Origin of the sequence: Pantoea sp. BS_8 (genome assembly GCF_041954965.1) — a bacterium.
In the GTDB taxonomy this organism is placed as follows: domain Bacteria; phylum Pseudomonadota; class Gammaproteobacteria; order Enterobacterales; family Enterobacteriaceae; genus Pantoea; species Pantoea stewartii.
Genome location: NZ_JAVAXU010000010.1, coordinates 113,663 through 171,333 on the forward strand (window position 1 = coordinate 113,663; position 57,671 = coordinate 171,333).

Sequence of the window (57,671 nt, forward strand, 5' to 3'; positions counted from 1 at the left end):
CCGCCGAAGTACGGGCGCTGGCACAGCGTTCCGCCCAGGCAGCAAAAGAAATTGATACGTTGATTGCGACCTCAATACGTCATGTTGCTGAAGGCCATGCATTGTCGGAACAAACCCGCGATGCGATGAGCGAAATTGTGATGCATATTGAGCAGGTTCAGGCGTTAATGGGTGAAATTAACGTCGCCGCACAACAGCAAACGGCCGGCATTGGCCAGGTTAACCTGGCGATGAATCAGATTAGCCAGGCCACGCATCAGAACAGTGAACTGGTTACGCAGGCAGAACAGACAGCCCAGAGCCTGAGTGATAAAGGCCACCACCTGACGCAGCTTGTCAGCGTTTTCTCGATTAAGTCGTGATGATTGTGGGGCGGTGGCTTACACTTATCCTGTTAAGGTGACTCTCAAGGATTAGCTATGCGTTATGTTGTGTTACTGACGTTGAGTCTGTTGTTGAGTAGCTGCACGGCGTTTCAGGAGACGCCGAAAGCCCCGCCCGCGCCAACGGCTCAGGCGCAGTCGATTACCCGCGCGCAAAGCTATGGTTTACCGAAGCTCGGTACGATTAGCGCCAGCGTGAGAGGCTCACCGGATGACGCGGAGCGGGCGATTGCTGCGCGCGCGAATCAGGCAGGCGCCGTTTATTATCAGATTCTGATGGTCGACGAAACGATAACGCCTGGCATCTGGTATACCACCGCGATCCTCTACGGTGCCTCACCGGCCGCTGGCACGCGCCAGTAGGCGATCGGCCAGTGCCGCATCGATAGTGGGGTCGCCCCGCGTATCCAGCCACTGGCCGCACCAGGCATCCGCCAGTCGCGGTTCAGCGTGGCGTAACAGTTGAACCGCTGTGGCCAACTGCAGGATGTCCTGTGTTAACGTCCGCGCCTGGGCTTCATCGTGTTTGCCAAGGCGCAGCTTCAGTTGACGCCAGCGTCTGTCGAAGTGGCGGTTAACGCCCTTTACCTCATCACATTCCCGAATTAACGCCTCCACGATACCGCTCTTTTTGCTTATCACACGCAGAACATCCAGACACATCACATTGCCTGAGCCTTCCCAGATGCTGTTAACGGGCATATCACGGTAAAGCCGGGGCAGTTCGCTTTCCTCGCAGTAGCCATTTCCTCCCAGCATTTCCATGGATTCCGCTACAAACGGCATGCCCGCTTTGCAAATCACAAACTTCGCCGCGGGGGTTAACAGCCGGGCAAACGCCGCCTGATTCGCGTCATCCGCCTGCGACCAGGCACGCGCCAGCCGCATCAGTAAGGCCGTTTGCCCTTCCAGTTGTAGCGCCTGACGCGCTAACACCTGACGCATCAGGGGCTGATCCACCAGATTTTTTCCCATCACCTGGCGCTGATGGGCATGGTAAAGGGCGACGGAGAAGGCCCGGCGCATTTGTCCGTGGCTGCCCAGCGCACAGTCAAAGCGCGTCATGCCGGCCATTTTCAGGATCAGGCGCACGCCTTCGCCCTCTTCACCCAGCAGCCAGCCGGTTGCGTCTTTGAACTCCACTTCACTACTGGCATTGGCGCGGTTACCGAGTTTGTCTTTTAAGCGCTCAATGAAAATGGCGTTATGTGACCCGTCCGGCAGCAGGCGAGGCAGAAAGAAACAGCTGAGTCCCTGCTGCGTTTGCGCCAGGATGACGTGGGCATCGCTTTGCGGTACAGAGAAAAACCATTTATGGCCGATGAGGCGATACGCTTCGCCACTTCCCCGTCCCTGCAGCGGCTCTGCGCGCGTGGTATTCGTCAGCACATCGCTGCCGCCCTGCTTTTCAGTCATCCCCATGCCGATCAACAGTCCACGCTTCTGATCGCCCGGCATCGCATGTGTGTCGTAACGATCGCTGAGTAATGGCTCAAGCCAGCCCCGAAACGCGGTGGGCAGATAGCGTTGCAGCAAGGGAATCGCGGCGTGCGTCATCGTCACCGGGCAAAGCGTGCCGGCCTCAACCTGGGCATGCAAAATAAACCGGGCCGCGCGCGCCACGCTGGCGTTTGGCTGTACATCAGGCTGCCAGCTGAGGTTATGCAGACGGCTGCTGCACACGCCCTGCATCAGCAGATGCCAGGCAGGATGAAAGCGCACGTCATCCACTCTTACGCCGCGCGCATCATAGCGGTGAAGTTCAGGAGGACAGGTATTCGCAAGCCGCCCCAGCTCCAGCGACTCTGCACTGCCCAGTTGACTGCCTACCGATGCCAGCCAGTCGCTGTCCCATCCGCCGCCTTCACGCAACAGCGCGTCACATAACGGCACGTCAGACAGAAACAGGTTGCTGTTACTGAGAGGAAAAGGTTGATTAAACACGGTGTGAGTTGTCCAGGTCATAACGGCTCCTCGCGGATATCACTCACTCAGTATGTAAGGTGAGTGGCCATTATGACCGGACAGAAAACCTAATTTGCGGCGGCGATCACGCGTTGCGCTGACGCACCGCCTCAAACAAACAGACGCCCGTTGCGACTGAAACATTGAGCGAGGAAACGCTTCCTGCCATTGGAATGCTGATCAGTTCGTCACAGTGCTCACGTGTCAGGCGGCGCATGCCTTCGCCTTCCGCGCCCATGACCAGCGCCATCGGGCCTGTCATCTTACTTTGATAAACGGTGTGGTCGGCTTCACCAGCGGTACCCACAACCCAGATGTGATATTCCTGTAGCAGACGTAAGGTACGCGCCAGATTCGTGACCCTGATTAACGGGATGTTTTCCGCTGCACCGCTGGCCACTTTTTTAGCGGTTGCGTTCAGGGGCGCAGAGCGATCTTTCGGCACGATAACGGCATGTACCCCCGCCGCGTCGGCACTGCGCAGGCAGGCCCCCAGGTTATGCGGATCGGTGACGCCGTCCAGCACCAGCAGGAAGGGTTTCTCCAGGCTCTGCAGCAGATCCGGCAGATCGCCCTCCTGATACTGCCGACCCGGCTTAACACGTGCCACGATGCCCTGATGTACGCCGCCTTCGACCTGGCTGTCCAGCCATTTGCGGTCGGCCAGCTGAATGACGATCCCTTGAGCTTCCAGCGCGGTCACCAGCGGTTGCAGGCGACGATCGTCGCGGCCTTTGAGAATAAAGACTTCCTGGAAACGTTGTGGGTCACGTTCCAGCAACGCCTGCACGGCATGGATACCAAAAATAATTTCGCTCATCAATCTGCTCAGTGGTTGGAAATAAATGGATAACAGCCCCTGCGCGAACGCAGAGGCCTGGGCGCATCAGGCAGGCTTCGCCTTCTTCGCGGCGCGCTTCGCCTTAGTGGCGGCGATTTTACGGGTTTTCTCCGAAACTTTTTTACTTTTTTTCTCAGCCTTTGCCGCAGCAGGCTTGCTGCCACTCTTGCGGAAAGCGGAATCCGGTTCAAAGTTGGTTTTACGGCTGGCCTGGCGACGGCGTTTGGTTGGTGCTTTACCGTCCCGCTTCGCCTTGTCACGTTCGGTTTTCCCTTCGCCGCGCACCTGACGCTTGCTGGAGATCAACGCAAAGTCAATCTTGCGCTCGTCCATATGGACCGCTTCAACACGCACTTCAACCGCATCACCTAAGCGATACGTGCGTCCACCGGATTCACCGATCAACCGCTGCCCCACCGGATCAAAGCGGTAGTAATCATTGTCCAGTGTCGACACATGCACCAGGCCGTCGATAAACAGATCGCTGAGACGGACAAAGAAGCCAAAGCCGGTAACGCTGGAGATGACACCATTGAAGACATTACCGACCTGATCCTGCATAAAGTCACATTTCAGCCAGTCGGCGACATCGCGGGTGGCTTCGTCGGCACGACGCTCGGTCATGGAACAGTGCTGGCCCAGTTGCAGCATCTGCTGCATATCGTAGTGATAACCGCCCGTTGGTGTCGTCAGGCCTTTCACGTCGCCCTGCTCTTTAGCCAGCAAATACTTGATGGCGCGGTGCAGGAGTAAATCCGGATAACGGCGAATGGGTGAAGTGAAGTGAGCATATGACGCCAGCGCCAGGCCAAAGTGCCCACGGTTTTCCGGGTCGTACACCGCCTGTTTCATGGAGCGCAGCAGCATGGTTTGCAGCATTTCCGCATCCGGACGATCGGCAACCTGCTCCAGCAACGCGGCGTAGTCGACAGGCTGCGGTTTATTGCCTCCAGGCAGACTCAGGCCAAGTTCATTTAATACGGTGCGGAAACTTTTGATGCTGTCGTCGCTGGGGCGATCGTGATCGCGGAACAGCGCAGGCTCCTGATTCTTCTCCACGAAGCGGGCAGAGGCAATGTTTGCCAGAATCATGCACTCTTCAATCAGCTTGTGGGCGTCATTGCGCGAGGTGCGTTCAACGCGTTCGATGCGGCGTTCAGCGTTGAAAATAAACTTCGCTTCTTCTGTCTCAAAGGAGATACCACCCCGTTCTTCGCGGGCGGTTTCCAGCACCTGATACATGTTGTGCAGTTCCTGCAGGTCTTTGACCAGCGGCGCGTACTGCTCACACAGCTCCGGGTTGCCTTGCAGAATATTCCACACTTTGGTGTAGGTCAGACGCGCATGGGAGTTCATCACCGCTTCATAGTGTTTAAAGCCGGTGAGTTTACCTTTTGCCGATACGGTCATTTCGCACACCATACACAGGCGATCGACCTGAGGATTCAGCGAGCACAAGCCGTTCGACAGCACTTCCGGCAGCATCGGCACTACCTGCGAAGGGAAATATACCGATGTCCCGCGCTGCTGTGCTTCGTTATCCAGCGGTGTGCCGGGGCGAACATAGTAACTGACGTCCGCAATGGCCACCCACAGACGCCAGCCACCTCCGCGCTTTTTCTCGCAGTAAACCGCGTCATCAAAATCGCGCGCATCCTCACCGTCGATAGTGACTAACGGCAACTGGCGCAGATCGACCCGGCCTTTTTTCGCCGACTCGGGCACCTCTTCACTCAGCTTGCTCACCTGAGCTTCAACCTCTGGCGGCCAGCTGTGCGGAATTTCATGGGTGCGCAGCGCCATATCCACGGCCAGGCTGGTGCCCATATCATCGCCAAGAATCTCGGCGATTTTACCGATTGCCTTCGAACGCCGGGTTGGACGTTGTAAAAGCTCAACGACCACGACGGACCCCATGCGGGCATTCATGGTTTCTTCAGGCCCGATCAGAATATCGAAGCTCAGACGACTGTCGTCGGGCACAACAAAGCCGACGCCGGCATCGGTGAAATAGCGGCCGACAATTTGATTATTGCGCGGTTCCTGAACCCGAACGACACGCGCTTCGCGGCGACCTTTCCGATCGGCCCCCAGCGGTTGGGCCAGGATGACATCGCCATGCATACAAAATTTCATCTGTTCGGCAGAAAGATACAGATCGTCTTTTTGCCCTTCAACGCGTAAAAAGCCATAGCCATCGCGATGACCAATGACCTTTCCACGCAGCAGATCAAGACGTTCAGGCAGGGCATAACACTGGCGGCGGGTGAAAACTAACTGGCCATCACGTTCCATTGCACGTAAACGACGGCGTAAGGCTTCGAGGTGCTCTTCTTCCTGCAAATTCATTTCTTGTGCCAGCTCTTCGCGGCTGGCGGGTTTTTCGCGTTTTTCTAATAAAGCCAGAATAAATTCACGGCTTGGAATAGGGTTTTCGTACTTTTCAGCTTCTCTGTCCAGAAAAGGATCTTTTGACATTACGGTTCCTCCGATGTCATTGAGTATTCATTGCCACCGGCGGTTCAGACAATACAATTTCATATAAAGGCGTATTACCTTCCACTAAATCTGCCAGCGTATAGCCGTCCAGTTCTTTTAAAAATAACTGCACGGCATCATGTAAGGCCTGCTTAAGGCGACAGGCAGGCGTGATAGAGCACCGGGCGCAGTCAACCAACTGCAAAGGTTCCATTTTGCGAACCACATCACCAATGATGATATTTCCCGGAGGCATTCCCAGACGAATGCCCCCATTTTTGCCACGTATGGCCGCAACAAACCCAGCACGACTAAGTTGATTGATAATTTTGACCATATGATTACGCGACACGCCATACGTATCGGTGACCTCTGTAATACTGGTTAGTCTGCCTTCCGGCAGCGTGGCCATATAAATCAACGCCCTCAGGCCGTAGTCGGTAAAACTTGTTAGCTGCACAGTGACCTCAGTCAATCATTCGGTGGCACCTGTATGCTCGCCCGTCCTGCTGTTTATTTCAATATTGAACTGGTTCTGACGTATTTCGCTACGATGATAAACCAGAGTGTTGGCGGCTGTGTATTTTTTTCAGCCAGTGTAGAGTTGGACAAGCGAAGGGAATTTTAGTGGCATTAAATCACATAAAAAACAAAGGCCGGACATTGTCCGGCCAGATGATGATTACGCGCTGAATGGGTCACGCAGAATCATTGTCTCGCTACGATCAGGGCCGGTTGAAATAATATCAATCGGAACACCGGTCACTTCTTCTACACGTTTGATGTAGTTGCGCGCCGCCTGAGGCAGGCCTTCCAGCGTTTTAACGCCAAAAGTGGTTTCGCTCCAGCCCGGCAGGGTTTCATAGATCGGCTCAATGCCTTCCCAGTTCTCAGCAGCCAGCGGCGTAGTGGTGACTTCACTGCCGTCAGGCATGCGATAAGCCACGCAAATTTTTACTTCTTTCAGACCATCCAGTACATCCAGCTTGGTCATGCAGAAACCAGACAGTGAGTTGATCTGCACCGCACGGCGGACCGCAACGGCATCCAGCCAGCCCGTACGACGACGGCGGCCTGTAGTGGCACCAAATTCGTTACCTTGCTTGCAAAGGAACTCACCGGTTTCATCGAACAGCTCGGTAGGGAACGGACCCGCACCCACACGCGTTGAGTAGGCTTTAACAATACCCAGTACGTAATCGACAAAACGCGGGCCGATACCTGAACCTGTCGCCACGCCACCGGCGGTGGTGTTGGACGAGGTCACATAGGGATAGGTACCGTGATCGATATCCAGCAGTGTTCCCTGCGCGCCTTCAAACATAATCAGATCGCCACGCTTACGCGCCGTATCCAGCAGTTCAGACACATCGACCACCATGCCGGTCAGGATGTCGGCAACCGCCATGACATCGTTCAGCACTTTATCGTAGTCGACGGCTTCTTCTTTGTAATAATTCACCAGCTGGAAGTTATAGAGATCCATCACTTCTTTCAGCTTGGCAGCAAAGGTTTCTTTGTTGAACAGGTCGCTGACGCGCAGTGCACGACGGGCAACTTTGTCTTCGTAAGCCGGTCCGATGCCACGGCCCGTCGTCCCGATCGCTTTTGCACCGCGCGCTTTTTCGCGCGCCATGTCCATGGCGACATGGTATTGCAGGATCAGCGGACAGGCTTCAGAAATCAGCAGACGTTCGCGTACGGGAATCCCACGCTCTTCCAGGCCTTTCATCTCTTTCATCAATGCTTCAGGAGAGAGAACCACGCCATTACCAATGATGCTGGTAACGTTATCACGCAGGATGCCAGAAGGGATTAAGTGGAGAACGGTTTTTTCACCGTTGATGACAAGTGTATGGCCCGCATTGTGGCCGCCTTGATAACGCACCACGTAGTTAGCGCGCTCAGTCAGAAGGTCTACAATCTTACCTTTACCTTCGTCACCCCATTGGGTGCCCAGTACGACGACGTTCTTACCCATTTCTCAAAATCACCGATTGCTTAAAAAAGGATTCTACCATCTGATTTTATGGTTTTCAGCACTTTTAGCACACGATTGCGCGCTTTTTTGCCTGCGTTTTGATCACTACTACATCCAGGGGGTAAACGCGGCTTCAGATACCACACAGACGGCGAGCGCCACCTTATCAGGCTTCGCCATGCAGCCGCAGCATGCAGTAAATCACCACGCCGGCGACCACTAATCCCCCACCAAAACGGTGTAAAAGCCGATCGGGCAACTGGGTCATGCTCAACACTACGCGCCGCCACAGCCGTGGCATAAACATCGGCCCCAGCCCCTCAAGCACTAAAACCAATGCCAGTGCCATCCAGATATTTACGTTCATTCCGCATCCAAAAAAAAGGCCGACAACATTGTCGGCCTGTCAGTTATATCAGTTCTTAGCGCGTGGCGTTAGACGGCGCCTTCATATAGCGGAAGAAGTCACTGTCTGGGCTCAACACCATCACGTCCTGATTTTCGTTGAAGCTGTTTTCATAAGCACGCAGGCTGCGGATAAAGGCGTAGAAATCCGGATCCTGACTGAAAGCATTCGCAAACAGTTTTGCCGCTTCTGCATCGCCATCACCGCGGGTAATCAGGGCTTCACGCTGGGCTTCTGCCAGCGTACGGGTAACCTGATAGTCAGCCTGAGCACGCAGTTTTTCCGCCTCTTCCTGTCCCTGTGAACGCTGGCTACGCGCAACCGCTTCACGCTCGGCGCGCATGCGGTTAAAGATCGCATCTGAGACTTCCGTCGGCAGATTGATCTGTTTGATCCGCACGTCAACAACCTGAATCCCTAACGCCGCCATACTGTTTGGATTTGGCGCAGGTTCACTGCTGTTGGTTTCCCGTTCAACCCGTGCCGCTGCACTGGCGATAGCATCATCTGCGGCTGGTGTAGAGACGTCATCGTCACCGCCTGCCGTACCGGTATTCAGCGCATCACGGACATCCGTGGTCAAACGACCACGAGAATCGGTCACGATGTCTTTCACGTCGAGACGGCCCATTTCTGAACGTAAACGGTCACTGAATTTACGCTTCAGCAGCACTTCGGCCTGAGACACATCCCCACCACCGGTTGCCAGGTAGTAGCGACTGAAATCGCTGATGCGCCACTTAATGTAAGAGTCGACAATCAGATCTTTCTTCTCTTTGGTCACGAAGCGATCGGCCTGGTTATCCATGGTCTGGATACGCGCATCCAGCATTTTAACCGTTTCGATAAACGGAATCTTGAAATGCAGACCCGGTGCAAAAACCTGAGGCTTGTTTTCGCTGTCGCGCAGGACTTTACCAAAGCGCAGGACAATACCGCGCTCACCTTCCTGTACCACGAAGAGCGACGCATAAATGGCGACCAACGCGATAATAATGACAACTATGACTGGCTTACGCATTGATTACTCTCTCCCTTCGCGCTGGGTATCGTTGCGCAGAGCGTTGGCTCGACGCTGATCCATGATGCTGTCTGGACTGTATGACGACGTGTCCGTGCGGCTTGCACTCCGATCGGAAAGTGACGGCAATGCTGCGCTGCTCTTTTGCCCGTTCTTCGCAGAGGAAGACTGAACACCACGCATCAGTTGATCGAGAGGCAGAACCATCAGGTTGTTACCACGATCGTTCACCAGCACTTTACGTGTATGACTCAGAACACGCTCCATGGTCTCAATGTACAGACGCTCTTTGGTAATTTCCGGCGCGGCTTTGTATTCCGGTAAAAGCTTGGCAAAACGCGCCACTTCACCCTGTGCTTCCAGCACCGTGCGCTCTTTATAAGCACGTGCTTCTTCCAGCACACGCTGCGCACGACCGTTAGCCCGCGGTTGAACTTCGTTCGCATAGGCTTCCGCTTCACGCACATACTGCTCACGGTTTTCACGCGCGGCAATCGCATCATCAAACGCTGACTTCACTTCTTCAGGAGGACGCGCCGCCTGGAAGTTAACGTCAAGCACCGTGATGCCCATATGGTACGGGCGAATGGTTTCGTCGATTTCGCGCTGCGTTTCGCTACGCACGACCGTACGACCTTCTGTCAGAATACGATCCATGGTAGAGCGACCAATTACGCCGCGCAGCGCACTGTCCGTTGCCTGACGCAGGCTGTCGTCCGGGCTGGTAACAGAGAACAAATAGCGTTCCGGATCGGTTACGCGGTACTGCACGTTCATCTCCACGCGCACGACGTTTTCATCAGAGGTCAGCATGACGCCCGAGGCCGCCAGTTCACGCACGGCTTCGACATTCACGGCGCGGACCTGATCGATAAAGGTGGGCTTCCAGTTCAGGCCTGGCTCAACGATGTGGCTGAACTTACCAAAGCGCGTGACAACACCGCGTTCCGCTTCTTTGATCGTATAAAATCCGCTTGCTGCCCAGATCACCACTGCCGCAACAGCGACAATGCCAAAAAGTTTGCCGCTACCGCCGGAACTGCGCTGACCATTGTCACCTTTATTGCCGCCGCCGAATCCGCCAAGCTTTTTACTCAGCTTGCGGAAGATATCATCCAGATCAGGAGGCCCAGATTCCTTACCTCCCTTATTCCCCCCAGAGTTGCCGCCTTGATTATTGCTGCTTCCCCACGGGTCGCGGTCCTGTCCGTTATTTCCGGGCTGATTCCACGCCATGTCATTACTCCATTTATAGTTTTAGCGGCTTACCCTTGTGATTTTCCGTTGTGGCGGCACTGGCTGCGTCTGTGTTCCCGACTCGCCGACCAGGTGAAGAGAGTGGCCGTCGGGAAATATGTCAACTAACGCCGCGCAACAACATAAAATCGTCAGGGTAAGTTCGGTTTGGCAATCTCAAACAATATAACTGGTCAGCGACGGCTCCTGCTTGCATAAGCGGTGCCAGTCAACAATCGGCATTCGCACATGCAACCCCACACTGCCGTCCTCTTCGTTCCACTCTTTTTCAATCGCCTGCAACTGATAGAAACGGCTGCGTAAGCGCCCCGCATCCGGTGGCAAACGTAAATCGTACTGGGCAATCTCGCCCGACAGACGCTCGGACAGCGCCTGCCATAACAGCGGAATCCCCGCCCCCGTCTGCGCAGAGAGCCATACTCGCACCGGCAGGTTATTTTCGTCACGGTCAATGCGCGGTTCAAAACCGTCCAGCATATCGATCTTATTCATGATCAGTAACGCGGGAATTTCATCGGCTTCGATTTCTTCAAGCACCTCATTGACAGCATCTATGTTTTCATTGACCCGTACGTCGGCTGCATCGATCACATGCATCAGCAACGTGGCCTGGCGGGTTTCCTGCAAGGTAGCTTTAAATGCGGCCACTAAATCATGCGGCAGATGGCGGATGAAGCCGACGGTATCGGCCAGCACAACTTCACCGACATCGGCAACATTCAGGCGACGCAACGTGGGATCCAGCGTGGCAAACAGCTGATCCGCGGCATAAACGTTGGCAGAGGTGATGGCGTTAAAAAGGGTAGACTTGCCGGCGTTGGTGTAACCCACCAGCGAGACAGTCGGCACATCGGCTTTAGCGCGCGCCTGTCGTCCCTGCTCGCGCTGTTTTTCAACGCGTTCCAGACGTGACAAAATCTGGCTGATACGGCCACGCAATAAACGGCGGTCGGTTTCTAACTGCGTTTCACCCGGGCCACGCAGGCCAATACCGCCTTTCTGGCGTTCAAGGTGCGTCCAGCCTCTCACCAAGCGTGTTGCCAGGTGACGCAACTGCGCCAGCTCAACCTGCAATTTCCCCTCATGGGTACGTGCACGTTGGGCAAAAATATCAAGAATCAGGCCAGTGCGGTCGATAACACGGCACTCGCACAGGCGCTCAAGATTACGTTCCTGAGCGGGCGTTAAGGCATGATCGAAAAGGACGACCGATGCTCCACTTGTTTTTACCGCATCGGCAATTTCAACGGCTTTTCCTTCACCGACAAAATACTTGGGATGTGGCGCTTTACGACTGCCGGTGACAACCTGCAGTGCTTCAACGCCAGCAGAAGAAACCAGGGTTTCGAATTCCTGTAAATCTTCGAGCTCTTTGTCTTGGGAGAACCAGATGTGTACCAGTACGGCCTGCTCACCGGCATCATAACGGTCAAACAAGCTATAACCTCGCTTATATAAAAAGACCAGGACGGAAAACCTGAGGCTTTCCAGTCCTGGTTAAACGGTGCCGCCTTACTCTGCGTTATCACCGTCTTGTTGTGGCTGCGACTGAGCAGACGTATTGCTGCCGCCGTGATGGTAATTGTTGTTGCTGCTACCGCCGGTATTGTTGCTATGGTGAGAAACCGGACGTGAAGGCACAACAGTAGAGATGGCATGCTTATACACCATCTGACTTACCGTGTTTTTCAACAAAATAACGAACTGATCAAAGGATTCAATCTGACCTTGCAGCTTGATACCGTTGACCAAATAGATCGAAACCGGAACACGTTCACGACGCAGTGCGTTCAGAAACGGGTCTTGTAATGATTGCCCCTTAGCCATTCTATCTTTTCCTTATATGCTTGTTGTTTGTTGCTTGTAGAACACAGTGGTTCTGAAAAAAACTGCGTAAAAATTTGCGCACGTAACTTGCCAATTGTACACAATCACCCATGCTTCGCACTAACAACCTGAAGTACTGTATCACGCGCTAAGTGAGGTTCATCACTGTCTAACCAGTGAATATTCTCCCAGCCACGTAACCAGGTCATCTGCCGTTTAGCGAGTTGCCGGGTTGCGCAAACTCCCCGATAAACCATTTCGTCGTAGTCGATCTCGCCCGCTAAATAAGACCACATCTGGCGATAGCCGACACAACGAATGGAAGGCATATCCGTATGCAAATCACCTCGTGCAAACAGGGCCCGAGACTCCGCTTCAAATCCTGACGCCAACATCTGGTCGAAACGCAACGCGATGCGTTGATGCAACAGCTCGCGGCTCGCGGGGGCGATAGCAAACTGGTGAACATCGTAAGGGAGCGCTTCGCCGGAAATTTTAGTCAGTTCCGTTAAAGTTTTACCCGAAATAAAAAAAACTTCCAGTGCTCGCGAAAGTCTCTGCGGATCATTCGGATGAATACGACTGCCTGCGACCGGATCAATTTCGCAAAGTTGACGATGTAAAGCTTCCCAGCCTTTTTCACTCGCCATTTGCTCTATTTTTTGGCGGACATCCGGATCGGCCGAGGGCAGCGGCGACAATCCTTCAAGTAACGCCTTGAAGTAGAGCATAGTTCCACCAACAAGCAACGGAATTCGTCCATGCTGAACGATATCCGCCATTTCTGCTAACGCGTCTCGCCGAAACTCCGCTGCCGAATAGGCCTCAGCAGGATCGCGAATGTCCAGCAAACGATGGGGTGCCAGCGCCAGTTCCTCTGCAGAAGGCTTCGCCGTACCGATGTTCATCTCTCGATAAATCAGAGCAGAATCTACGCTGATCAGTTCCACCGGCAACTGTTTACGCAGCTCAATCGCTAATGCGGTTTTGCCTGACGCTGTCGGCCCCATCAAAAAAATCGCCTTTGGCCGGCCAGCCTGGTTTAATTCACTCATGCTTCAACGCGTTTATCGCGCTCTCAATCTCGATGGCTTGCAACAAGCCTGACGGTGGCGATTTCAGCAGCTGTGGACAAAGCCTTTCCAGCTCCGTCAACAGCGTAATCGCCTGGGAGTGATTCCAGTTCTGAGGCTCTGCATCCTCTCGTCGCGCCAGCCACTGGGCCAGCTGCGTCGCAGAGTTCTCTTGCTGTCGGGCGAGATAGCCTAACAGTTCAGGAATCAAGATTTGTAAATTTTGTGTTCGTAACGGTAAAGGCACGGCGCGCAAGATAATGTGGTCGCCCTCCGGATGCAAATCAATGCCCATCTGGTTAAGCAGACTAAGATTGTCCTGTGCCGCCTTGCGCTCTGCTGAGGCGATTTTTAACCGCACAGGAATCAAAAGCGGTTGTGCTTTTAATCCACCTTCCTGCGGCTCTAACTGGGCCTGTTTTAACCACCGCGACGCCACGGGCAGGGCTAATAACAGTAAAGTCTGGTCCTGCTCCAGCACGGCATACTGATCTGCCAGCACCGTCAGTACGCGACCAAAACTGTGCAGATGCGCTTTCACAGGCGCTGGCGTGATCGTCGCCTCACGTGGCGGCGAGACCGGCGCTTTTGCCGCAGTGGCAGGACGGGCTGCGGTATCCAGCAACTGCTGATAAACCTTGCCTTCACGCGGGCGATAACCCGGATCTTTACTTTGCCAACCCGCCCCACCGGTTGTGCCACCACTGTTACGCGGCGTTGCCGCAGGCTGGCTGAAATGATTGCCGCCTGCGGCCTGGCGGTTTTCCTGTTGCCAGCGTGGTGCAGGCTCCTCCGCGTGTACGGCTGGCAGAACGGGTGCCGCGCTTTCCTGCAAGACGCTCATGACGCCCTGGTAGATAAAATCATGCACCAGACGTGACTGATGAAAACGCACCTCATGTTTTGCCGGGTGGACGTTGACGTCGACCTGGTGAGGATCGATCGTCAGATAAAGCACATAGGCGGGCTGTTGATCGTCCTGCAACTGGCTCTGAAACGCCTGCCGGATGGCATGGTTGATGAGCTTGTCACGCATCATGCGGCCATTAACATAACAGTACTGGATGTCGCTGATCTGACGAGAGCCGGCGGGATCGGCAACCCAGCCGCGCAGAGCTAAATCGTCATGCTGCCAGTCAATCCGCAGTGCGTGCTGCATGAAGGTCGTGCCACAAATCGCGCCAAGGCGACGTTCACGCTGGCGCTCATCGTTAACCGCCCGGTACTGACGCATCAGCTTGCCGTTATGGTTCAGAGAAATCGCCACGTCAAACCGCGCCAGCGCAATGCGACGGATGACTTCATCAATATGACCAAACTCGGTTTTCTCAGTACGCATAAACTTGCGGCGCGCTGGCGTATTGTAAAAAAGGTCAAGGACTTCCAGCGTCGATCCACAGGGATGTGCGGCAGGCTTGAGGGTCACCTGCATATCACGGCCTTCCGCGTACGCCTGCCAGGCTTCGCTTTGTTCGGCCGTGCGCGACGTCAGCGTCAGGCGGGAAACCGAGCTGATACTGGCCAGCGCTTCCCCACGGAACCCCAGGCTCATAATGGCTTCCAGATCGTCCAGCGATGCAATTTTGCTGGTTGCATGGCGAGCCAGCGCCATCGCGAGTTCATCTTTTGCGATACCACAGCCGTTATCGCGGATGCGGATGAGTTTTGCACCGCCCTTTTCGATATCCACATCTATTCGCGTTGCCCCCGCATCAAGGCTGTTTTCCACCAGTTCCTTCACAACCGATGCGGGGCGCTCAACCACTTCTCCGGCGGCAATCTGGTTAGCGAGTTGCGGCGGTAAAATTTGTATTGGCATGCGGGATATCCTTGTAGCTGGTTGCCCGGCCTGCTGGCCGGGCCCACAATCAGGATGCAGGGATTTTCAGGTTTTGACCCAACATCACGTTGGTTGATTTCAGGTTATTCGCCTGAAGGATCGATTTCGGGCTGACACCGTAATGGGCGGCGATGCTGCTCAGTGAATCACCACGAACCACCTTATGTCGGATCGGGCGACGGGGAGTCGTTGCAGCTGGCGTTGTCCTGCTGGCTACCGCGCTGGCAGGCACTTTCAGTCGCTGTCCCACCCAGACGACATCGCGCTTCAGGGTATTCATCTGCCGTAACGTTGCCATACTTACGCCATATTTTGCTGCAATACCGGACAGCGTCTCTCCACGTGTCACGGTATGCCGCTGCACAGCGCCCGTATACTGCGTCTCACCGGTAGCCGGATTACTGGCTACGCTGACCGCTGGCGACGAGCCCAGCGGCCGGTTTTCCTCCTTTGGGACCGATTGTAGCGGGTGCGCCAGGAAATAAGCGCGCAGTCCTTTATATATTGACTGTGCAATCTTATCCTGGTGTGCGCTACTGCCGAGCAGTCGCTCCTCCGAGGCATTACTGATAAATCCGGTTTCCACCAGAAGCGACGGAATATCCGGCGAACGCAACACGCCAAGGCTGGCATGCTCCGGTAAACGTTTGTGTAACGACGTCACACCGCGCAACTGTTGGATGACTTTCACCGCAATGTCATATCCGACGCGCTGCGAGTGACCAAACTGGAGATCAAGCACCGCCTGGCTCAGATAAGGATCGGCCTGGCTGTTGGCCAGTAAATCGCCGGCCCCGCCCAGAAGTTCAGACTGTTTCTCTTTTTGCTCCAGCCAGTTCGCCATCTCACTGTTTGCACGACGGTTAGACAAGACCCAGACCGAGGCACCTGTGGCCGCATGGCTGGGGGCAGCATCCGCATGGATAGAGACCAGCACGTTGGCATTCGCTTTACGCGCCACGTCTGACCGGCCCATCACTGAAATAAAGTAGTCGCCATCACGCGTCAATACACCTTTAAACATCGGATCATTGTTTAAAAGCACCTTCAATTTACGCGCAATCGCAATAGTGACGTTTTTCTCTTTCAGGCCGTGCTGCCCAATTGCGCCGGGATCCTGACCGCCATGTCCCGCATCAATGGCGACAATCACCGTATCGTTGCGGCTGGCCGTGCCACCCGGTACGGCCGTGCTATTGGTATTGGTTACCGTAGTGACCGGATTCGCATTGAACGGATTGCTGGCATTGCGTTGTCGCGTTCGGATGGGCTGGGATTCTGCCACGGCAGCAGGTGCGCTGCGCGTGACGGCGGGATGCTTACCCTGAATAGTAAAGACAACGCTGTAATTGCTGCCATTGCGCTGTGTCACTGCGCGGGTTTTTCCCGACTGCGTTAGCTCAAAAACCAGCCGGATACTTTGTTTATCTTTTGGCGTGCTGGTACGAATGCGCTTTACGATGTTATCGCCGCTAAACGTTAAGGGTAGCCCTTTAATCACGCCACTTTGACGGATATCCAGAACAACGCGGTCGGGATTATGTAGGGGAAAATAGGCATAAACCGGCTGGCCAGAAAAACTGAGCGTTACTGTCGCCTGATTCCCGCCATTTGATACCTGAATGTCCGATAAATTAGCGGCAAACAGCGGACCCGCAACCAGTAGCAATCCTGCCACGATAACTGTTTTCATCCATGACATCATGCCGGTGCCCTGCCTTGTTCGATCTGGGTCACCCAGCGCTGTCCCTGCTCGGAATGTGCCACCAGTTCGGCCTCGCGTGCCTCATTGACATAACGCAGCGTTAAGGCGATATCCGGGGAAGGCAAAATACCGGCACCCTGTTGCGGCCACTCCACCAGACAAATCGCGTCATTGGTGAAGTAATCACGAATCCCCATGAACTCGAGTTCTTCCGGATCGGCAAGGCGATAAAGATCAAAATGATAGACAGCCCGCCCGTCCAGAACATACGGCTCAACCAGCGTATAGGTCGGACTTTTCACATTGCCCACGTGGCCGGATGCCTGTAAGAAACCGCGGCTGAATGTGGTTTTTCCCGCACCGAGGTCGCCGTAAAGATAGATAACCGCCGCCTTGCCACAGGCATGCGCCAGTTGAGCACCCAGGTCGAGTGTTGCCGCCTCAGTGGGCAAAGGTATAACACAGCTCTTCATGCTTCTTGATTCATCTCTGGATTAACAAACTGCCACAGCAGATCAAATAAGTCTGATGCCAGCATACCGCGCGTGCCCCATAGTGCCGCTCGCTTATCAGCGGCAGCACCGTGAGCGACACAACCTGCGCAGGCAGCATCAAACAGCGCCAATTTTTGTCCCATCAACGAGGCAATAATACCGGTGAGCACATCACCCATACCACCCGATGCCATTCCTGCATTACCCACATCGGCAAAAGCCATCTGACCACTTTCACTGGCAATAATGGTGCCGGCGCCTTTTAAGACCACGACACCACCATAGCGTTTCACCAGTTCCTGTGCAGCATGTAAGCGGTCACTTTCAATTTCGCTGGTTTTAACACCCAGCAAGCGAGCCGCTTCGCCTGGATGCGGCGTTATAATGCGATTCTGACGTTTCTCTGCCTTTATTGCCAGCAAGTTAAGCGCATCAGCATCCCAAAGCATCGGCTTTTCAGCGCTTTTAACCTTCTCCAGTGCATTCTGGCCCCATTCACGCTGTCCCAGCCCCGGTCCAATCGCAATCACATCCGCCCAGGCCATGCCGTCATCCAGGCGCGTATCCGTCAGCTCGTCCACCATCACTTCCGGGCGCGCGGTAAGAATGGGTGCAATATTATCCTTGTGAGTAAGTACTCGCACCAAGCCGCTACCGGTGCGTAGCGCTGCTTCCGCAGACATCCGAATAGCGCCCGCGGTTCCACTGTCCCCACCAATAATCAGCAGGCGGCCCTGATCACCTTTATGGGAGGTCGCCTTACGCGGCTTAAGCCACTGGCGTAAACTGTGTGCATCGTATCGGGCCATGGGGGGCTGCTGTGCTGCCAGAAAGTCGTGTAAACCCAGACCGGCGAAATAAAGTTGTCCGACACAATCCCGTGCTTTACCGGTGAGCTGTCCGGGTTTTAACGCGATCACGCTCACCGTATGCGTGGCTTCTGTCGCCTCACCCGGCGTCGTGCCGTTTTCTGCCGACAGGCCGGATGGCATATCGATGGCCACGACCGGCGCGCTATGCTCATTGATCTGTGCAATCAGGGTGGATAAAGGCTCAACCGGCGCCCGTGAAACGCCAGTGCCTAACAACGCGTCTACGATCACGTCGACGTTTTCAGGCCAGGCGGCGTCGGGCGCGTGAATTTCGCCGCCCGATTCAAGCCATCCGTCTCGCGCAGTACGCGCTTCGTCGGGTAAAGGTTTACTGCCATCGCACGCCAGCAACGTCACCTGTTTACCTGCCGCCTGAGCCAACCGGGCGACAACATAGCCATCGCCTCCGTTGTTGCCGTGACCGCACAACACCAACCAGTGCTGAGCTTCTGGCCAGTGCGCCATAATATGTTCATATACCGCCTGACCTGCACGTAACATCAGCTCGTAGAGCGTAATGCCCAGCGCATCTGCCCCCTCGCGCTCAAGTTGTTTCAGCGCCTGCGCAGGCCAGACAGAGTGTGGTAAACTGCCGCGGTTTCTCTTCGGATTCTGGTTAGTCATGTCATACCCTCTGGATCTTGATCAACTCGCTCAACACATTAAGCAGTGGGGACGCGATCTGGGCTTTCAGCAGGTCGGTATTACCGATACCGATCTCAGCGCAGAAGAACCGCGCCTGCAAGCCTGGCTGGATAAGCAGTACCATGGCGAAATGCAATGGATGGCCCGCCATGGAATGATGCGCGCACGTCCGCATGAACTGCTACCCGGCACGCTGAGGGTGATCAGCGTTCGCATGAACTACTTGCCCGCGAAAGCCGCGTTTGCCAGCACGCTGAAAAACCCACAGTTGGGTTATGTCAGCCGTTACGCGCTGGGCCGCGATTACCACAAAGTATTGCGCAATCGCCTGAAAAAGCTTGGAGAAATGATCCAGACGCACTGTGGCGAAAGCCAGTTTCGCCCGTTTGTGGATTCTGCGCCGCTGCTTGAACGCCCGCTGGCGGCGAAAGCCGGACTGGGCTGGACCGGTAAACATTCGCTGATTCTGAATCGTGAAGCCGGTTCGTGGTTTTTTCTGGGTGAACTGCTGATCGATCTGCCCCTTCCCATCGATACGCCGCAGGAAGAACAGTGTGGGCGCTGCGTTGCCTGCATGACCATTTGCCCGACGGGCGCGATTGTTGAGCCCTATACCGTCGATGCGCGACGTTGCATTTCCTACCTGACGGTCGAACTCGAAGGAGCTATACCGGAGGAGTTTCGGCCGCTCATGGGAAACCGGATTTATGGCTGTGACGACTGCCAGTTGATTTGCCCCTGGAATCGCTATGGGCAGTTGACTGACGAAGCCGATTTTTCGCCCCGCGCCGCGCTGCATGCCCCAGAGTTAACCGCGCTGTTTCAGTGGGATGAAGCTAAATTCCTGCGCATTACTGAAGGGTCCCCTATTCGGCGCATTGGTTATCAGCGCTGGTCCCGTAATATTGCCGTCGCGCTGGGCAATGCACCCTGGCATACAGAGATCCTTAGCGTCCTTGAGCAACGACGTGGCGAAAGCGATCTGCTGGACGAACATATTGAGTGGGCCATCACGCAACAGTTACATAAGCGAAAAGCGCTGGCGATCGATGTTCAACCCGCGCAGCAAAAACGGCTGGTGAGAGTCATTGAAAAGGGATTACCACGTGATGCCTGATTGCGCAACTGTCCAGAAGGCGCGGATTTCCACATCCTGTGAATAAAAATAAAAACGCGTTGTCATTCAAACGTAATAACACAACTGACAGAAAAGAATAACATAATGAAATATTATTTTTTCATTAAAAATCAGTAATTTAAATAAAATTTGTGTTATTTTGCAAATGCGTCTACCGTCTGGCTTAATTCACAAACCTGTGGATAACTCTGTTTAAAACAAAATTTCAGAAGGGCGAAAACGGCACAGACAACGCGATAACGGCTGTGGATAACTGGACTGAATTGTCGTTGATACTGCTGCCAGCCTGACAGGCTGTTAACAAAAACGTGACGATAAATCTGGAGCGGGAAACGAGACTCGAACTCGCGACCCCGACCTTGGCAAGGTCGTGCTCTACCAACTGAGCTATTCCCGCATAGAAGGGCACTGCAAAACACATTTTGGAGCGGGAAACGAGACTCGAACTCGCGACCCCGACCTTGGCAAGGTCGTGCTCTACCAACTGAGCTATTCCCGCATAGTAGGATACTGCTAAACATCATTTGGAGCGGGAAACGAGACTCGAACTCGCGACCCCGACCTTGGCAAGGTCGTGCTCTACCAACTGAGCTATTCCCGCGCCTTGTACCGTCATAAATTCTTCACCGGTACGGGGTGCGCATTATACGAGAAATCGCTGCTGCTGCAAGATGCTGACAACAAAATTTTGCGCTTTTAACGCGTTTGCTGATTATTGCAGCAACATGGCGATTTCCTGTGCACCCTTTGCTGGTTAAAGCTGCAAAAAGTGTTGACGGTAATAAGCAAGCTCGGCAACAGACTCACGAATATCGTCCAGTGCCTGGTGCGAACCCGTCTTTTTGAAGCCTGACAGGATGTCTGGCTTCCAGCGGCGAGCCAGTTCTTTCAGTGTGCTGACATCCAGATAGCGATAATGGAAGTAGGCTTCCAGCTCCGGCATGTACTTAAACAAAAAACGGCGATCCTGGCCGATACTGTTGCCGCAGATCGGCGAGGTATTGGCTGGCACCCACTGTTTCAGAAATTCGATCGTTGCCTTTTCAGCAGCACGGTCATCTGTCTGGCTGGCCTTAACGCGCGCAACCAGTCCACTGTTAGTATGAGTACGGACGTTCCAGTCATCCATCAGGCTCAGTTGTTCATCAGACTGATGAACCGCCATCACCGGCCCCTCCGCCAGAATATTCAGATCGGCATCAGTCACCAGAGTGGCAATCTCAATGATACGATCGCGCTCCGGATCGAGCCCGGTCATTTCCAAATCAATCCAGATTAAATTATTTTCGTTTCCAGTAGCCATGCTATTACCTGTGGTTGCTGAGTCGTCATTCGTCATCAATAAGGTGTATCATAGACGTTTTGCCCCTGTGGCGAAATCCAGCTAAACCGGTGAGGGTGAGTGAGTAAAAATAAACTGTCGAAAGGTCAACAACGCCGCGTAAGCGCTAACCACGATCGTCGTTTAAATCAGCGCAAAACGCGCCCGGAAGCGGACGATAATTTATTTGGTGAAGATGCTGAGGGCATTGTGGTCAGCCGATTTGGCATGCATGCCGATGTCGAAGACAGTGCGGGCATTACGCATCGCTGCAATATTCGCAGGACGATTCGTTCACTGGTGACGGGCGATCGTGTGGTCTGGCGCCCTGCCCTCAACGGCGGCAAAGGCATTGTTGAAGCGGTGCATGAGCGCACCAGCGTACTGACACGTCCTGATTTTTACGACGGCGTTAAACCTATTGCCGCGAACATCGATCAGATTATTATCGTGTCGGCCATTTTGCCCGAGCTCTCCCTGAACATAATTGACCGCTATCTGGTCGCCAGTGAAACGCTGGATATCGAGCCGCTGCTGGTGCTCAATAAAATCGACCTGCTGGATGATAAAGCCCGCGCGTTTGTCGATGAGCAAATGGCGATCTATCGCAAGATTGGTTATCGGGTCTTAATGGTCTCCAGCCATGAGAAAGCCGGTCTGAGTGAATTGCAGGCGGCATTGATTGACCGGATAAGTATCTTTGCGGGACAGTCCGGCGTCGGCAAGTCGAGCCTGTTGAATGCCCTACTCGGCTTTGATCAACAGCAAGATACGGCCATTCTGACCAATGACGTGTCCGACGTGTCGGGTCTGGGTCAGCATACGACGACAGCATCCCGGCTTTATCATTTCCCCGACGGCGGCGATGTGATCGATTCGCCCGGCGTTCGTGAGTTCGGTTTATGGCATCTGGAGCCGGAACAAATCACCCGGGGATTTGTCGAATTCCGTGAGTTTTTAGGCGAATGCAAGTTCCGTGACTGCAAACATGGCTCGGACCCTGGCTGTGCCATCCGTGAAGCCGTTGAGCAAGGAAAAATCGACGCATCCCGCTTTGACAACTATCACCGCATTCTGGACAGTATGGCGCAGGTGAAAGTCCGGAAAAACTTTGCTGAGAGTGAAGATTAAGGCCAGTAACAGCGTAGTCGCCATCTGACCGGGGCGCTGCTACAATCCGCCCCCATTTTGTCAATGTTATAAAAGATAGCCAGGAGGCTAGGGTGTTTGATCGTTTTAAACTTGGCTTGAACCACATTCTCCCCAAAAAATGGCTGACTGAACTTGCTGGCTGGGGCGCAAGCCGTCGCGGCGGCTGGCTGACAAAGCTGGTGATTGACGGCTTCGTCTGGTTTTATAAAGTCGATATGACTGAAGCACGTAAACCGGATACCGCCAGTTACCGCACCTTCAACGATTTCTTCGTCCGCCCGTTAAAGGATGAGGCGCGCCCTGTGGATCCGGATGCGAGCCTGATTGCGCTGCCTGCGGACGGTGCCATCAGTCAACTTGGGCATATCGAAGGCGACCAGATTTTCCAGGCAAAAGGCCACTACTATACGATCGACGCGCTGCTGGCAGGGAACGAGCAACTGGCCGCGTTGTTTCGTGAGGGTGAATTTATCACGACGTATCTGGCACCGCGTGATTATCACCGCGTCCATATGCCGTGCAACGGCATCCTGCGTGAAATGATTTACGTGCCAGGCGATCTTTACTCAGTGAATCCTCTGACCGCACGCAACATCCCTAACCTGTTTGCCCGTAACGAACGGGTCATTTGTTACTTCGAGACCGATATGGGACCGATGGTACAGATCCTGGTGGGCGCGACTATCGTCGGGAACATTGAAACCGTTTGGGCTGGCACGGTCACGCCACCACGCGAAGGCATTATCAAACGCTGGCACTATCCGGCCGCCGACCACGACGGTGCCGTTGTTCTGCTTAAAGGCCAGGAAATGGGCCGCTTCAAGCTGGGCTCGACCGTGATTAACCTGTTTGCGCCTGGCCGTGTCAGGCTGGCAGAAAGCCTTGAGGCCGAAAGCAAAGTCCGGATGGGACAACCTATGGCGGTCGCCCTGCCTCTGGCCACCGCACCGTCTGACGCTGTCGAATAAGAGTAAGCCCTGTGTTCGTACGCGCGTTCCTCTGTTTGCTGCTGAGCCTGGGGCTCAGCAGTACTACGTTTGCCGCCAGCCTGCCAGATGCCAGCCAGCTCAGACAACAGCTGGAAGAAGTCAAGTCCGCTAAAAACGCCACTTCGCAAACCGATCAGATTCAGTCGCTTGAAGCTGCACTGGCGGCCCTTTCTGAACGTGATGATGCCGTTGAGCGCGCGCAGCAGTATCAACAGGTCATTGATGATTTTCCGCGTCTGGCACGCGAGCTGAGACAACAAATCGCCTCACTCAACGACAGTGTGAAGACGGTACGCAGCACAATGAGCAGTGCCGAGCTGGAACAAGAGATTCTGCAAATCAGCAGTCAGCTGATTGAGGAAGGACGCCAGGCTCAACAGGAGCAGGATCGGGCCCGCGAGATCAGCGATTCCCTGTCACAACTGCCGCAGCAGCAAACGGAAGCACGTCGGGCGCTGACGGAGAGCGAGCGACGTCTGCAGAGCGCGGGCAGCCCTGCCACGCCAGCCGGCCAGGCACAGCTGATGGCCCGTCAGGCAGAAAATGCCGCGAATAAGGCCCGGGTGGATGAGTTTGAGCTGGCGCAGCTGTCGGCAAATAACCGTCAGGAACTGGCGCGCATGCGCGCCGAAGTCCACCAGCGTAAGGTCACCCAGCTCGATAATTATCTTCAGGCGCTGCGTAATCAACTTAATGAGCAACGTCAGCGCGAGGCAGAAACTGCACTGGCCCGGACAGAACAGCTGGCGGAAAACAGCGGTGATCTGCCGCCAGCGATCAGTAAACAATTTCACGTTAACCGTGAGTTATCTGGCGCACTGAATCAGCAGGCGCAGCGAATGGACCTGGTGGCCTCACAACAACGCCTCGCTACCAATCAAATCATTCAGGTCCGCCAGGCACTGTCCACGTTACGGGAACAATCTCAATGGCTGGGCGCATCCAGTCTTCTCGGTGATGCCCTTCGCGCGCAGGTCGCACGATTACCTGACATGCCGAAGTCTCAGCAGATCGACAATGAGATGGCCCAGCTTCGTGTTCAGCGACTGCATTATGAGGATTTGCTCGAACAGCAAAACGTATTGCGTAAGGCCCATCAGCCCGACGGACAGCCTTTTACCAGCGAACAAAAGCGGATTCTGGATGCGCAGCTTAAAACGCAACGCGAACTGCTTAACTCGTTGATTTCGGGCTGCGATACGCTGATTCTGGAAATCACCAAGCTGAAAGTGGCGAACACGCAGCTACAGGATGCGCTAACCGAAGTTAAAGACGCGACGCACCGCTACCTGTTCTGGACGGCCGATGTCAGCCCGATTTCGTTGAGTTATCCCCTTGATGTGGCTAACGGCCTGTCTCACCTGCTGACGCTGGACACACTGGGGCAGCTCGGTAAAGCGCTGGCCATGATGTTTACCAGCCGCAGCACGGTATTACCTATTCTCGGTGCGGTGCTGCTGGTCGGCTTCAGTCTCAGTACCCGTCGTCACTTCAATGCTTTTCTTGAACGCTCAGCCAGTAAAGTCGGTAAGGTGACGCAGGATCGTTTTCGCCTGACAATCCGTACCGTGTTCTGGTCGATTCTGGTGGCGCTGCCGCTGCCGGTACTCTGGGCTACGCTGGGATACGGCCTGCAAAATGCCTGGCCCTATCCTGTCGCCGTGGCGATAGGCGACGGCATCACCGCCACCTTACCTTTGCTGTGGATCTTTATGGTCAGCGCACAGTTTGCGCGCCCGAACGGCCTGTTCATCGTGCATTTCCGCTGGCCTCAGGTGCGTGTTGCACGCGCGATGCGCTATTACTCGTTGAGTATTGGCCTGATCGTGCCGCTGATCATGTTGCTGATTACCTTCGATAACCTTGACGATCGCCTGTTCTCCGCCACCCTGGGGCGGCTGTGCTTTATTTTGATCTGTGGCGCGCTCAGTATTGTGACGGTAAGCCTGAAGCGTGCAGGCATACCGCTTTATCTCGATAAAGAGGGCAGCGGCGAGAATATGATTAACCGCCTGCTGTGGAATCTAATGATCGCTATTCCACTGGTAGCCGCCCTTGCGTCAATGACGGGCTATCTTGAAACCGCGCAGGCGCTGCTCGCCCGTCTGGAAACCTCTGTGGCGATCTGGTTTTTCCTGCTGGTGATTTACCACATCATTCGCCGCTGGATGCTGATTCAGCGACGCAGGCTGGGCTTTGATCGCGCACGCCAACGCCGTGCCGATATGCTCGCCAACCGTGCGCGCAACGAAGAGGAGAAAGATCAGGCCGCACAAAATACTGACGTAATTGAAATTGAAGAGCCTGTTATCGACCTGGACGCCATCAGTGCCCAGTCGCTGCGTCTGGTACGCTCCATTTTGACACTTATCGCGCTGGTATCGGTCATCGTCCTGTGGTCAGAAATCCACTCTGCATTTGGTTTCCTTGAAAATATTCGTCTGTGGGACGTGAATACCTCCGTTCAGGGCGTCGAAAGCATTCAACCTATTACGCTGGGTGCCGTCCTGATTGCCATTCTGGTATTCGTGATTACCACACAACTGGTGCGCAATATGCCGGCTCTGCTTGAGCTTGCGTTACTGCAGCATCTTGATTTGTCACCGGGCACCGGTTATGCCATCACCACGCTGACAAAATATGTGCTGTTGCTGATCGGTGGCTTGCTGGGCTTCTCACTCATTGGCATTGAGTGGTCAAAACTACAATGGCTGGTTACCGGTCTGGGCGTCGGGCTGGGATTTGGTCTGCAGGAGATTTTCGCGAACTTTATTTCCGGCCTGATTATCCTGTTTGAAAAACCGATTCGTATCGGTGATACCGTGACCATCCGCGACCTTACCGGCAGCATTACGCGCATCAATACCCGCGCAACCACGATCACTGACTGGGATCGCAAAGAGATTATCGTGCCCAATAAGGCGTTCATTACTGAGCAGTTTGTTAACTGGTCGCTTTCCGATTCCGTCACGCGTGTGGTGCTGACCATCCCTGCCCCCGCAACCGTTAGCAGTGAAGAAGTCACTACCCTGCTTAAACAGGCGGCAGAGCGCTGCAGCTATGTGCTGGATACACCGCCACCTGAAGTGTTCCTGGTGGATTTACAGCAGGGAATTCAGTTGTTTGAACTGCGCGTGCATGCGGCGGAAATGGGCCATCGAATGCCGCTTCGCCATGAACTGCATCAGCTTATTTTACATGGCTTTGCAGAGCATGGCATTGAAATGCCGTTCCCGCCGTTCCAGATGCGCGTAGAAGCGCTGAGCCGAAAAACGCCGACAGGTAATAGCGCATCGACCACCCGAACGTTCCGCTCAGGTGGGCTCTGAGAATAAAAATTGCCGTAACGGGCCGGTTAAGAGCGGATTGGTGCGCAGCGAGACAGCGCGTAATCTTGTTCAGGTTAGGTATCAGAACGCAATAAAAAACGCCCGGTCGAACCGGGCGTTATGTTGTCTGAAACTCTTTATTGCTTCACAAAGGCTTCGCCCTGCGCGATATCTTTTTTCAGCGTTTCAAGCATGCCTTCCAGTGCCTGCTGTTCAAACGGACTTAATGCGCCGATGGGCTTGCGCTCAGCAACCCCATTCTTGCCCAGCAGCAGCGGTTGGGAGAAGAAGCGGGCATACTTTCCTTCACCTTCAACATAAGCACATTCCACTACGTTCGCTTCGCCATTCAATGCACGCACCAGCGATAATCCAAAACGGGCAGCTGCCTGGCCCATAGACAATGTAGCAGAGCCGCCACCGGCCTTGGCCTCAACGACCTCAGTACCCGCATTCTGGATACGTTTGGTCAGGTCAGCCACTTCCTGCTCACTGAAGCTGACGCCCTGCACCTGAGACAACAGTGGCAGGATGGTCACACCGGAATGCCCACCGACGACAGGCACTTCAACTTCGCCAGGTTGTTTACCTTTAAGCTCCGCAACGAAGGTGTTTGCACGGATGATGTCCAGCGTAGTGACACCGAACAGACGATTCTTATCGTAGACGCCGTGTTTTTTGAGCACTTCCGCCGCAATCGCCACGGTCGTATTAACAGGGTTGGTAATGACACCAATCAGCGCCTTAGGGGCGGTAGTCGCCACCTGCTCGATCAGGTTGCTGACGATGCCGACGTTAACATTAAAGAGATCCGCACGATCCATGCCCGGTTTGCGTGCCACACCCGCGGAAATAAGCACAACGTCGGCCCCTTTCAGGGCTGGTTTCGCATCCTCACCGCTGAACCCCTGCACCTTTACTGCGGTGGGAATATGGCTGAGATCTACTGCCACGCCCGGCGTGACAGGCGCGATATCGTAAAGAGACAGTTCTGAACCTGCTGGAAGCTGGGTTTTGAGTAGAAGTGCGAGCGCCTGGCCTATGCCACCCGCGGCACCGAGAACGGCAACTTTCATTCATAACTCCTTATTAAGGTGGGGCAGAGAAGATCCGATATTCCATCTGTATCAGAGCGTAACCAACGGCTCAGTGGATGACGTTTGTCCGGTGCCTGCTCTACCTGCTTCAATACAGAAGCGCCGGATAAAAAATGACACATCATCTTCCTGTCCCTTACTCGCCAGGTTACTCACGCGAGTCAGGCAATTCCCGGTTCAGGCTTACTTTAGTAACAAATGATGAAGGCATCATTCTCACTAACAGGCTGTAAACATTATACCCGTGAACTGGCAACCGTATTATCCGCAGAAAGAGATCGGCAATGTACATTTTTATTTTCTTACCTCATCAATAATATAACACCTTTGCAACCTTTGCCTTTTCAGGCTGTGAGCTGGGTTTTGGTCTGAGGAGATTCTTTGCTATTATCGCCGCCCGCGATGATGACCTCGCAGTACAATTAACAACCGATTGCATAAAAATTCATTTATATGCATAATAATGTCTTTGCTGCGGCCTGGTTCGCGGTTTGTCTTACGTATACTGGTAAATTATGCGAAACCCATCGAAACAAGACGATCTGATTAAAGCCTTCAAGGCATTATTAAAAGAAGAAAAATTCAGCTCTCAGGGCGAGATTGTTCAGGCGCTTCAGGAAGACGGCTTCGAGAACATTAATCAGTCAAAAGTTTCTCGTATGCTGACGAAATTTGGCGCGGTGCGCACCCGCAATGCCAAAATGGAAATGGTTTACTGTTTACCTGCGGAACTGGGCGTGCCGACTACCACCAGTCCTCTGAAGAATCTGGTGCTTGATATTGACTATAACGATGCTCTGGTCGTGATTCATACCAGCCCGGGTGCCGCACAGTTAATTGCACGTTTACTTGACTCATTAGGTAAGTCCGAAGGAATCCTGGGCACGATTGCAGGAGACGACACCATTTTTATCACGCCAGCACGCGCCTTTACTGTCAGGCAGCTGCACGATGCTATTCTGGTATTGTTTGAACAAGAACTTTAGCCTTTATCTCTGACCGGCAGCGCATCTGCCGGTTGATCTGCAGCGCGTTCCTCCTTGTGTTCTCTTCTGTTTAAACGCTCTATTATCAACGAGTTGAGCCTATCTCATTGCCGCTATTTACCTTGTACTATTGGTCATACCCTTTATCCTGACTACTTTTCCACGCTATTTTACACTGCTCTACACCGCATCGATGGTGCTATCCTTTGAGGTTATGTTCACAAGCAGCCTGATCGACCATAAATTTCCGCACCAAAAGTTAAATTTTCGCATCTTACTGTTTTTATAAGTAATTACCTGCCAAAGGCCGTTTTTTAACCGCTTTTAATAACGTTTAGTTATAAAAAAATCCCATAAGGTTAAAGTATGACTACAAAACATTATTAGGCAGATATTAATTTCCGCCGTTATTAGTCCTATACTTACTTTCGTGATGTGAATCACACTAATAAAAAAGAAGAACAGCCACGACGAGGACATCTTTCATGAAAATTAAAACTACCATCGCTGCTTTAAGCATTCTCTCTGCCCTGTCATTTGGTGCATCTGCAGCTGAATATGTTTCTGCTGCGGATGCTCAGAATCTGCACTCTGTCGGCACTGTGAGCGTTAGTGGTGTCGCCGGTGCGCCATCAGATATCAGACAGCAACTGAGTGAGAAAGCGGATCAACACGGCGCTAAAGCTTTTCGTGTTATCGAGGCTTACAACGATGGCAACTATCACGCCACCGCTGAGTTGTACAAATAAAAGCGTTTGAACTGACAGGTAACCAGATGAGACCACATGCTCACTGGTTAATTAACATTGCTGGAGAAGAGTAATGAAAACCACATTAACCTTTGCCGCCCTGAGTTTGGCTTCGCTCCTGTCCTTTGGTGCCCATGCCGCCAGCCCGGTAACAAATCAACAGGCGCAGGAGATGAACCTGCAGCCTCTGAATCAAACCATCACCGTCAGCGGCATCGACGGCGATCAGACGAATGTTCGCCAGGTTCTGTCTCAAAAGGCAGATGCCCAGGGTGCGGGTCACTATCGCGTCATTGAAAATAATCGCGACGATACGTTCCACGTTACCGCTGAACTTTATAAGTAATGCATCGACGGCAATCGTGCCGTATCTGAAATTAATCGACAACCCGCTCTATGTTTTGACTCCGTAGGTTGTTGACAGTTATGAGGAAATAAACATGAACATCAAAGCAACCATCGCAACAGTAAGTCTTCTTTCTGCTATGACATTCGGCGCTTCCGCTGCACAGCTGGTGACCGCCGAACAAGCACAGAACTTACAACCTGCCGGAACCGTAAGCATCAGCGGTGTAGCAGGCTCTCCGATTGATTATCGTGCTCAGCTGTCTCAAAAAGCTGATGAGCAAGGCGCAAGCGCTTACAAAATCATTGAAGCAAATACCGGTGACAGCTATCACCTCACCGCACAGCTTTATAAATAGTTCCTCGTCTGTTCATGACGAACCCTTTAGCCCCGATCGCCGGGGCTTTTTTCTGTCTGAAACGGCGAGGCAGAACCTGACAGCCGTAAGGCGCAGGAAAACGGACATCGGCTAACGATCGCGCCAGCGGCACAACACTCAGGCGCGTTAAAAGAAAGGAACTGGCTTTCGCATGAGGTGCTCTGACGCGAAATGGGTGACGTATTTAATGACAGAGTTGCGCTAAGTCGTCATCAGAGAGTGCTGTCATCTCGGCGACAACACGGGGATGCAAACCATTTTGCAGCATCGTGCGTGCGATCTTCAGCGCGGCCGCACGCTCTCCCTCGCTGCGTCCTTTCTCCAGACCACGTTGCTCACCGAGCTGAATTCCTTCTTTTAAACCTTGCTGAATGCCCTTTTCAATGCCTTTCTGCTCAAGCTGCTGTGCAATAGTCATCAATGCATCCTCATGTTGCGGTACTCGCTGTGCCAGCGTCCTGACGAAAATGTCGGCGTCGGCTGTTTCGCCTGCCTGCAAGAGATAGTGTACCAACGATATCACTTGCGATGAAGAGAGATATCCAGCCAGTAAGACGGGGGCCAGCTTATCGATGAGTTCTGTCAACTCTCTTTGATGTATATGCTTTTGCAGCAATGTTAAAGCCGCCATGCTGCGGTGACCGATAATGTCCTCATCCGGAATAACCGTCACGTCCACCAGCGGAAAAGCGTTGCCATACAGTTCACTGGCGAGCACGGGCATTGCAAACTCATCAAGCCAGCGGGTACTGTAAGGATACGGGCTACGTTTGCCGCTATAGAAAAGAACCGGGATGACTAACGGTAGCCGTTTGTTCCCTGCGTCAAGATGCCGCTGCATTGCCGCAATGGCATAGCGCATCAGTCTGAACGCCATATGCTTATCCGGTGATGACTGGTGTTCGATTAAGACATGGATGTAGCCATCCTCTCTGCTTGTAGTTTTCATGCTATACAGCACATCGCTGAAATATTGCCGCAGATCCTCCTCCACAAAAGCACCCGATTCCAGTTTTAATGTATTCAGATCGCACAGGGCGAGCAGCGCAGCGGGAAGGTGCAGTTCCATAAAATCACGGGCAATTGTAGGCTGGGACAAAAATTGCCGGAAAGTCGCATCATGTGGCGTGGGCGTGCCTCTTTTACTTTTCATGTGACCTGTCCTGATGATTGGCGGGCAGAGTATCACGACCAGAAAAAGCGAGGCGTCAGCAAGCGGTAACGTTGCGAGGGTGCTCGAGAAATAATGTTTACTTACGCGGACAAGGCATTAAGCCTGATGATCACAGCCGACCTTAGCGTGTTGAAGATGAGAGCACGTTAAACTGCAGTTGCCCTTCCAGTTCCTCCTCCGCCTCGTCGAACAGCAGAATCAAGGCACCGTAGCGCCGCTTCTGTCCCTGCCCCAGGTTCACAAACTCTATTTTGATGGGCAAAGGTAGCCCTCTGCAGACAATCACGTCCCACAATCCATCCAAATCGCAGATATAGCGCGCTTTCAGGGAAAAGCGTTCACAGAATTGCCGGAAGAAATGGGCCTGATCGACAATCTCATTAAAATCAAAACGCTCGACTCTCATACAGGTGACTCCTGTTATTCGTCGCTGGGCGGCCCGGTGCCGCCCAGATAGCCGTTTAACTTAAACCGCCAAGGTGCAGCGCTTTGACCTCAAGGTACTCTTCCATTCCCAGCACCGATCCTTCCCGGCCCAGTCCCGACGCTTTCACACCGCCGAAGGGAGCCAGCTCTGTCGAGACAGCACACTCATTGATGCCTATCATCCCACTTTCCAGCGCCGAGGAAACGCGGAAGACACGTTGCAGATTCTGCGTATAAAAATACGCCGCCAGCCCGTATTCGGTTTGGTTCGCCCGACGAATAACCTCGTCTTCATCATCAAACCGGAAGCACGCCGCAACCGGGCCAAATGTTTCTTCCTGAGCCAGCTTCATGCCTTCATGCGCATCGACGATGACCGTAGGCTGCCAGAAATTGCCGCCCAGCGCATGTCGCTTACCGCCCGCGAGCACCTTGCCACCCTGGGCAACCGCATCGTTAACATGTTCTTCCACTTTTTCTAACGCCGAACGCTCAATTAACGGTCCGACAATGACGCCGCTGTCCATACCGTTACCCACTTTGAGTTTATTGACCTCATCTGCCAGTTGCGTTGTGAAACGCTCATAGATCGCATTATGAACAAAAAAACGGTTTACGCTGACGCACACCTGGCCCGCGTTACGGAATTTATTGGCAATAGCGCCCTGAACGGCAGCATCAATATCTGCATCCTCAAACACGATATAGGGCGCGTTGCCCCCCAACTCCATCGACACTTTTTTCATGGTCTCGGCCGCATTGCGCATCAACGTTTTGCCCACCGCCGTCGAACCGGTGAATGAGATTTTACGTACGGCGTTGCTCGCCATAATCGCATCGCTGATAGCATGCGTATCCCCTGCCACGCCGTTAAGCACGCCGTCCGGGATACCGGCTTTCTTTGCCAAAGCCAGCAAGGCAAACGCAGAAAGCGGCGTATTGTTGGCAGGCTTGATGATCCCTGTACATCCAGCTGCTAACGCCGGACCTAACTTACGGGTCAACATGGCCATCGGGAAGTTCCACGGGGTGATCGCCGCTACAACACCAACGGGTTCCCGCGTGGCCAGGATACGCGACCCCGCTTTAGCAGGCGGAATGATTTCACCATTGGCTCGTTTGGCCTGCTCGGCAAACCACTGGATGAAACTGGCGGCGTACTCAACCTCTCCTTCCGCTTCTTTAAGCGGTTTGCCCTGCTCCGTTGTCATGAGCTCAGCAAGCCAGCGTTTGTTTTCAATGATTAACGTATACCAGCGGTAAAGCAGCGCTGAACGCGCTTTAGCCGTCTGCGCCCGCCAGGCGGGAAAGGCATCTTGTGCAGCCTTAATCGCGTCTTCGGTTTCCTTTTTACCGGCTTTCGCCACCTGAGCAACAACGTCCCCCGTTGCAGGATTGGTTACGTCAAAAGTCGACGTCGTCCTCAGCCACTGCCCGTTGACTAAATAGCCGGTCTGGAACAGTTCGCTGTCTTGCAGTGAAGAAGGCATCTGCGTTACTCCTGTCAGTTTGTTTTTACTTCAGGAAAGTATAGATGGCAAAAATGACAGGTCGGGGAAGGAAGGAAAGTGAAAGGGCCGCCAGCATGGCTGACGGCCCAAATTCAGATTTGGACGAGCGTATTTTGATACTTTGAAAGCATCTCAGACAGCCGTTTCACCGGCTCGGTAACACTGTCCGGTGCATCATAAAGGGCCAGCTTTTCCTGATAGACATCCAGCTCGCGCAGCAAGCGTTGGAAATAATAACGGCGCTTCTCATCACTACGGACGGCAATGATACGATCGGCCGTGTGCCGTAACTGGCGGTGGAAGGCGGAAAGCTCCGCATTAATCGGCACGTCTGCCGCACGCAATCGTTGATGTCCAATGATTAACGTCAGGGCGATGCGGTATTTGTCGATGTCGCCGGGAAACAGGTTAAGCAATAAGAAGAGCTGCTGGTACAATGCTGGCAAATGGTTTTCACGCCGGCGCGCCTTATTGGTTGTCATTGCCGACACCGCAGCATACATAAAGCGGTTAAGCAATTTACGTCCTGTTCGCGCTTTCGATTTATCACGGATCAGCAGAATCACCATTAAGGCAAGAAAACTCCCGATCCACTGCCCCAGTGCGTTATCGATAAAAACCGTAAAGTTGAACTGCATCGGATTATCCAGCACCAGGACGTTAATCGTACCGGCCATCGCGCCCAGCGTACCAATCTGGCGGCGTTGAATGAGAATGCCTGAAATAAAGCCCAGTAAACCGATGGCAATGCACAGCAGCAGAGCGCTTTGCTGCGTATTGGGCAAGATGTACATAAAATAAAGCGCCCCCAGCGGTATCGCGACCGTCATGCCATAAACGAAGTCTTTCGCCATCATGAGCGGATTAGGCATGCGCATCGCCAGGGCGGTAATCACGCCAAGCATGACCATACAGCCACTACCTGAAGTCCAGCCGGTATAGAGCCAGAATAATGAGCCCAGTGCCGTCGCCACAAACGTACGAATACCATTTATCATCGCATGGTGGGTTTCTGCCGAACGCGCCTGAATCACGACTTCTCGCTGGAGAATGCGCGCTTCCAGATCGGTAATACGACTATTGCTCTTCACACCATGAATCAACAGCTGGTATTCCGTTGCGGCACTCATCCAACTCCCCAACGTTTCCGGCACGGTTTTACTGCTGGCTGCCATGAGTCGCCGCATCGTTTTCAGACGTTTATGCACATCTTCTGGCGTCGTGGCCTCTTTTTCCGTCAGCACGCGATACTGCGTGGGAATGTACTCAGGACGTGAGTTCTGAATCAAAAACGTTTCCGCCGCCTGTGTAATCAGCGTCAGCGATAGCGTGTTTAGCATCTGCAGACGGCGGCTGGTATTTTGCCAGCGTGACGACTCCATCATTAACTGGCTACGCATACTGCTCAGCGCCGTTGTGCGTCGTACCAGCGCACTCCAGGCTTTATCGACTTCCTCTTTGTCCTGATGCGCCACACACAGTTGCAGCAACCGGTAATGGGCCACCAGCAGCGACGTCACCTCGGCATCAATCACTTTTTTAATGGAGCGCGGGGAAAAAATCATATCTGCCAGAATGGCGCAAAGGATGCCCAGGATAATTTCGCTACAGCGTTCCACCGCATATTGCGGAACCAGCGTAAGGCCGCCGCTGGCGTTTGCCGTGACCACGATAATTAATGCGGTATAGCCCGCGAGACCGAGCGCATAGGAATTTTCGACTTTAATCAGCGACGAAAGCCATACGCAAAAACCGGCCCAGATACAGCACAGCAACAGCATGACCACTGGCGCTCGCACAGTGGCAATCATGATAACCAGAGCGGCAACACAGCCAATTAAAGTACCGATAATACGCAGAAGACCGCGATAGCGTAATGCGCCAGAGTAGGGATCGCCTCCTGCCGCAAACGCCGTTCCCCCTGCAACAATCCCGGCGGTCATCACTGCCCAGCGCGGTGTTTCAAGGTTGAGGTGAAAGCCGATCATCAACGCTGCCACCAGCGCAAAGGTCAGCTTTATCGGGAAACGCAGAAATTCGATCATATCGCCCTCTTAACCAAACTCACGCAGGCGGTTAAAGAAGGACATCATGGGTGAAACCGCCTGGTGCGGACGATCCTCCGCGCCAGTAATCACCACGGTCGCCGTCGTGCCGGCAGGGAACTGATTACCAGGCTGCTGATCAAGTCGGATGCGGACCGGTACGCGCTGAGCCAGGCGAACCCATTCAAGATTAGACTGAACGGTTGCCATCCCCTTGCTGTCAACACTGCTACTGCTGTTGGTTACGCCTGCCGCAATGCTGTCCACGGTGCCACGTAAGGTGATGTTGCTGCCCAATGGCGTGATCTCTGCCCGAAAGCCCGGTCTGACGCCGTGCAGTTTGGTCTCTTCCAGATAGGCCAGCACATAAAAGGAGTGCTGCTGCACCAGGGCGACCGCAACCGAGCCGCGCGTAATGAATTCACCCTGGTAAACATTCAGGTTCGTCACCCAGCCGTCTGACGGTGCCTTAATCGTGGTCCGTTCCAGATCAATTTTCGCCAGATCGCGGGTCGCAACAGATTTCGCCAGCTGGTGTTCTGTGGTTTGCAAATCGTTATTGGATTGCTCGATGGCTTCACGCGACATCGCAGAGGTGCCGAGTTGGTTACGACGTCCGGCCTCACGGCGTTTTTCATTCACCAGCGCCTGGTAATATTCTACGTCCGCCTGGGCTTCATCCAGCGCCTTTTGATAGCGGGGACGATCGACAACAAACAGCGTATCGCCTTTTTTAACGAGCTGGTTGTCATGAACCGGCACATCCGTAATTAACCCAGTGACATCAGGAGAAATGGCCACCACGTCGGCTGCAAATCTGGCATCACGCGTCCAGGGCGATTCGGTGTAGAACACCCAGGCACGGAATATGATGATAACGGCGATGATGACCAGCAGGATGGTGATCGCGTAACGCGCGATTTTTCTTATAAGCGTGTTCACGTAAACCTCAAACGAATAAACGGGATACTAAATAAAATACACAGCAGTAGAGAGCTGTATTGAAGAGTGCCGGGTGCCAGACAAGATCGTAAATACCACTGGGCGTCAGCACGCGTTTCACCAGCCAAAACAGCATAAGTGAAACGATGAGTTCGATAAAAATGGGCGGAAAAGAGAGCCCAAACATGACAAAGACCGGAAGTACACTCATTAAAAATCCTTAGTTCGACACGGCCGGGATAGTCCACCGCCTTGATCGACGCAAAAGCCTGCGCCCTAAGCCACATCTGAACTACGGCTGGCTTAATAATAGCGTATCATCGGGTGTTTTCAGGTAATGAAGCGTCGCCAGGTGATACCCCGGTACGCTTATAGTAACGCGCTTAACTATACGTTTTCTACTGAATGTGATCTAAATCACTTTTTAGCCAGAGTAAACAATGGAACGACTTAAAGGTATGTCGATATTTGCCAAAGTGGTTGAATTAGGTTCTTTCACGGCGGCCGCACGACAGCTTCATCTCAGCGTGTCATCCATCAGCCAGATAATCGCCAGGCTGGAAGATGCCCTTCAGGTTAAGTTACTCAATCGCAGCACACGCAGCATCGGCCTGACCGAAGCGGGGAAAATTTACTATCAGGGTTGCCGCCGCATGCTGGCTGAAGCCAGCCAGGTACATGAGCAGTTATATGCGTTTAATAATACGCCTGTCGGGGTGTTACGGATTGGCAGTTCCTCCACGATGGCGCAGAACGTCCTGGCCGGCATGACCAGTGATATGTTGCGTGACTATCCCGGCCTGAGTGTCAATCTTGTCACCGGCATTCCTGCCCCCGATTTAATCGCCGATGGCCTGGACGTGGTTATTCGGGTGGGCGCATTGAAAGATTCCAGTCTGTTTTCACGCAGGCTGGGGGCAATGCCCATGGTGGTGTGTGCCGCTAAATCCTACCTGGCGCAGCATGGAACACCCGAAAAACCGGCGGACATTACAAAATTCGCCTGGCTGGAATACAGCGTTCGCCCCGACAACAATTTTGAATTGATTGCACCCGAAGGCCTTGTGACTCGTTTGTCACCTCAGGGGCGTTTCGTCACCAATGACTCCCAGACGTTAATTCGCTGGCTTAAGGCAGGCAACGGCATCGCCTATGTCCCGATGATGTGGGTGGCAGATGAGATCAAGAGCGGAGAGATCGATATTTTATTCCCACACTATCAATCCGACCCGCGTCCGGTTTATGCGTTATACACCGAAAAAGACAAGCTGCCGCTGAAAGTTCAGGTCTGTATCGACTACCTGACGCACTACTTTGAACAGGTTGCCGAGCAGTACAAGCAGCACCGCAAGACATAGCGCGTCGCCTTTAGCAAGGTGCAGAACAGGGCATCACAAAGGTGCGGAGCAGGACTTTAAACAGGCATCATTTACGGCAGAGACAGGAAAATCGCGCCAGCGTTTACTGAATGTGGCGCCTTCAGGATGTAATAGTAGCGCACTAAAAAAACCCGCCAGCAGGCGGGTTTGTCAGGCTAATCAGGCGGTGCCGCCGATAGTCAGCTTGTCCAGCTTGAGCGTAGGCTGGCCCACGCCAACCGGCAGACTCTGGCCTTCTTTACCGCACACGCCAACGCCTTTATCGAGCGCCAGATCGTTGCCAACCATAGAGATTTGCTGCATTGCCTCAATACCGGAGCCGATCAATGTCGCCCCTTTTACCGGTTTGGTGACTTTGCCTTTCTCAATCAGATAGGCTTCGGACGTGGAGAACACAAATTTACCCGACGTAATATCGACCTGGCCGCCACCAAAATTAGGCGCATACAACCCGTATTCCACACTTTCAATAATGTCCTGCGGCGTCGATTTACCCGCCAGCATGTAGGTGTTGGTCATACGAGGCATTGGCAGGTGCGCATAAGATTCGCGACGCCCGTTTCCGGTAGGATTCACGCCCATCAGCCGGGCATTCAGCTTGTCCTGCATGTAGCCTTTCAATACGCCATTTTCAATCAGTACGTTGTACTGTCCGGGTACGCCTTCATCGTCAATGGCCAGTGAACCGCGTAATCCCTCGATCGTGCCATCATCAACCACCGTACAAAGATCAGACGCCACCAGTTGGCCCATCTTACCGCTAAAAACGGAGGTTCCACGGCGATTGAAGTCGCCTTCCAGACCATGACCTACCGCTTCATGCAGCAGCACGCCTGGCCAGCCCGCCCCCAGCACCACCGGCAAAGCGCCTGCAGGCGCAGCCACTGCGGAAAGATTGACCAGTGCCATGCGTACCGCTTCGCGTGCCCAGGCATCAGCGCGGACATCGCCATTTTCATCAGCGAGGAAAAACGCGTAGCCAGTACGCGCACCGCCACCGCTGGTACCCCGTTCGCGTTTGCCCTGATCTTCCACCTGAACGCTGATGGACAGACGCACCAGTGGGCGCACATCGGCGGCCAGAGTACCATCGGTTGCCGCCACCAGGACCTGCTCATACACGCCGGTCAGGCTGGCATTTACTTCCTGAACCCGTGGGTCAGCAGCCCGCGCAACCTGGTCAACACGATGTAACAGGGCGATTTTATCTTCACGGCTGAGGCTGCCAAGCGGATCGACAGGCGCATAGAGCGCACGGTTGACGACGGCTGACAGCGTGTGCGCCTTGCCATTCCCCTGCTCGCGTACGATGCTGCGGGCCGCTTCTGATGACAGACGCAGGGCATTCATTGTGATCTGATCGGCATAGGCGAAGCCGGTTTTTTCGCCGCTGACGGCGCGGACACCCACGCCCTGATCGATATGGTAGGAACCATCTTTAATGATTTTATCTTCCAGAACCCAGGATTCATGGAAGCTGGACTGAAAATAAAGATCGGCATAGTCCAGACGACGTTCTGAAAGCTGCCCTAACAGGGAAAAAAGGTCCTGCTGATTAATGTTGTTAGCAGTTAGCAACTGCTCACTTACCAGATTCAGAGTCATCGTTTCTCACTCAATATGTGCTCGGATATTCATAGCCTGAGGCAATTATGTTACGCCGTCAAATATCACTTTTTATAGGTTTCGCGTGGCTTACGCATAACCTCGTCAATTTTGGGCTTATCGAGCGGGCCGCTGATGTGATAGCGCAGCACAGAAATTTTACTCCAGAGCGGCCCCAGAACCTTACTGGCCGCGAATACCGCGGCCCCGACGACCGGGTTAATCGCGAACGCGGTGGCGACACCAACGGAGGCGGAAATTTCCGGGGTAACTATGGCTTCCATATCAATCCGTCGCTTCACAAGATCCATATTGCCCTGCATGGCGATATCCGCCTCCAGCCCATCGACTGACAGGTTATCAGTACGGATGACGCCATCTTCAATCCAGGCGGTACCATTGATTGAATCGAAATAGAAACCCTGTTTAAAAGTATCACTGAAGTCGAAACGCAGTTTACGTAGCAGTGCATCAAAACTGAGCAGGCGCAAAATCTGCCCCGCCGCACCGGTATCCACATCCGTTATCTGACCTTTACCAAAGTGTGTTTTCAGTGTGCCGCTCAGCGTTTCCGCTGATGGCTGCCAGGGTGCAGCGCGCCAGTGCAGGTCATAGTTAATTTTGAAAGGTGCATCGCGTAATGGCGTATTTACGCCGAACCAGTTGGTTGCGTTATTGATGTTGCTGCCCTGCAAGGTGCCTTTCAGCGAGGTACGCTGGTCGTTGGGTCGGTTAACCCATTCGCCCTGAATATTCAGGCGCGAACTGCCTGTATCCACTAAACCATTAGTAAGTGCTAACGTACTTCCTTTAGGTTGCAGCCCGGCGGAAACGCGCCCGTATTTTTGTCCCATCAGCCAGCATTCTGCACACTGAAACTGCACCGCAGGCCACTTGCTAAAGTCAATCTGGTCGCTTTTTTGCCCCAGTGGCGAAGCCGCGGTATTTTTTCCGTCAGCGCCCTGCCAGTCGGGATTGTAATAAAGATAATCCAGAGCAACCTGCCACGCTGCTAACGGCGAGGTCGTAAGCTGGCCACGTAACTCTTTGGCATTAACCTTCACCTGGGTTTTACCGCCCATTTCCTGGGTGACGGTGGTATCCACGTCATGCCACTCTTGCCCTGCCAGACTGACAGCGGGGCTACGTAAGATAATATTGCCTGGCAACGTTGCCCCGCCCACCTTATGCTCACCCGACGGGCTGGCCGCTCCGCCTTCGCCCGCCATCAGGAGTGCCGCCCAGGCTTCGCCATCGAGCGCAGGCAAATTCAGCACCATGCCTGAACGATCCGGCAGCGCCGGTGTGGTTTTGGTGTCGTTAAGCCAGATGCCTCGCTCAACGCGCAGCGTGGGCTCCAGCAGCCAGCGGCTGTTAAACCGGTGCCGCTCGTCAACGCTGCCGCTCAGATCGAAATGCGTTAAGTCGCCGTTTGCATTAACGGTAACCGGCAGGCTCTCGCCAGCCTTTTTGTCGAGTGGCGGAGGTAAGCGACTACTTACTTCCTTACCGTCTCCTTTGAGTTGCACGGCATAATGTGCACCGCCCTTGTGAGGCAAGGTGACGTTTACCTCACCTTGCCACGGAAGATGACCGGCCAGTTGGCTGCTAATCTGTCGGGGTATGTCAGTGATTTTTGCCAGTTGCCAGTCCGCCTGTAATTTGACGTTCACGCCAAAATCGTCAGGATTCTCCTGCGTCGTGAAGCTGACATCGATCGGCTGTCCAAACCAGTTGGCCTGCAGCGTATCGCTTTCAAGATTGCCGTTGTTATAGCGGAACTGCCCCGTCAAATGGGTCATTGTGGTATTCAGGGGTTTGATATGCAGGCTGTTGTTATTCATCTGCACATCCCCGCTGGCGTGAACATCTTTGCCATTCAATGGAATATCCAGCTTGAGATGACCTTTGGTCAGGCCTTTGACCTGGAGCTGTTCCAGTGCCGCTCCCAGCGACGATTTGAGCGGCGTGTGCTGGAAGTACTCACCGATTTGCTGCCCGTCACCGCTGATATCGCCATTAATAATCAGCTTTTCCTTCAGGTAATCCGGGATGACGGCGCTGACATTGCGGGCATCGACTTCACCCAGTTTCGCCAGTGGCGCATTCATCCACAGGCCGTCATTCAGGAAGTTAAGATCGATATCAAGATTGCTGAGATCGGGCCAGCCCGGCTGGAACGCATAGGTTGCCTGGCGTAACGGCACCCAAACCTGGAACATCCCGTCGTTGTGCTGGAAGGGAAAAAGCGCTGGATTACCGTTAAACAGCAGCGTGGCATTACTGACCTTGCCGCCTTTAATCGCACCGCTTAAATAGTGCGTCAGCGAGTGGCCCATTATCGGTGTCGGAAAATAGCGCCACGCATCACCAGCGTTCGTGACGTTAATGCCGGCCAGAATATTCAGTTGCGGTTGCGCATCACTGTTTTGCTGATAGCGGAAATCGCCGTGCGCCCAAAGGGAACGGGCCTGAATGTCAAGGTCGTGACCCGCCAGCGTCAGACCCTGCTTATCCTGCGTCCAGTTAAGGTTGCCGGTGATCTGTTTGATCTCCAGCGGTGCCTGGAACATATCACCATAAGGCACCGTAGCCTGCCCCATTGCAATTGCGGCTTGCCCATCATTGAGGCTGCCTGTCGCCTCACCATTAAGATGGCTGATGCCGGGAACCAGCTTCCAGTACTGCCAGCTAAAATCGCGCCACTTTACCTGAAAGCGGGTCTGCTCGGGTTGTGCTAAGGGAATATCTAACGCAAGCCCATCAATCGTGCCCCGCGGCCGCAATGCACGCCAGTTATCAAACAGCGCAGGTGAGAGAGGCGCAAAAAGCGGCACCAGCGGCGCGATGCGATCTAATGCTAACTGCGTCGCACGAACGCGGACTTCGGCCTCGCTGTTGCTGCCCAGCATCTGCTCGTCCTGCGGTTGCCAGAACAGCGAAAAATGACCAGCAGGCCACGCATTGCCGTCTGTGCTGAGTTTGGTTTGCGGCACCGTTACCACCCAGCCATTTTTATAACGCGAAAGGTGCGCCGTCAGACCATCAACGTTGAGAGTATGGGGGCCACTCTCGCCCTGCCAGCTTGCGCCGCCTTGACTTAACAGCAGGTCGCCAGCGTAGATATCACCATCACGCAGAGTGACCCAGGCGGCCAGGCTAAACCGGGCGCTGTCCAGACGGGTGTTATCCCGCACCCAGCGGCCCAGCCAGGGGCGCATATCCACGTCATCAGCCTGCATCCAGATGCGACCGTCGTTGAGTAAGCCTTCGTTATCGTTCAGGTCGAGACGGACCTGCACAACACCGTGCTGTCCGGTAAAACTCGACAGGCTGACCTCACCTTCTGCGCGATGTCGCGTATGTTCGTTCAGCCAGGTGAGTTTAGGGATAGCCAGTTCAGCATGCTGACCGGATGGCGTGATAAAGCCAATCGTGCTGTCGCGCAGATCGAAGTGATCGAACTGGCGTAAAAACAGATCGTTGATCTGGGTGAGCCTGAAGCTGTGCTTCTCGTTGTCACTGGTCAGGAGAGGCTGAGTGCTGTTAAAGTGCAACTGCCAGAATGTCAGATCGCGGAACTGCCAGCGCCAGTGGAGCAATGACTGCCAGACGTCCAGCGCAACGGTTATACGCGCGATCGAGAGCGTTCCCGTTTGTTTCATGTCCACGCTCAGGTCACGGATTTGCAGCGTGGGCCCAAAATTTTCCCACTTGCCCTTCAGCTGGCTGGCGTTAACATTGGCACCGCTAACGTCAGAAACAAACTCTAAGACCTGACTACGATAGTTATCGAGGTGCGGCATCGCCAGACGCAGCGCACTGACCAGCAGCGCCACAATCACAATGACTGTCGCGAGCAGCAGTAACATCACTCTTGGCAACTGCCTAACTCACACCTCTCCTTGTCTACCGTTAACGACGGATGGTTGCTGCTCATACCCGGCGTCTTATGACATAAGCGGTATGGGGCCACATTTTACCCTAAAATGTGCGGCCAGACATCGTGAGCCTGACCGGCCAGCACTACATCATGACCACATCGAACTGTTCCTGAGTATAGAGCGCTTCAACATGCACCTTTACCTGCTTGCCGACAAACAGCTCTACTTCCGCCAGCGCATGGGACTCATCCGTTTTCAATGCTTCGCCCACCGTCGGCGACACGTAGACCAGGAAACGGTCAGAATCATAAGCATGATGAACACGAACAATTTCACGCATAATTTCGTAGCACACCGTTTCGACGGTCTTCAGTGTGCCGCGCCCTTTACACACCGGGCAATCCTCACACAGCACGTGTTCGATACTTTCGCGCGTACGCTTGCGCGTCATTTCCACCAGCCCTAAGGCGGAAAACCCGCTGATGCCCGTCTTCACTCTGTCTTTACTGAGCGCGGTTTCCAGCGAATGCAGCACGCGACGGCGATGATCTTCATTACTCATATCAATGAAGTCGATAATGATGATGCCGCCAAGGTTACGTAGCCTCAGTTGGCGGGCGATCGCCTGTGTCGCTTCCACATTGGTGTTAAAAATAGTTTCATCAAGGTTTCGGTGTCCGACAAAGGCACCGGTGTTGATGTCGATTGTCGTCATCGCTTCAGTTTGGTCGATGATGAGGTATCCGCCAGATTTCAGTTCAACTTTACGTTCCAGTGAACGCTGAATCTCGTTCTCAACATCAAACAGATCAAAGATGGGCTGTTTGCCATTGTAAAGCTCGAGCTTGCTGGACATCTCCGGGATGTATTCGCTGGTGAATTCCTTAAGGAGATCGCAGGTCAGGCGCGAATCGACACGAATGCGATCCAGCGCTGCGCCCGCAAAATCGCGCAGAATACGCTGCGCCAGCGCCAGCTCACCATAGAGTAAACAACGGGTTTGATTGCGCTTTTTCCGCTCGCTGACTTTGGTCCAGAGCCGTTTCAGAAACGCAGCATCCTGCGCCAGCTCTTCTTCGCCAATGCCTTCCGCGGCGGTGCGGATGATGAAACCGCCCAGGTCGTCACAGTAGTCGGCCACGACGGCTTTAAGCCGTTCACGCTCTTTTTCACTGGCAATGCGTTGTGAAACGCCAACGTGTGAAGCGCCGGGCATAAACACCAGGTAGCGCGAGGGCAACGTGATATCTGTGGTCAGCCGCGCGCCTTTAGTGCCAAGGGGATCTTTCACCACCTGCACCACGAGATCCTGTCCCTGACGCACCAGCTCCGCGATATCACGTACCACGAAATTTTTCTTTTCATCGCCCGCAACGCATTCTGTATGCGGCATGATGTCGGACGCATGCAGGAAGGCCGCTTTATCAAGCCCGATATCCACAAATGCCGCCTGCATGCCAGGCAAAACCCGGCTGACGCGCCCTTTGTAAATATTACCGACGATGCCCCGCCGGGCTTCGCGCTCAATGTGAATTTCCTGCAGGATACCGCCATCAATGTAGGCGACGCGCGTTTCAGCAGGCGTAACGTTAACCAGTAGTTCTGCCGTCATGTTAACCCCTTACGGCACGCAGTGACTGGAACTGGTCGATCAGTTCCGCGGTCTCAACCAACGGTAATCCGACGACTGCGTGATAACTTCCATTGATTTTACGAACAAAGTTTCCGCCCTTTCCCTGAATACCGTAAGCGCCTGCTTTATCCATAGGTTCACCTGTGGCGATGTACTCATTGATGTCGTGTGCGGTTAAGTTACGAAACGTCACCTCGGTGACCACCAGACAGTCCAGCACCTGCTGACGATCGGCCAGCGCGATAGCCGTCATGACCTGATGCGTTTTTCCCGAGAGTTTACTGAGCATTGCGCTGGCATGGTCGGCATCGTGGGGCTTTTCCAGCACCTCGCCATTGAGCACCACGATGGTGTCGGCACCCAGCACCGGTAAGTCTTGCCGGGCAAGCGTGACGCCGGCTTTAGCTTTGTCATGCGCCAGGCGTCGAACATAGCCCTCCGCCGTTTCACCGGGCTGACGTTGCTCTTCAACATCAGTGACAAGACGCTCGAAGGTGATGCCAAGCTGGCTCAGCAGTTCACGTCGGCGGGGAGACGCGGAGGCCAGATACAGGGTTACCATAAATTTCCTTATTGAACAGCGAACTGACGGCGGATCTTTCTCATCAATAAGAATAGCCACGGCCAGAGAATCCCGTCGACAACACTGCTCCAGAAAATTTCAGGGCGGAATGAGACGTTGATCACCAGAAACTCTGCCCAGAAGACGATCACATCCATTGCTAATGACAGCACCATAACCATTAACGCCTGCTGCCACAATGCTAAGTTACGGAATAACTGGAATTTAAACGCAACCAGATAGGCAATAATGCTGAGTGCCAGTGCGCGAACGCCCAACGTCGAACCAGCGATTAAATCCATAATCGCCCCCAGCAGAAAACCGCTGCCCACATTCACGCGATGCGGCAGCGCCAGCACCCAATACACCAGAATCAACAATAGCCACGATGGCCGGAACATATAGATCTGTTCCGGCCATGGCATGATTTGCAGAATAAACGCCATCAGAAAGGACAGCCAGATCACCCATCGTCCCTGGCTGCGATATCGACTCAATTCTGGCCTCCGCGTGAGCGGGAAGCGGCATCCTGCGAACGACTTTCGCTGCTGCCCGAAGCGGGTGTGGTAGTCTGTGTGGTGGGCGCAGGCGGCCCCATTTCGCCGGCAGGCGGCAGCACCTGCGGCATCATTTGCATCAGGCGCTCGTTCGCGACCCGATGCACTTCATCAGGCGCCATAGGCATATCACCATTATGATCGGCTCCCCAAAGCAGCAGCAGATAGCGCAGACGTTGCAGACCCGCAGTAGGATGTGCCTGAATCACGGTATAAGCGCGTTGCGTATCCACTTTTACCGAGGACACGACACCGACAGGATAGCCTTCAGGGAAGCGGCCACCTAAGCCTGAGGTGACTAACACATCGCCCACGCGAATATCGGTATTGCCTGGCAGATGTTCCAGTTGTAAATCTTCCGTACAGCCATTGCCCGCCGCAATGACACGAATATCATTACGCAGTACCTGTATAGGCAGCGCATGTGATGCATCACAAATGAGCAGAACGCGACTGGTAAACTGACCGACAGCGATGACCTGGCCCACAACCCCTTTATCACTGATGACCGGCTGACCTTCATACACGCCATTGGCGCTGCCTTTATCAATCACGACCTGATCGGTATAGGGATCGGTACCGGTGGAGATCACCTGGGTCACCATCTTATGCTCGTCCTGACGCAGAGGTGAACCCAGCAATTCGCGCAGGCGTGCATTCTCCTGCTTGTATTGCCCCAGCATGAGCAGGTCGCTGTTTTTCAGAAACAGCTCCCGACGTAACGCTTTATTTTCCAGCTCAAGCTGCTGGCGTGAAGCCAGCGTATCTGACACGCCATCCAGAAGTTGACGCGGGCCGTTGGCCAGGAAGTAAAACGGACTGACCGATGTGTCCAGATAGTTGCGTATTTGCGTAAATGAACTCACGCGACTATCTGCGATGATGATGGCAATCGCCACAATCACCGCCAGAAAGAGACGCAATTGCAGAGAAGGGCCTCTGCTAAAAATCGGCTTCATATAATCTGCGTGTTCCTCGACTACAAGGTAAGAAAGTACGGACGTACCGCACTTTCCTGGGCTGGACACATCATACCGATGCACGCAGCGCCGGTTTACACGCTACTCCCTGCGCACTGTTACGACGGTCTCAGCCGGTTGAGGCCATTATTCTTCGCTGAATAAATCGCCGCCATGCATGTCGATCATTTCCAGGGCTTTACCGCCGCCGCGCGCAACGCAGGTCAGCGGATCTTCCGCGACGACAACAGGAATGCCTGTTTCTTCCATCAGCAGACGATCCAGATTTCTCAGCAGCGCACCACCGCCCGTCAGGACCATGCCACGCTCGGAAATGTCAGAGGCGAGTTCTGGCGGACACTGTTCCAGCGCGACCATCACTGCACTCACAATTCCGGTGAGCGGCTCTTGCAGGGCTTCAAGGATTTCATTTGAGTTAAGGGTAAAGCCGCGTGGCACACCTTCTGCCAGGTTACGACCACGCACTTCGATCTCACGCACTTCGTCACCCGGGTAAGCAGAACCGATCTCATGCTTGATACGTTCCGCTGTGGCTTCACCAATCAGTGAACCGTAATTACGGCGCACATAATTAATGATGGCTTCATCGAAGCGGTCACCACCGATACGCACGGAAGAAGAGTAAACCACGCCGTTCAAAGAAATGACGGCAACTTCAGTGGTACCGCCACCAATATCGACTACCATTGACCCGGTCGCTTCAGAAACCGGTAAGCCAGCGCCAATGGCGGCCGCCATAGGTTCTTCAATCAGGAACACTTCACGTGCACCCGCCCCCTGGGCAGATTCGCGGATTGCGCGGCGCTCAACCTGCGTGGCACCGACAGGCACACATACCAGCACGCGCGGACTTGGGCGCATAAAGCTGTTGCTGTGAACCTGCTTAATGAAGTGCTGCAGCATTTTCTCGGTCACGAAGAAGTCGGCGATAACGCCATCTTTCATAGGACGAATAGCTGCAATATTGCCCGGTGTACGGCCTAGCATCTGTTTGGCGTCATGACCAACGGCCGCTACACTTTTAGGTGAGCCGGCACGATCCTGGCGAATAGCCACTACGGAAGGCTCGTTCAGCACGATGCCTTGTCCTTTTACATAAATCAGGGTGTTCGCGGTACCCAGGTCAATGGACAAGTCATTGGAAAACATGCCACGAAATTTTTTAAACATACTAAGGGATAATCCTGCAAGCTGGAGGCGGAAAATAAAATCCGCTTACTTTACCAACCACACGAAGCTGCCACAAGGCGCAAAAACGTTCTGCTTCGGTGAAAAATTAGGCGACATTCGCATTAAATCATTTACAGCTGTTTCGCACACGAGCGGAACAGCGATATCACGCTATCAGAGCAGCTTGTTAAAGAATTTTCTTAACTTTACTCCGACATAAAATCTAACATTTCAGGCGCTCTATTCTGCCTGTTTGTTGTCCTGTATTCACTAAAAGCTGGCGTAAAACCGGCGAATTCAGGCAAACGATTAAATCTGGTAACGTTGCGAGTACTTTTTCACATTACTGTTGACCGGCTGAGAAGGTGAAAACAGGTCGCCCTGCCCGCCTTCAACGCCTAATTCGACCAGAGTTTGCCACTCCGCTTTTGTGCGAACGCCTGCCGCATAAAGCCGGGTACCGGTCGGCTTGCAGACGTCCAGCAGGCTCCGCACAAACAGCTGATTTTCAGTACGGCGCTCAATGTTGCGCACCAGGCCGGCATCCAGCTTGATTAACGCCACCGGCAGTTGCCTGATATAGGCGCTACTGACTACCGTCAGTCCTGCCTGACTGATGGCAATCCGGCAGCCAAATGCCTGGAGCGAATGCAACACCGGAATCAAACGGCTGATGTGTTGACAAACATCCCCTTCCGCAAGTTCAAATAAAAATCGTTTTCGCTGGCTTTTTGGGCAGGCCAGCAACATTCGCTGCAACCAGACGACAAAGGGGCGCTTTAACAGAGAGTCGATACTGACCGGGATAACCAGTGTTTCTTCAGGCCACAGCTCTGACAAAGCGGCAATGCGCAACACCATCTGCCTGTCCCAGCTCTCTACCATGCCAAGCTGCTGCACCAGTGGCATGTATTCAGCCGACAGCACTTCTTTATCACCATCAAAGATGCGGCTGAGTATGACACGATGACGAACCTTGCCCTCACGGTCCACGGCAGGTTTCTGATAGAGCCGCGGCCCACCGCGACTGAGTGTATTTTCCAGCAAAGTGCGCCAGCGAACACTGCCGCGCCCGGCATCCTGCGGATTGCCCGCGCCGTTTGACCAGTTATTGCCACCGGACAGCGTTGCCCGTCGCGTCGCCATCTCCACATTTTCCATTACCTGCGGCACCGTCTGGCCACTGTGCCAGGCGCTGATACCAATGTGAATAAAGTCGTCACGGTTCACCATGCGCATAGGGGGTAACGCATCAACGGCATTAATTAACTGGTCAGCGATGCTGTTGGCCTCTTTCAGGCTGCGGTGCGGCAGCAATACCGCAAAATCACTGCGAAAATAACGTGCAAGAAGCGCGCCGGGATAACGCATGACAAAAGTGGACAGCATATTGACGACGTTAAACAGGTACTCTTCAACCAGCACCGGTCCAAGCGAGTGATCGTGCGTGTCGAGCTCAGGAAAGCGGATCATCATGACCACGCCGTGTGTCCCGACATCCTCCTGGTCCTCCAGTAAGGTGGCCAACTGATTATCGAAGAAAAGCCGGTTATTCAGCCCGGTTCGGCCATCCTGCGCAGCAAAGGTACGAATTAACGTATCAATGCGAACGCGCTGCTCGCCGGCTTCCTGTAAATCTGACAGAAGCTGATCGATCGCCCGACTGGCTTTGGGCGGCCACTCATCACGCTGCTTTTGGCGGAAGAAGGTACGCTCGCCAGCAAGAATCGATGCCGAACGACTTTCCAGGTGTTCCATCCCGCGCCATTGACGCACCAGCCAGCGATGGATGATGGACAGCATCACCGCCATAATCAGTACAACCAGCACGAGGGCGACAAGGGTATAAGTCGCAGGAATCGAGCGTAGCCAGGTTTGTGCAGGATCGAGAATCGTCAACTGGAGCCGCATTCCCGGTTGGTGCATTAGCGCAATGTCAAAATGGATATAGCGGTTTTTTTCGTGCTCAAGCATCTGATTTTCATGACGGGACAGCGTAAAAACAGGTTGGCGACCGTTATAGAGAGAAAGTTGCTCCGCGTTAATAACAGGCAACATCGGGGCCAGCCAGGCCTTGAGCGCATCGGGAGGTTGGCTCAGCAAGACGTTATCAACTTCGGTCGCCAGCACCTGTACGCGACTTTCGACGCGCTGATGCGTGAGCCAGAAAACACTAAAAGCACAACCCACCAGCATTAAAACCATTGCCAGTACGCTAATGAGTGTAATAAATGCAGAAAGTTTGGTCGTTAATCGCATCCCTGTGCCTGTTTCACTTCGGTTGTCGCCGGATCACGCTGGCGCTGCACGGCAGCCGGAAGAAATTTGAGCAAAATAACACAAATGTCGTCTGGCAACAGTGGCGTTGTGCGTGAAGGCGAAGTATACCGCTGAGAAGATCTCACAGCGCCTGATTCTACATTTTTCAGTGGATTCCCATTTGAGAGCGAAGCCAGGAAATTTCACATTTTTGCAGCGAAATTCGCCAGCATAAGTAATAGTCATCATGCTGGTTGAGACTATCGCGCCTGGAGAAAAACGATGAAGCCGACTAAAAGCCTGACCGAAGCAGATGTAACGCCAGAAAGCATCTTTAATATGAACCGTCGTCGGGTGCTTCAGACGCTGGGGCTGGGTGCCGCGGCCATGGGCCTTCCCGGCATGGCGAATGCTGATATCCTGAGCTGGTTCAAAGGCAACGACCGCCCTGCTGCCCCCGCAGGCCGTCCGCTTGACTTTACCAAACCCGCCCAGTACCAGGCTAACCTGCCCTTAACGCCCGCCGATAAAGTTTCCGGATACAACAATTTCTACGAATTCGGTCTGGATAAAGCCGATCCTGCGGCGAACGCCGGTACCCTAAAAACCGATCCCTGGAAACTGACGATTGAGGGCGAAGTGGCTAAGCCCGTGACGCTGGACATGGATGATATTTTTAAGCGCTTCGCGATGGAGCAACGAATCTATCGCATGCGCTGTGTTGAAGCCTGGTCGATGGTCGTTCCCTGGATCGGATTTGAACTAAATAAACTGCTGAAGCTGGCAGAACCCACCAGCAAAGCCCGCTTCGTCGCCTTCCAGACGCTGTACGCGCCCGATCAGATGCCAGGGCAAAAAGACCGGTTTATTGGCGGCGGGCTCAATTACCCTTATGTAGAAGGTTTGCGTCTGGATGAAGCGATGCATCCGCTTACGATTCTGACAACGGGCGTATACGGTAAAGCGCTGCCGCCGCAGAATGGTGCGCCGATTCGCCTGACGGTTCCGTGGAAATATGGCTTTAAGGGCATCAAGTCCATTGTGAAAATTACGCTCACTCACGATCAACCGCCAACGACATGGAATCAGATTGCCGACAATGAGTATGGTTTCTATGCCAACGTGAATCCCCATGTGAACCATCCACGCTGGTCACAGGCGACCGAACGTTTTATTGGGCCGGGCAGTAGCTTTAATGTGGATCGTCAGCCTACGTTACTCTTCAACGGTTATGCCGATCAGGTTGCCTCGCTCTATCGCGGCATGGATTTGCGGGAGAATTATTGAGTGCGCCTGACAATAAAGCAGATCGGCTGGCTTAAAGTCCTGTTGCATCTGGCTGCGTTCCTGCCGTTGGTTTATTTGATCATGGCCGCGATGCACGGTGGACTGAGCGCCGACCCGGCAAAGGATATCCAGCATTTTACCGGCCGAATGGCATTGAAACTGCTGCTGGCTACGTTGCTGGTGTCGCCCTTAACGCGCCTGATAAAACAACCCCTGCTCATTCGGACCCGACGCCTGCTGGGGATCTGGACATTTTTCTGGGCCAGTTTGCATTTGACCAGCTACTACCTGTTGGAGCTGGGAATAAATAACATCGGCCTGCTGGGCAGTGAGCTGATTTCCCGGCCCTATCTGACGCTGGGGATCCTCTCCTGGTTTATCTTGTTGGCGCTGGCCGTCACGTCTTTCCAGCGCATGCAGCGTAAACTCGGCAAACGGTGGCAAACATTGCATAACCTGATCTATCTGGTCGCGATCCTGGCACCTGTCCATTATCTCTGGTCAGTCAAAATCCTTTCGCCGCAACCCATTATTTATGCGCTTTTAGCTCTGGTCCTGTTAGCCTGGCGCTACAAAAAGTTCATTAAGTGGTGGCCGCGTTAACCGCTCTTTTCCCCGCTATCGTCTGCAAAAATGCGGTCTCCTGACCGCATCCGATCAACTTCGCAGATAAGACCAGTATTTTGCTGCGAAATGCCACGAAACGGATATAATGGCCGGCTTTATTGCGATTTGACGCTTCTTTTTCACCGTGACGGGTGACAAATGGAAAGCGGCAAGGTATTTTACGCGATGCCTCAATGATTGCGGGAGATGGCAGCAAGATGGCCGATAAATTACATATTCTGCTTTTGAACGGTCCCAACCTTAATCTGTTGGGAACGCGCGAGCCTGAAAAATACGGGGACGTCACGCTGGATCAGATCGTTTCTCGTCTGGTGCAGCAGGCAGACCAGTTGAATGTAGCGTTAAGCCATTTGCAGTCCAATGCTGAATATCAGCTCATTGATCGCATTCATGAGGCAAAAGGCAACGTGGATTATATCATCATCAATCCTGCCGCGTTTACGCACACCAGCGTCGCACTTCGTGATGCGCTGTTAGCAGTGGACATTCCCTTTATCGAAGTTCATTTGTCAAATGTGCACAGCCGCGAGCCCTTCCGCCAACATTCCTATTTTTCTGATGTCTCTGCGGGCGTTATTTGTGGGCTTGGCGCCGATGGCTACTCGTGGGCATTACAAACGGCAGTAAAGCGCCTGTCTCATACTAATTAATCAAACTGAGTACGGAACCCCATTCATGGATATTCGTAAAATTAAAAAACTTATCGAACTGGTTGAAGAATCTGGCATTTCTGAGCTGGAGATTTCCGAAGGTGAAGAGTCTGTTCGTATCAGTCGTGCACCTGCAAACACTGGTTATCCGATGATGCAGCAGGCTTATGCTGCGCCTGTTGCTCAGCAACCGGCGCTGGCGAGCGCCGTGGCACCTGTTGCCGCTGTCGCAGAAGCTGCACCAGCAGAAATCAGTGGTCACATCGTACGTTCACCGATGGTCGGTACCTTCTACCGCACACCAAGCCCGGATGCGAAAGCGTTTGTGGAAGTGGGCCAGAAAGTCAATGCCGGTGACACGCTGTGCATCGTTGAAGCCATGAAAATGATGAACCAGATCGAAGCCGACAAATCTGGCGTTGTTAAAGCCATTCTGGTCGAAAGTGGTCAACCGGTAGAATTTGACGAGCCACTTGTTGTCATCGAATAACGGGGCGAACCATGCTGGATAAAATTGTTATTGCTAACCGCGGTGAGATTGCACTGCGCATTCTGCGTGCCTGTAAAGAACTGGGCATTAAGACTGTCGCTGTTCACTCAAGCGCGGACCGTGACCTGAAACACGTGCTGCTGGCAGACGAAACGGTTTGCATCGGCCCGGCACAGTCGGTCAAAAGTTATCTCAACATCCCGGCGTTGATCTCTGCTGCAGAAATCACCGGCGCGGTGGCGATTCACCCTGGCTACGGCTTCCTGTCTGAGAACGCGGATTTTGCTGAGCAGGTTGAGCGCTCTGGCTTTATCTTTGTGGGTCCAAAAGCTGACACCATCCGCCTGATGGGCGATAAAGTGTCGGCCATCACGGCGATGAAGAAAGCTGGCGTGCCGACCGTACCTGGCTCCGATGGCTCACTGACCGATGACATGGAAAAAAACCGTGCCTTCGCCAAGCGCATCGGCTATCCGGTCATTATTAAAGCCTCCGGCGGCGGCGGCGGTCGTGGTATGCGCGTTGTGCGCAGTGACAAAGATCTGGAACAATCCATCAACATGACGAAAGCGGAAGCCAAAGCGGCTTTCAACAACGACATGGTGTACATGGAGAAGTATCTGGAAAATCCACGCCACATCGAAATCCAGGTTCTGGCTGATGGCCAGGGCAACGCCATCTATCTGGGCGAGCGTGACTGTTCTATGCAGCGCCGCCACCAGAAAGTCGTGGAAGAAGCGCCAGCACCGGGCATTACGCCAGAGCTGCGTTCATTCATCGGTGAGCGTTGTACTAAAGCCTGTATCGATATCGGCTATCGCGGCGCAGGGACGTTTGAGTTCCTGTACGAGAATGGCGAGTTCTATTTCATTGAAATGAACACCCGTATTCAGGTTGAACATCCGGTCACCGAAATGATCACCGGCGTCGACCTGATTAAAGAGCAGCTGCGTATTGCTGCTGGCCAGCCGCTGTCAATCAAGCAAGAAGATGTGATTATTCGCGGTCATGCGGTTGAATGCCGTATCAACGCCGAGGATCCGGTCACCTTCCTGCCAAGCCCTGGTAAGATTACCCGTTTCCATGCACCGGGTGGTTTTGGTGTGCGTTGGGAATCCCATATTTATGCGGGTTACAGCGTGCCGCCGTATTATGATTCCATGATCGGAAAGCTCATCACCTACGGTGAAACCCGTGATATCGCCATTGCCCGTATGAAAAACGCGCTGGCGGAGCTGATTATCGACGGCATCAAAACCAACATCGAACTGCAGATGAAAATCATGTCCGATGAAAACTTCCAGCACGGTGGTACCAATATCCACTATCTGGAGAAAAAACTCGGCCTGCACGAGAAGTAATCGCAATGCTGAGTTAGTCTGAGGCCGGATATTCCGGCCTTTTTCTTTTCCCGCTGGCGTTAAGGTCACATCATGGACGCGCGTTTTTTACAGGCTCACAAAGAGGCTCGCTGGTCGCTCTGTCTCACGCTGGCCTGGCTGGCTGTCTGGGGCATTTCCGCCTGGTCGGGCGGCGATGCGGTTGGCATAACCGGTTTGCCACGCTGGTTTGAGCTCTCCTGCATTTTTGCGCCTCTGCTGTTCATTTTTCTGTGCTGGCTAATGGTCCGTACACGCTTCCGTGAGATGTCTCTTGAGGAGGAAGATGAACACTGAAATCATCCTGCCACTGTTGGCTTATCTGGTCGTTATTGCCGGTCTGTCCGTCTTTGCGATGCGTAAACAGCGCAAAGGAAATTTCCTGACCGAGTATTTTCTGGGTAGCCGTTCGATGGGCGGATTTGTGCTGGCTATGACCATCACCACCACCTATATCAGCGCCAGCTCCTTTATCGGTGGCCCAGGCGCAGCGTATAAATATGGTCTGGGCTGGGTGCTGCTGGCCATGGTTCAGGTTCCTGCTGTCTGGCTTTCACTGGGTGTACTGGGGAAGAAATTTGCCATTCTGGCGCGTAAGCATAATGCGGTCACGCTTAACGATATGCTCTATGCGCGCTATGGCAGCACACTATTGGTGGTCCTGGCCAGCCTGAGTTTACTCGTTGCCTTTGTGGGCGCGATGGCCGTGCAGTTTATCGGTGGCGCACGCCTGCTGGAAACCGCAGCCGGTATCCCCTACGACACGGGATTACTGATCTTCGGTGGGACTATCGCGCTTTATACGGCATTTGGCGGCTTCCGGGCCAGCGTGCTTAACGATGCCATGCAGGGCATTGTAATGCTGATTGGCACCTTTTTGCTGCTGTTTGCGATTATTCACCATGCCGGAGGGATCCATACTGCTGTAGAAAAACTGCATGCGATTGATCCCAAACTGCTGTCTCCTGAGGGGCCGGGCGATATCATTACGCCGACGTTCCTGAGCTCGTTTATTGTTCTGGTCTGTTTTGGCGTTATCGGTCTGCCCCATACCGCTGTCCGCTGTATTTCCTACAAGGACAGTAAAGCCGTTCACCGGGCGATTGTTCTCGGCACCATCGTGGTCGTGGTACTGATGCTGGGAATGCATCTGGCAGGCGCGCTGGGCCGCGCCATATTGCCCGATCTGACCGTGCCGGATCGGGTTATCCCGACGCTGATGATTACCGTCCTGCCGCCGCTGGCCGCTGGGCTGTTTTTAGCGGCGCCGATGGCGGCGATCATGTCGACCATCAATGCGCAGCTGTTGCAGGCTTCCGCTACGCTGGTAAAAGATCTGTATTTACGCCTCGCACCTCAGCAACTGGACAATGAGCCACGACTGCGGATGTTATCGGGCACGGTGACATTTGCCCTGGGTGTCGTTTTGCTGTTCGTGGCCTGGCATCCGCCCGACATGATTATCTGGCTTAACCTGCTGGCGTTTGGTGGGCTGGAGGCAGTATTCCTGTGGCCGCTGGTTCTGGGGTTATATTGGGAACGCGCCAATGCCGCAGGCGCGCTCAGCGGGATGGTGGTGGGCGGAGGCTGTTATGCCATTCTGGCAACCCTGGGCCTGCAACTGTGGGGATTTCATCCCATCGTGCCTTCCTTATTGTTAAGTCTGCTGGCGTTCCTGGTCGGCAATCTGTTTGGGCGTTTACCCGCCGTGGTTAACGCACCACAACACTGAATTAAGAGAGATGTTATGCCGTGGATTCAAATCAAAATTAACAGTTCTGGCGCCAACGCAGAGGCGCTGAGCGATGCACTGATGGAAACCGGTGCCGTGTCAGTAACCTTTCAGGATACCCATGACACGCCCGTTTACGAACCTCTGCCCGGGGAAACCCGTTTATGGGGCGATACCGATGTTATCGGGTTGTTCGATGCCGAAAGCGACATGGAAGGCGTCATTGCCGAACTTTCACAGCATCCACTGCTGGGAGAGAATTTTCGCCACAAGATCGAGCAGATCGAAGACAAAGACTGGGAACGCGAGTGGATGGAGAATTTCCATCCTATGCGCTTTGGCGAACGCTTGTGGATCTGCCCGAGCTGGCGCGATGTGCCCGATCCGAATGCCGTCAATGTCATGCTGGATCCCGGGCTGGCTTTCGGAACCGGCACACATCCCACCACATCGCTCTGTCTGACGTGGCTCGACGGTCTGGATCTGAACGGTAAAACGGTGATCGATTTTGGCTGCGGCTCTGGGATCCTGGCGATCGCCGCCTTAAAGCTGGGTGCAGCGCAGGCCATTGGGATTGATATCGATCCTCAGGCGATTCAGGCCAGCCGCGACAATGCCGAGCGCAATGGGGTGGCGGACCGTCTGTCTCTTTATCTGCCGCATCAGCAACCGGAAAACCTGCAGGCTGATGTGGTGGTGGCAAACATTCTTGCCGGACCGCTGCGTGAGTTAGCGCCGCTTATCCGCGTGCTGCCTAAACCAGGCGGGCATCTGGGATTATCAGGCGTGCTGGAAAGCCAGGCCGAGAGTGTCTGTGAAGCTTATGCCATGCACTTTGCGCTGGACCCTGTCGCCGTTAAGGAAGAATGGTGCCGGATTACGGGTGTAAAAAACGCTTAGCGTCGTAAACGATGCGAGCGTCAGACTCAGCCCTGCGAACGTCGCAGGGCTGTATACCTTCTCCTCATACAGATGAAAGCGAACCTGCCTGGTCGTCGCTGCCTTTCACGCTCAATCGCTATGCTTTTGTCAACCGTCTGTACGGCGTGTTGTGTCGTTAATCACGGTATGTGACGTTTTTTATCTGGCGAATGCCGAATCTTCG

The 57,671-nt window shown here is 53.8% G+C and carries 50 protein-coding genes and 3 tRNA genes (1 of these 53 cut by a window edge); 19 read left to right on the forward strand and 34 right to left on the reverse strand.

Annotated features, from left to right (window positions below):
- Nucleotides 1-362, forward strand: the final stretch of a protein-coding gene (locus tag RAC65_RS17300) for a methyl-accepting chemotaxis protein (RefSeq protein ID WP_205955722.1). It extends 1,570 nt beyond the left edge of the window; 362 of the gene's 1,932 nt are visible here — the last part of the coding sequence; its start codon lies off the left edge, out of view; its stop codon occupies nt 360-362.
- A 57-nt stretch (nt 363-419) separates the two neighbouring features.
- Entirely contained in the window at nt 420-746 is a 327-nt protein-coding gene (gene bsmA, locus RAC65_RS17305; RefSeq protein ID WP_164482619.1) for a biofilm peroxide resistance protein BsmA, read from the forward strand.
- Here bsmA and RAC65_RS17310 read toward each other — a convergent pair.
- From RAC65_RS17310 to nnr, 15 genes are all read right to left on the reverse strand, one after another.
- Nucleotides 720-2,348 carry an isovaleryl-CoA dehydrogenase gene (locus RAC65_RS17310; protein WP_375096942.1) on the reverse strand — a complete coding sequence of 543 codons (1,629 nt, stop codon included), beginning with the start codon at nt 2,346-2,348 and terminating at the stop codon, nt 720-722. The genes bsmA and RAC65_RS17310 overlap by 27 nt on opposite strands.
- Nucleotides 2,349-2,433: 85 nt before the next feature.
- Nucleotides 2,434-3,168, reverse strand: coding sequence for a 23S rRNA (guanosine(2251)-2'-O)-methyltransferase RlmB (gene rlmB, locus RAC65_RS17315; protein ID WP_033740035.1), 735 nt, complete (start codon nt 3,166-3,168; stop codon nt 2,434-2,436).
- A 66-nt stretch (nt 3,169-3,234) separates the two neighbouring features.
- Nucleotides 3,235-5,667, reverse strand: coding sequence for a ribonuclease R (gene rnr / locus RAC65_RS17320; protein WP_375096943.1), 2,433 nt, complete (start codon nt 5,665-5,667; stop codon nt 3,235-3,237).
- Between the two features lie 16 nt (nt 5,668-5,683).
- A complete protein-coding gene (gene nsrR / locus RAC65_RS17325) occupies nt 5,684-6,127 on the reverse strand; it encodes a nitric oxide-sensing transcriptional repressor NsrR (protein WP_006120936.1) in 444 nt (147 codons plus the stop codon).
- Nucleotides 6,128-6,349: 222 nt separating this feature from the next.
- Nucleotides 6,350-7,648 carry an adenylosuccinate synthase gene (locus RAC65_RS17330; RefSeq protein WP_033740036.1) on the reverse strand — a complete coding sequence of 433 codons (1,299 nt, stop codon included), beginning with the start codon at nt 7,646-7,648 and terminating at the stop codon, nt 6,350-6,352.
- Nucleotides 7,649-7,814: 166 nt separating this feature from the next.
- Nucleotides 7,815-8,015, reverse strand: a complete 201-nt coding sequence (locus RAC65_RS17335) for a DUF2065 family protein (protein WP_006120939.1) — start codon at nt 8,013-8,015, stop codon at nt 7,815-7,817.
- Nucleotides 8,016-8,070: 55 nt separating this feature from the next.
- Nucleotides 8,071-9,075, reverse strand: a complete 1,005-nt coding sequence (gene hflC, locus RAC65_RS17340) for a protease modulator HflC (RefSeq protein ID WP_006120940.1) — start codon at nt 9,073-9,075, stop codon at nt 8,071-8,073.
- Between the two features lie 3 nt (nt 9,076-9,078).
- Nucleotides 9,079-10,311 carry an FtsH protease activity modulator HflK gene (gene hflK / locus RAC65_RS17345; protein ID WP_033740037.1) on the reverse strand — a complete coding sequence of 411 codons (1,233 nt, stop codon included), beginning with the start codon at nt 10,309-10,311 and terminating at the stop codon, nt 9,079-9,081.
- 177 nt (nt 10,312-10,488) lie between these two features.
- Nucleotides 10,489-11,769: a ribosome rescue GTPase HflX gene (gene hflX / locus RAC65_RS17350; RefSeq protein WP_006120942.1), complete on the reverse strand. Its 1,281-nt coding sequence runs from the start codon at nt 11,767-11,769 to the stop codon at nt 10,489-10,491.
- Between the two features lie 75 nt (nt 11,770-11,844).
- On the reverse strand, nt 11,845-12,159 hold the full coding sequence (hfq, locus tag RAC65_RS17355) for an RNA chaperone Hfq (RefSeq protein ID WP_375096944.1): 315 nt from the start codon (nt 12,157-12,159) through the stop codon (nt 11,845-11,847).
- Between the two features lie 104 nt (nt 12,160-12,263).
- Nucleotides 12,264-13,214, reverse strand: a complete 951-nt coding sequence (miaA, locus tag RAC65_RS17360) for a tRNA (adenosine(37)-N6)-dimethylallyltransferase MiaA (protein WP_006120944.1) — start codon at nt 13,212-13,214, stop codon at nt 12,264-12,266.
- On the reverse strand, nt 13,207-15,051 hold the full coding sequence (gene mutL / locus RAC65_RS17365) for a DNA mismatch repair endonuclease MutL (RefSeq protein ID WP_375096945.1): 1,845 nt from the start codon (nt 15,049-15,051) through the stop codon (nt 13,207-13,209). The genes miaA and mutL overlap by 8 nt, the downstream gene beginning before the upstream one ends.
- Nucleotides 15,052-15,100: 49 nt before the next feature.
- Entirely contained in the window at nt 15,101-16,777 is a 1,677-nt protein-coding gene (gene amiB, locus RAC65_RS17370) for an N-acetylmuramoyl-L-alanine amidase AmiB (RefSeq protein WP_375096946.1), read from the reverse strand.
- Entirely contained in the window at nt 16,774-17,250 is a 477-nt protein-coding gene (gene tsaE / locus RAC65_RS17375) for a tRNA (adenosine(37)-N6)-threonylcarbamoyltransferase complex ATPase subunit type 1 TsaE (RefSeq protein ID WP_033740042.1), read from the reverse strand. Before tsaE ends, amiB begins: the two co-directional genes overlap by 4 nt.
- Entirely contained in the window at nt 17,247-18,767 is a 1,521-nt protein-coding gene (gene nnr, locus RAC65_RS17380) for a bifunctional ADP-dependent NAD(P)H-hydrate dehydratase/NAD(P)H-hydrate epimerase (RefSeq protein ID WP_375096947.1), read from the reverse strand. Before nnr ends, tsaE begins: the two co-directional genes overlap by 4 nt.
- Between nnr and queG the strand changes: the two genes are divergently transcribed.
- The gene (queG, locus tag RAC65_RS17385) at nt 18,766-19,905 is read left to right on the forward strand and encodes a tRNA epoxyqueuosine(34) reductase QueG (protein WP_375096948.1); all 1,140 of its coding nucleotides are present in this window, start codon (nt 18,766-18,768) and stop codon (nt 19,903-19,905) included. The two genes, nnr and queG, sit on opposite strands and share 2 nt — an antisense overlap.
- Nucleotides 19,906-20,247: 342 nt before the next feature.
- Here queG and RAC65_RS17390 read toward each other — a convergent pair.
- From RAC65_RS17390 to orn, 4 genes are all read right to left on the reverse strand, one after another.
- Nucleotides 20,248-20,323: transfer RNA gene (locus RAC65_RS17390), tRNA-Gly, on the reverse strand.
- A 26-nt stretch (nt 20,324-20,349) separates the two neighbouring features.
- A tRNA-Gly gene (locus RAC65_RS17395) sits at nt 20,350-20,425 on the reverse strand.
- 26 nt (nt 20,426-20,451) lie between these two features.
- Nucleotides 20,452-20,527, reverse strand: a tRNA-Gly gene (locus tag RAC65_RS17400).
- Between the two features lie 153 nt (nt 20,528-20,680).
- Nucleotides 20,681-21,229 carry an oligoribonuclease gene (orn, locus tag RAC65_RS17405; protein WP_375096949.1) on the reverse strand — a complete coding sequence of 183 codons (549 nt, stop codon included), beginning with the start codon at nt 21,227-21,229 and terminating at the stop codon, nt 20,681-20,683.
- Between the two features lie 99 nt (nt 21,230-21,328).
- Here orn and rsgA point away from each other — a divergent pair, with 99 nt between their 5' ends.
- The 3 genes from rsgA to mscM all read left to right on the forward strand — a co-directional run bounded on the left by rsgA (nt 21,329) and on the right by mscM (nt 26,717).
- On the forward strand, nt 21,329-22,378 hold the full coding sequence (rsgA, locus tag RAC65_RS17410; protein WP_054633010.1) for a small ribosomal subunit biogenesis GTPase RsgA: 1,050 nt from the start codon (nt 21,329-21,331) through the stop codon (nt 22,376-22,378).
- Between the two features lie 92 nt (nt 22,379-22,470).
- On the forward strand, nt 22,471-23,367 hold the full coding sequence (asd, locus tag RAC65_RS17415; protein WP_375096950.1) for an archaetidylserine decarboxylase: 897 nt from the start codon (nt 22,471-22,473) through the stop codon (nt 23,365-23,367).
- 11 nt (nt 23,368-23,378) lie between these two features.
- Nucleotides 23,379-26,717 (forward strand): miniconductance mechanosensitive channel MscM, encoded by a 3,339-nt coding sequence (gene mscM, locus RAC65_RS17420; RefSeq protein WP_006120960.1) that lies wholly within the window; start codon nt 23,379-23,381, stop codon nt 26,715-26,717.
- Nucleotides 26,718-26,854: 137 nt separating this feature from the next.
- Here the strand turns inward: mscM and mdh are convergent, their stop codons facing one another.
- Nucleotides 26,855-27,793, reverse strand: coding sequence for a malate dehydrogenase (mdh, locus tag RAC65_RS17425; RefSeq protein WP_375096951.1), 939 nt, complete (start codon nt 27,791-27,793; stop codon nt 26,855-26,857).
- Between the two features lie 536 nt (nt 27,794-28,329).
- On the opposite strand from mdh, the gene argR reads away from it, so the two are divergent.
- The 4 genes from argR to yhcN (RAC65_RS17445) all read left to right on the forward strand — a co-directional run bounded on the left by argR (nt 28,330) and on the right by yhcN (RAC65_RS17445) (nt 30,253).
- A complete protein-coding gene (gene argR, locus RAC65_RS17430) occupies nt 28,330-28,800 on the forward strand; it encodes a transcriptional regulator ArgR (protein WP_006120962.1) in 471 nt (156 codons plus the stop codon).
- A 485-nt stretch (nt 28,801-29,285) separates the two neighbouring features.
- Entirely contained in the window at nt 29,286-29,549 is a 264-nt protein-coding gene (gene yhcN, locus RAC65_RS17435; RefSeq protein ID WP_039341751.1) for a peroxide/acid stress response protein YhcN, read from the forward strand.
- Nucleotides 29,550-29,622: 73 nt separating this feature from the next.
- On the forward strand, nt 29,623-29,895 hold the full coding sequence (locus RAC65_RS17440) for a YdgH/BhsA/McbA-like domain containing protein (protein ID WP_006120964.1): 273 nt from the start codon (nt 29,623-29,625) through the stop codon (nt 29,893-29,895).
- A 94-nt stretch (nt 29,896-29,989) separates the two neighbouring features.
- Nucleotides 29,990-30,253 (forward strand): peroxide/acid stress response protein YhcN, encoded by a 264-nt coding sequence (gene yhcN, locus RAC65_RS17445; RefSeq protein WP_006120965.1) that lies wholly within the window; start codon nt 29,990-29,992, stop codon nt 30,251-30,253.
- A 205-nt stretch (nt 30,254-30,458) separates the two neighbouring features.
- On the opposite strand, the gene RAC65_RS17450 is transcribed toward yhcN (RAC65_RS17445), so the two are convergent.
- The 6 genes from RAC65_RS17450 to aaeX all read right to left on the reverse strand — a co-directional run bounded on the left by RAC65_RS17450 (nt 30,459) and on the right by aaeX (nt 36,583).
- Complete coding sequence (locus RAC65_RS17450) at nt 30,459-31,427, reverse strand: Rpn family recombination-promoting nuclease/putative transposase (RefSeq protein WP_039341748.1); 969 nt, start codon at nt 31,425-31,427, stop codon at nt 30,459-30,461.
- Between the two features lie 142 nt (nt 31,428-31,569).
- Entirely contained in the window at nt 31,570-31,854 is a 285-nt protein-coding gene (locus RAC65_RS17455) for a hypothetical protein (RefSeq protein WP_033740055.1), read from the reverse strand.
- 55 nt (nt 31,855-31,909) lie between these two features.
- Nucleotides 31,910-33,364 carry an NAD-dependent succinate-semialdehyde dehydrogenase gene (locus RAC65_RS17460; RefSeq protein ID WP_039341745.1) on the reverse strand — a complete coding sequence of 485 codons (1,455 nt, stop codon included), beginning with the start codon at nt 33,362-33,364 and terminating at the stop codon, nt 31,910-31,912.
- Nucleotides 33,365-33,477: 113 nt separating this feature from the next.
- Nucleotides 33,478-35,430, reverse strand: a complete 1,953-nt coding sequence (gene aaeB / locus RAC65_RS17465) for a p-hydroxybenzoic acid efflux pump subunit AaeB (protein ID WP_039341742.1) — start codon at nt 35,428-35,430, stop codon at nt 33,478-33,480.
- 9 nt (nt 35,431-35,439) lie between these two features.
- Nucleotides 35,440-36,372 (reverse strand): p-hydroxybenzoic acid efflux pump subunit AaeA, encoded by a 933-nt coding sequence (gene aaeA, locus RAC65_RS17470; RefSeq protein ID WP_033740058.1) that lies wholly within the window; start codon nt 36,370-36,372, stop codon nt 35,440-35,442.
- Nucleotides 36,373-36,379: 7 nt separating this feature from the next.
- Nucleotides 36,380-36,583 carry a p-hydroxybenzoic acid efflux pump operon protein AaeX gene (aaeX, locus tag RAC65_RS17475; RefSeq protein WP_006120970.1) on the reverse strand — a complete coding sequence of 68 codons (204 nt, stop codon included), beginning with the start codon at nt 36,581-36,583 and terminating at the stop codon, nt 36,380-36,382.
- A 229-nt stretch (nt 36,584-36,812) separates the two neighbouring features.
- On the opposite strand from aaeX, the gene aaeR reads away from it, so the two are divergent.
- A complete protein-coding gene (gene aaeR / locus RAC65_RS17480; protein WP_006120971.1) occupies nt 36,813-37,730 on the forward strand; it encodes an HTH-type transcriptional activator AaeR in 918 nt (305 codons plus the stop codon).
- Nucleotides 37,731-37,910: 180 nt separating this feature from the next.
- Here aaeR and tldD read toward each other — a convergent pair whose 3' ends face one another.
- From tldD to csrD, 8 genes are all read right to left on the reverse strand, one after another.
- Nucleotides 37,911-39,356, reverse strand: a complete 1,446-nt coding sequence (gene tldD / locus RAC65_RS17485) for a metalloprotease TldD (RefSeq protein ID WP_006120972.1) — start codon at nt 39,354-39,356, stop codon at nt 37,911-37,913.
- A gap of 65 nt (nt 39,357-39,421) precedes the next feature.
- Nucleotides 39,422-43,240: an AsmA2 domain-containing protein YhdP gene (gene yhdP / locus RAC65_RS17490; RefSeq protein ID WP_375096952.1), complete on the reverse strand. Its 3,819-nt coding sequence runs from the start codon at nt 43,238-43,240 to the stop codon at nt 39,422-39,424.
- 142 nt (nt 43,241-43,382) lie between these two features.
- Nucleotides 43,383-44,852 (reverse strand): ribonuclease G, encoded by a 1,470-nt coding sequence (rng, locus tag RAC65_RS17495; protein WP_033740062.1) that lies wholly within the window; start codon nt 44,850-44,852, stop codon nt 43,383-43,385.
- 1 nt (nt 44,853) lies between these two features.
- The gene (locus tag RAC65_RS17500; protein ID WP_058702694.1) at nt 44,854-45,435 is read right to left on the reverse strand and encodes a nucleoside triphosphate pyrophosphatase; all 582 of its coding nucleotides are present in this window, start codon (nt 45,433-45,435) and stop codon (nt 44,854-44,856) included.
- An 8-nt stretch (nt 45,436-45,443) separates the two neighbouring features.
- Nucleotides 45,444-45,932: a rod shape-determining protein MreD gene (gene mreD, locus RAC65_RS17505; RefSeq protein ID WP_006120976.1), complete on the reverse strand. Its 489-nt coding sequence runs from the start codon at nt 45,930-45,932 to the stop codon at nt 45,444-45,446.
- Nucleotides 45,929-46,951: a rod shape-determining protein MreC gene (gene mreC / locus RAC65_RS17510; protein ID WP_006120977.1), complete on the reverse strand. Its 1,023-nt coding sequence runs from the start codon at nt 46,949-46,951 to the stop codon at nt 45,929-45,931. Before mreC ends, mreD begins: the two co-directional genes overlap by 4 nt.
- 147 nt (nt 46,952-47,098) lie before the next feature.
- Nucleotides 47,099-48,142, reverse strand: a complete 1,044-nt coding sequence (mreB, locus tag RAC65_RS17515; protein ID WP_003855260.1) for a rod shape-determining protein MreB — start codon at nt 48,140-48,142, stop codon at nt 47,099-47,101.
- Between the two features lie 309 nt (nt 48,143-48,451).
- Nucleotides 48,452-50,401, reverse strand: coding sequence for an RNase E specificity factor CsrD (gene csrD / locus RAC65_RS17520; RefSeq protein WP_110268752.1), 1,950 nt, complete (start codon nt 50,399-50,401; stop codon nt 48,452-48,454).
- 282 nt (nt 50,402-50,683) lie between these two features.
- On the opposite strand from csrD, the gene msrP reads away from it, so the two are divergent.
- The 8 genes from msrP to prmA all read left to right on the forward strand — a co-directional run bounded on the left by msrP (nt 50,684) and on the right by prmA (nt 57,466).
- On the forward strand, nt 50,684-51,688 hold the full coding sequence (gene msrP, locus RAC65_RS17525; RefSeq protein WP_006120979.1) for a protein-methionine-sulfoxide reductase catalytic subunit MsrP: 1,005 nt from the start codon (nt 50,684-50,686) through the stop codon (nt 51,686-51,688).
- A complete protein-coding gene (gene msrQ / locus RAC65_RS17530) occupies nt 51,689-52,291 on the forward strand; it encodes a protein-methionine-sulfoxide reductase heme-binding subunit MsrQ (protein WP_006120980.1) in 603 nt (200 codons plus the stop codon).
- Nucleotides 52,292-52,512: 221 nt separating this feature from the next.
- Nucleotides 52,513-52,965 (forward strand): type II 3-dehydroquinate dehydratase, encoded by a 453-nt coding sequence (gene aroQ / locus RAC65_RS17535; protein ID WP_033740114.1) that lies wholly within the window; start codon nt 52,513-52,515, stop codon nt 52,963-52,965.
- 25 nt (nt 52,966-52,990) lie between these two features.
- Nucleotides 52,991-53,455, forward strand: coding sequence for an acetyl-CoA carboxylase biotin carboxyl carrier protein (accB, locus tag RAC65_RS17540; protein WP_033740068.1), 465 nt, complete (start codon nt 52,991-52,993; stop codon nt 53,453-53,455).
- A gap of 11 nt (nt 53,456-53,466) precedes the next feature.
- Nucleotides 53,467-54,816 carry an acetyl-CoA carboxylase biotin carboxylase subunit gene (accC, locus tag RAC65_RS17545; RefSeq protein WP_039341728.1) on the forward strand — a complete coding sequence of 450 codons (1,350 nt, stop codon included), beginning with the start codon at nt 53,467-53,469 and terminating at the stop codon, nt 54,814-54,816.
- Nucleotides 54,817-54,888: 72 nt separating this feature from the next.
- Complete coding sequence (locus RAC65_RS17550; protein WP_033740072.1) at nt 54,889-55,131, forward strand: YhdT family protein; 243 nt, start codon at nt 54,889-54,891, stop codon at nt 55,129-55,131.
- Nucleotides 55,121-56,566, forward strand: a complete 1,446-nt coding sequence (gene panF, locus RAC65_RS17555) for a sodium/pantothenate symporter (RefSeq protein WP_033740073.1) — start codon at nt 55,121-55,123, stop codon at nt 56,564-56,566. Before RAC65_RS17550 ends, panF begins: the two co-directional genes overlap by 11 nt.
- Before the next feature lie 15 nt (nt 56,567-56,581).
- Complete coding sequence (prmA, locus tag RAC65_RS17560) at nt 56,582-57,466, forward strand: 50S ribosomal protein L11 methyltransferase (protein WP_033740074.1); 885 nt, start codon at nt 56,582-56,584, stop codon at nt 57,464-57,466.
- The last annotated feature ends 205 nt before the right edge of the window (nt 57,467-57,671 follow it).

Bases quoted from the DNA above. Each gene is read 5' to 3' on its own strand.
- bsmA (WP_164482619.1), top strand. From the start codon at position 420: ATGCGTTATGTTGTGTTACTGACGTTGAGTCTGTTGTTGAGTAGCTGC.
- RAC65_RS17310 (WP_375096942.1), bottom strand. From the start codon at position 2,348: ATGACCTGGACAACTCACACCGTGTTTAATCAACCTTTTCCTCTCAGT.
- rlmB (WP_033740035.1), bottom strand. From the start codon at position 3,168: ATGAGCGAAATTATTTTTGGTATCCATGCCGTGCAGGCGTTGCTGGAA.
- rnr (WP_375096943.1), bottom strand. From the start codon at position 5,667: ATGTCAAAAGATCCTTTTCTGGACAGAGAAGCTGAAAAGTACGAAAAC.
- RAC65_RS17330 (WP_033740036.1), bottom strand. From the start codon at position 7,648: ATGGGTAAGAACGTCGTCGTACTGGGCACCCAATGGGGTGACGAAGGT.
- RAC65_RS17335 (WP_006120939.1), bottom strand. From the start codon at position 8,015: ATGAACGTAAATATCTGGATGGCACTGGCATTGGTTTTAGTGCTTGAG.
- hflC (WP_006120940.1), bottom strand. From the start codon at position 9,075: ATGCGTAAGCCAGTCATAGTTGTCATTATTATCGCGTTGGTCGCCATT.
- hflK (WP_033740037.1), bottom strand. From the start codon at position 10,311: ATGGCGTGGAATCAGCCCGGAAATAACGGACAGGACCGCGACCCGTGG.
- hfq (WP_375096944.1), bottom strand. From the start codon at position 12,159: ATGGCTAAGGGGCAATCATTACAAGACCCGTTTCTGAACGCACTGCGT.
- miaA (WP_006120944.1), bottom strand. From the start codon at position 13,214: ATGAGTGAATTAAACCAGGCTGGCCGGCCAAAGGCGATTTTTTTGATG.
- mutL (WP_375096945.1), bottom strand. From the start codon at position 15,051: ATGCCAATACAAATTTTACCGCCGCAACTCGCTAACCAGATTGCCGCC.
- amiB (WP_375096946.1), bottom strand. From the start codon at position 16,777: ATGATGTCATGGATGAAAACAGTTATCGTGGCAGGATTGCTACTGGTT.
- tsaE (WP_033740042.1), bottom strand. From the start codon at position 17,250: ATGAAGAGCTGTGTTATACCTTTGCCCACTGAGGCGGCAACACTCGAC.
- queG (WP_375096948.1), top strand. From the start codon at position 18,766: ATGTCATACCCTCTGGATCTTGATCAACTCGCTCAACACATTAAGCAG.
- nnr (WP_375096947.1), bottom strand. From the start codon at position 18,767: ATGACTAACCAGAATCCGAAGAGAAACCGCGGCAGTTTACCACACTCT.
- orn (WP_375096949.1), bottom strand. From the start codon at position 21,229: ATGGCTACTGGAAACGAAAATAATTTAATCTGGATTGATTTGGAAATG.
- mdh (WP_375096951.1), bottom strand. From the start codon at position 27,793: ATGAAAGTTGCCGTTCTCGGTGCCGCGGGTGGCATAGGCCAGGCGCTC.
- argR (WP_006120962.1), top strand. From the start codon at position 28,330: ATGCGAAACCCATCGAAACAAGACGATCTGATTAAAGCCTTCAAGGCA.
- yhcN (WP_039341751.1), top strand. From the start codon at position 29,286: ATGAAAATTAAAACTACCATCGCTGCTTTAAGCATTCTCTCTGCCCTG.
- RAC65_RS17440 (WP_006120964.1), top strand. From the start codon at position 29,623: ATGAAAACCACATTAACCTTTGCCGCCCTGAGTTTGGCTTCGCTCCTG.
- yhcN (WP_006120965.1), top strand. From the start codon at position 29,990: ATGAACATCAAAGCAACCATCGCAACAGTAAGTCTTCTTTCTGCTATG.
- RAC65_RS17450 (WP_039341748.1), bottom strand. From the start codon at position 31,427: ATGAAAAGTAAAAGAGGCACGCCCACGCCACATGATGCGACTTTCCGG.
- RAC65_RS17455 (WP_033740055.1), bottom strand. From the start codon at position 31,854: ATGAGAGTCGAGCGTTTTGATTTTAATGAGATTGTCGATCAGGCCCAT.
- RAC65_RS17460 (WP_039341745.1), bottom strand. From the start codon at position 33,364: ATGCCTTCTTCACTGCAAGACAGCGAACTGTTCCAGACCGGCTATTTA.
- aaeB (WP_039341742.1), bottom strand. From the start codon at position 35,430: ATGATCGAATTTCTGCGTTTCCCGATAAAGCTGACCTTTGCGCTGGTG.
- aaeX (WP_006120970.1), bottom strand. From the start codon at position 36,583: ATGAGTGTACTTCCGGTCTTTGTCATGTTTGGGCTCTCTTTTCCGCCC.
- aaeR (WP_006120971.1), top strand. From the start codon at position 36,813: ATGGAACGACTTAAAGGTATGTCGATATTTGCCAAAGTGGTTGAATTA.
- tldD (WP_006120972.1), bottom strand. From the start codon at position 39,356: ATGACTCTGAATCTGGTAAGTGAGCAGTTGCTAACTGCTAACAACATT.
- rng (WP_033740062.1), bottom strand. From the start codon at position 44,852: ATGACGGCAGAACTACTGGTTAACGTTACGCCTGCTGAAACGCGCGTC.
- RAC65_RS17500 (WP_058702694.1), bottom strand. From the start codon at position 45,435: ATGGTAACCCTGTATCTGGCCTCCGCGTCTCCCCGCCGACGTGAACTG.
- mreC (WP_006120977.1), bottom strand. From the start codon at position 46,951: ATGAAGCCGATTTTTAGCAGAGGCCCTTCTCTGCAATTGCGTCTCTTT.
- mreB (WP_003855260.1), bottom strand. From the start codon at position 48,142: ATGTTTAAAAAATTTCGTGGCATGTTTTCCAATGACTTGTCCATTGAC.
- csrD (WP_110268752.1), bottom strand. From the start codon at position 50,401: ATGCGATTAACGACCAAACTTTCTGCATTTATTACACTCATTAGCGTA.
- msrP (WP_006120979.1), top strand. From the start codon at position 50,684: ATGAAGCCGACTAAAAGCCTGACCGAAGCAGATGTAACGCCAGAAAGC.
- aroQ (WP_033740114.1), top strand. From the start codon at position 52,513: ATGGCCGATAAATTACATATTCTGCTTTTGAACGGTCCCAACCTTAAT.
- accB (WP_033740068.1), top strand. From the start codon at position 52,991: ATGGATATTCGTAAAATTAAAAAACTTATCGAACTGGTTGAAGAATCT.
- accC (WP_039341728.1), top strand. From the start codon at position 53,467: ATGCTGGATAAAATTGTTATTGCTAACCGCGGTGAGATTGCACTGCGC.
- RAC65_RS17550 (WP_033740072.1), top strand. From the start codon at position 54,889: ATGGACGCGCGTTTTTTACAGGCTCACAAAGAGGCTCGCTGGTCGCTC.
- panF (WP_033740073.1), top strand. From the start codon at position 55,121: ATGAACACTGAAATCATCCTGCCACTGTTGGCTTATCTGGTCGTTATT.
- prmA (WP_033740074.1), top strand. From the start codon at position 56,582: ATGCCGTGGATTCAAATCAAAATTAACAGTTCTGGCGCCAACGCAGAG.